51 protein-coding genes (2 of these 51 only partly in view) are annotated in these 56,354 nt (G+C 72.6%); 23 read left to right on the top strand and 28 right to left on the bottom strand.

All coding sequences use genetic code 11. The annotated features are described in order from the left end of the window. The 10 genes from ACIPLC_RS12660 to ACIPLC_RS12615 form a co-directional block, all read right to left on the bottom strand. Positions 1–533, bottom strand: the 5' portion of a protein-coding gene (locus ACIPLC_RS12660; RefSeq protein WP_400472955.1) for a class I SAM-dependent methyltransferase. 373 nt of this gene lie to the left of the window's left edge; 533 of the gene's 906 nt are visible here — the first part of the coding sequence; it begins with the start codon at positions 531–533; its stop codon lies beyond the left edge, outside the window. Between the two features lie 162 nt (positions 534–695). Further along, the gene (locus tag ACIPLC_RS12655) at positions 696–1,232 is read right to left on the bottom strand and encodes a hypothetical protein (protein ID WP_400472954.1); all 537 of its coding nucleotides are present in this window, start codon (positions 1,230–1,232) and stop codon (positions 696–698) included. A gap of 287 nt (positions 1,233–1,519) precedes the next feature. Continuing rightward, positions 1,520–2,494, bottom strand: a complete 975-nt coding sequence (locus ACIPLC_RS12650) for an urease accessory protein UreD (RefSeq protein ID WP_400472953.1) — start codon at positions 2,492–2,494, stop codon at positions 1,520–1,522. Continuing rightward, entirely contained in the window at positions 2,491–3,111 is a 621-nt protein-coding gene (gene ureG, locus ACIPLC_RS12645) for an urease accessory protein UreG (RefSeq protein WP_280680908.1), read from the bottom strand. The genes ACIPLC_RS12650 and ureG overlap by 4 nt, the downstream gene beginning before the upstream one ends. A 103-nt stretch (positions 3,112–3,214) precedes the next feature. Then, the gene (locus ACIPLC_RS12640; protein ID WP_400472952.1) at positions 3,215–3,925 is read right to left on the bottom strand and encodes an urease accessory protein UreF; all 711 of its coding nucleotides are present in this window, start codon (positions 3,923–3,925) and stop codon (positions 3,215–3,217) included. After that, positions 3,922–5,646 carry an urease subunit alpha gene (ureC, locus tag ACIPLC_RS12635; RefSeq protein ID WP_400472951.1) on the bottom strand — a complete coding sequence of 575 codons (1,725 nt, stop codon included), beginning with the start codon at positions 5,644–5,646 and terminating at the stop codon, positions 3,922–3,924. The genes ACIPLC_RS12640 and ureC overlap by 4 nt, the downstream gene beginning before the upstream one ends. Next, on the bottom strand, positions 5,646–6,044 hold the full coding sequence (locus ACIPLC_RS12630; protein ID WP_063349825.1) for an urease subunit beta: 399 nt from the start codon (positions 6,042–6,044) through the stop codon (positions 5,646–5,648). Before ACIPLC_RS12630 ends, ureC begins: the two co-directional genes overlap by 1 nt. Before the next feature lie 24 nt (positions 6,045–6,068). After that, positions 6,069–7,007: a cobalamin biosynthesis protein CbiX gene (locus tag ACIPLC_RS12625; protein WP_400472950.1), complete on the bottom strand. Its 939-nt coding sequence runs from the start codon at positions 7,005–7,007 to the stop codon at positions 6,069–6,071. 3 nt (positions 7,008–7,010) lie between these two features. Next, positions 7,011–7,316, bottom strand: coding sequence for an urease subunit gamma (locus ACIPLC_RS12620; RefSeq protein ID WP_063349823.1), 306 nt, complete (start codon positions 7,314–7,316; stop codon positions 7,011–7,013). Positions 7,317–7,406: 90 nt separating this feature from the next. Then, positions 7,407–8,378: an urea transporter gene (locus ACIPLC_RS12615; RefSeq protein WP_400472949.1), complete on the bottom strand. Its 972-nt coding sequence runs from the start codon at positions 8,376–8,378 to the stop codon at positions 7,407–7,409. A gap of 751 nt (positions 8,379–9,129) precedes the next feature. Here ACIPLC_RS12615 and ACIPLC_RS12610 point away from each other — a divergent pair. Next, positions 9,130–10,878, top strand: coding sequence for an MFS transporter (locus ACIPLC_RS12610; RefSeq protein ID WP_400472948.1), 1,749 nt, complete (start codon positions 9,130–9,132; stop codon positions 10,876–10,878). Next, positions 10,875–11,402: a MarR family winged helix-turn-helix transcriptional regulator gene (locus ACIPLC_RS12605; protein ID WP_400472947.1), complete on the top strand. Its 528-nt coding sequence runs from the start codon at positions 10,875–10,877 to the stop codon at positions 11,400–11,402. The genes ACIPLC_RS12610 and ACIPLC_RS12605 overlap by 4 nt, the downstream gene beginning before the upstream one ends. A 44-nt stretch (positions 11,403–11,446) precedes the next feature. On the opposite strand, the gene ACIPLC_RS12600 is transcribed toward ACIPLC_RS12605, so the two are convergent. Next, positions 11,447–12,229: an alpha/beta fold hydrolase gene (locus tag ACIPLC_RS12600; RefSeq protein ID WP_400472946.1), complete on the bottom strand. Its 783-nt coding sequence runs from the start codon at positions 12,227–12,229 to the stop codon at positions 11,447–11,449. 105 nt (positions 12,230–12,334) lie between these two features. Here ACIPLC_RS12600 and ACIPLC_RS12595 point away from each other — a divergent pair, with 105 nt between their 5' ends. The 3 genes from ACIPLC_RS12595 to ACIPLC_RS12585 all read left to right on the top strand — a co-directional run bounded on the left by ACIPLC_RS12595 (position 12,335) and on the right by ACIPLC_RS12585 (position 15,240). After that, on the top strand, positions 12,335–12,868 hold the full coding sequence (locus ACIPLC_RS12595) for a SigE family RNA polymerase sigma factor (protein ID WP_400472945.1): 534 nt from the start codon (positions 12,335–12,337) through the stop codon (positions 12,866–12,868). Beyond that, positions 12,865–13,815 (top strand): hypothetical protein, encoded by a 951-nt coding sequence (locus ACIPLC_RS12590; protein ID WP_400472944.1) that lies wholly within the window; start codon positions 12,865–12,867, stop codon positions 13,813–13,815. The genes ACIPLC_RS12595 and ACIPLC_RS12590 overlap by 4 nt, the downstream gene beginning before the upstream one ends. 351 nt (positions 13,816–14,166) lie before the next feature. Continuing rightward, positions 14,167–15,240, top strand: a complete 1,074-nt coding sequence (locus ACIPLC_RS12585) for a serine hydrolase domain-containing protein (protein ID WP_400473032.1) — start codon at positions 14,167–14,169, stop codon at positions 15,238–15,240. A gap of 93 nt (positions 15,241–15,333) precedes the next feature. Here ACIPLC_RS12585 and ACIPLC_RS12580 read toward each other — a convergent pair whose 3' ends face one another. The 3 genes from ACIPLC_RS12580 to ACIPLC_RS12570 form a co-directional block, all read right to left on the bottom strand. After that, positions 15,334–16,089 carry an SDR family NAD(P)-dependent oxidoreductase gene (locus ACIPLC_RS12580; protein WP_400472943.1) on the bottom strand — a complete coding sequence of 252 codons (756 nt, stop codon included), beginning with the start codon at positions 16,087–16,089 and terminating at the stop codon, positions 15,334–15,336. A gap of 84 nt (positions 16,090–16,173) precedes the next feature. Continuing rightward, entirely contained in the window at positions 16,174–16,605 is a 432-nt protein-coding gene (locus tag ACIPLC_RS12575) for an Rrf2 family transcriptional regulator (protein ID WP_400472942.1), read from the bottom strand. 104 nt (positions 16,606–16,709) lie between these two features. Next, positions 16,710–17,213 carry a DUF3592 domain-containing protein gene (locus tag ACIPLC_RS12570; RefSeq protein WP_400472941.1) on the bottom strand — a complete coding sequence of 168 codons (504 nt, stop codon included), beginning with the start codon at positions 17,211–17,213 and terminating at the stop codon, positions 16,710–16,712. A 210-nt stretch (positions 17,214–17,423) separates the two neighbouring features. On the opposite strand from ACIPLC_RS12570, the gene ACIPLC_RS12565 reads away from it, so the two are divergent. The 8 genes from ACIPLC_RS12565 (at position 17,424) to ACIPLC_RS12530 (ending at position 22,728) form a co-directional block, all read left to right on the top strand. Beyond that, positions 17,424–18,011: a TetR/AcrR family transcriptional regulator gene (locus ACIPLC_RS12565; protein ID WP_400472940.1), complete on the top strand. Its 588-nt coding sequence runs from the start codon at positions 17,424–17,426 to the stop codon at positions 18,009–18,011. Between the two features lie 29 nt (positions 18,012–18,040). Next, positions 18,041–19,207, top strand: a complete 1,167-nt coding sequence (locus tag ACIPLC_RS12560) for an epoxide hydrolase family protein (protein WP_400472939.1) — start codon at positions 18,041–18,043, stop codon at positions 19,205–19,207. A gap of 105 nt (positions 19,208–19,312) precedes the next feature. After that, complete coding sequence (locus tag ACIPLC_RS12555; protein ID WP_400472938.1) at positions 19,313–19,546, top strand: hypothetical protein; 234 nt, start codon at positions 19,313–19,315, stop codon at positions 19,544–19,546. Then, entirely contained in the window at positions 19,527–20,051 is a 525-nt protein-coding gene (locus ACIPLC_RS12550) for a DUF6879 family protein (protein ID WP_380423780.1), read from the top strand. Before ACIPLC_RS12555 ends, ACIPLC_RS12550 begins: the two co-directional genes overlap by 20 nt. A 31-nt stretch (positions 20,052–20,082) precedes the next feature. Further along, complete coding sequence (locus ACIPLC_RS12545; protein ID WP_400472937.1) at positions 20,083–20,931, top strand: helix-turn-helix domain-containing protein; 849 nt, start codon at positions 20,083–20,085, stop codon at positions 20,929–20,931. A 130-nt stretch (positions 20,932–21,061) separates the two neighbouring features. Further along, on the top strand, positions 21,062–21,301 hold the full coding sequence (locus tag ACIPLC_RS12540) for a DUF397 domain-containing protein (RefSeq protein WP_400472936.1): 240 nt from the start codon (positions 21,062–21,064) through the stop codon (positions 21,299–21,301). A gap of 79 nt (positions 21,302–21,380) precedes the next feature. Then, entirely contained in the window at positions 21,381–21,821 is a 441-nt protein-coding gene (locus ACIPLC_RS12535) for a hypothetical protein (protein WP_400472935.1), read from the top strand. 127 nt (positions 21,822–21,948) lie between these two features. After that, positions 21,949–22,728, top strand: coding sequence for a VOC family protein (locus ACIPLC_RS12530; protein ID WP_400472934.1), 780 nt, complete (start codon positions 21,949–21,951; stop codon positions 22,726–22,728). Between the two features lie 116 nt (positions 22,729–22,844). Here the strand turns inward: ACIPLC_RS12530 and ACIPLC_RS12525 are convergent, their stop codons facing one another. After that, positions 22,845–24,575, bottom strand: coding sequence for a 2-isopropylmalate synthase (locus ACIPLC_RS12525; RefSeq protein ID WP_400472933.1), 1,731 nt, complete (start codon positions 24,573–24,575; stop codon positions 22,845–22,847). A 180-nt stretch (positions 24,576–24,755) separates the two neighbouring features. Between ACIPLC_RS12525 and ACIPLC_RS12520 the strand changes: the two genes are divergently transcribed. The 6 genes from ACIPLC_RS12520 (at position 24,756) to ACIPLC_RS12495 (ending at position 31,523) form a co-directional block, all read left to right on the top strand. Then, positions 24,756–25,448 (top strand): FadR/GntR family transcriptional regulator, encoded by a 693-nt coding sequence (locus tag ACIPLC_RS12520; protein ID WP_400473031.1) that lies wholly within the window; start codon positions 24,756–24,758, stop codon positions 25,446–25,448. Between the two features lie 493 nt (positions 25,449–25,941). Further along, positions 25,942–28,833 (top strand): nitrate- and nitrite sensing domain-containing protein, encoded by a 2,892-nt coding sequence (locus ACIPLC_RS12515; RefSeq protein WP_400472932.1) that lies wholly within the window; start codon positions 25,942–25,944, stop codon positions 28,831–28,833. Further along, on the top strand, positions 28,830–29,294 hold the full coding sequence (locus ACIPLC_RS12510) for a roadblock/LC7 domain-containing protein (RefSeq protein WP_400472931.1): 465 nt from the start codon (positions 28,830–28,832) through the stop codon (positions 29,292–29,294). The genes ACIPLC_RS12515 and ACIPLC_RS12510 overlap by 4 nt, the downstream gene beginning before the upstream one ends. Before the next feature lie 5 nt (positions 29,295–29,299). Then, complete coding sequence (locus ACIPLC_RS12505; protein ID WP_400472930.1) at positions 29,300–29,758, top strand: DUF742 domain-containing protein; 459 nt, start codon at positions 29,300–29,302, stop codon at positions 29,756–29,758. A gap of 3 nt (positions 29,759–29,761) precedes the next feature. Then, the gene (locus ACIPLC_RS12500; RefSeq protein ID WP_400472929.1) at positions 29,762–30,364 is read left to right on the top strand and encodes a GTP-binding protein; all 603 of its coding nucleotides are present in this window, start codon (positions 29,762–29,764) and stop codon (positions 30,362–30,364) included. 25 nt (positions 30,365–30,389) lie between these two features. Further along, complete coding sequence (locus ACIPLC_RS12495; RefSeq protein WP_400472928.1) at positions 30,390–31,523, top strand: FAD-dependent monooxygenase; 1,134 nt, start codon at positions 30,390–30,392, stop codon at positions 31,521–31,523. Positions 31,524–31,589: 66 nt separating this feature from the next. On the opposite strand, the gene ACIPLC_RS12490 is transcribed toward ACIPLC_RS12495, so the two are convergent. The 3 genes from ACIPLC_RS12490 to ACIPLC_RS12480 form a co-directional block, all read right to left on the bottom strand. Beyond that, the gene (locus tag ACIPLC_RS12490) at positions 31,590–32,351 is read right to left on the bottom strand and encodes a serine hydrolase (RefSeq protein ID WP_400472927.1); all 762 of its coding nucleotides are present in this window, start codon (positions 32,349–32,351) and stop codon (positions 31,590–31,592) included. 24 nt (positions 32,352–32,375) lie between these two features. Beyond that, complete coding sequence (locus ACIPLC_RS12485; protein WP_400472926.1) at positions 32,376–33,935, bottom strand: alpha/beta hydrolase; 1,560 nt, start codon at positions 33,933–33,935, stop codon at positions 32,376–32,378. Positions 33,936–34,510: 575 nt separating this feature from the next. Further along, the gene (locus tag ACIPLC_RS12480; protein ID WP_400472925.1) at positions 34,511–35,311 is read right to left on the bottom strand and encodes a hypothetical protein; all 801 of its coding nucleotides are present in this window, start codon (positions 35,309–35,311) and stop codon (positions 34,511–34,513) included. A gap of 216 nt (positions 35,312–35,527) precedes the next feature. On the opposite strand from ACIPLC_RS12480, the gene ACIPLC_RS12475 reads away from it, so the two are divergent. After that, the gene (locus ACIPLC_RS12475; RefSeq protein ID WP_363631194.1) at positions 35,528–36,772 is read left to right on the top strand and encodes an MFS transporter; all 1,245 of its coding nucleotides are present in this window, start codon (positions 35,528–35,530) and stop codon (positions 36,770–36,772) included. Positions 36,773–36,828: 56 nt separating this feature from the next. Here the strand turns inward: ACIPLC_RS12475 and ACIPLC_RS12470 are convergent, their stop codons facing one another. Genes ACIPLC_RS12470 through ACIPLC_RS12460 form a run of 3 tightly spaced genes read right to left on the bottom strand, consistent with a single transcriptional unit; the run spans position 36,829 to position 38,631 of the window. Further along, positions 36,829–37,260: a hypothetical protein gene (locus ACIPLC_RS12470; protein ID WP_363631192.1), complete on the bottom strand. Its 432-nt coding sequence runs from the start codon at positions 37,258–37,260 to the stop codon at positions 36,829–36,831. A 44-nt stretch (positions 37,261–37,304) separates the two neighbouring features. Then, positions 37,305–37,997, bottom strand: a complete 693-nt coding sequence (locus tag ACIPLC_RS12465) for a phytanoyl-CoA dioxygenase family protein (RefSeq protein WP_363631190.1) — start codon at positions 37,995–37,997, stop codon at positions 37,305–37,307. Positions 37,998–38,049: 52 nt separating this feature from the next. Continuing rightward, positions 38,050–38,631: an ATP-binding protein gene (locus ACIPLC_RS12460; RefSeq protein WP_400472924.1), complete on the bottom strand. Its 582-nt coding sequence runs from the start codon at positions 38,629–38,631 to the stop codon at positions 38,050–38,052. A gap of 172 nt (positions 38,632–38,803) precedes the next feature. Between ACIPLC_RS12460 and ACIPLC_RS12455 the strand changes: the two genes are divergently transcribed. Continuing rightward, on the top strand, positions 38,804–40,150 hold the full coding sequence (locus ACIPLC_RS12455; protein ID WP_363631186.1) for a tetratricopeptide repeat protein: 1,347 nt from the start codon (positions 38,804–38,806) through the stop codon (positions 40,148–40,150). Between the two features lie 90 nt (positions 40,151–40,240). Here ACIPLC_RS12455 and ACIPLC_RS12450 read toward each other — a convergent pair whose 3' ends face one another. From ACIPLC_RS12450 to ACIPLC_RS12435, 4 genes are all read right to left on the bottom strand, one after another. Beyond that, a complete protein-coding gene (locus ACIPLC_RS12450; RefSeq protein ID WP_363631184.1) occupies positions 40,241–40,645 on the bottom strand; it encodes a hypothetical protein in 405 nt (134 codons plus the stop codon). Continuing rightward, positions 40,642–42,789, bottom strand: coding sequence for an integrase (locus tag ACIPLC_RS12445; protein WP_400472923.1), 2,148 nt, complete (start codon positions 42,787–42,789; stop codon positions 40,642–40,644). The genes ACIPLC_RS12450 and ACIPLC_RS12445 overlap by 4 nt, the downstream gene beginning before the upstream one ends. Next, positions 42,786–44,438: a hypothetical protein gene (locus tag ACIPLC_RS12440; protein WP_400472922.1), complete on the bottom strand. Its 1,653-nt coding sequence runs from the start codon at positions 44,436–44,438 to the stop codon at positions 42,786–42,788. The genes ACIPLC_RS12445 and ACIPLC_RS12440 overlap by 4 nt, the downstream gene beginning before the upstream one ends. A 77-nt stretch (positions 44,439–44,515) precedes the next feature. After that, positions 44,516–46,069: a site-specific integrase gene (locus ACIPLC_RS12435; protein ID WP_400472921.1), complete on the bottom strand. Its 1,554-nt coding sequence runs from the start codon at positions 46,067–46,069 to the stop codon at positions 44,516–44,518. A gap of 111 nt (positions 46,070–46,180) precedes the next feature. Between ACIPLC_RS12435 and ACIPLC_RS12430 the strand changes: the two genes are divergently transcribed. Then, on the top strand, positions 46,181–46,963 hold the full coding sequence (locus ACIPLC_RS12430; RefSeq protein ID WP_400472920.1) for a hypothetical protein: 783 nt from the start codon (positions 46,181–46,183) through the stop codon (positions 46,961–46,963). A 198-nt stretch (positions 46,964–47,161) separates the two neighbouring features. On the opposite strand, the gene ACIPLC_RS12425 is transcribed toward ACIPLC_RS12430, so the two are convergent. The 3 genes from ACIPLC_RS12425 to ACIPLC_RS12415 form a co-directional block, all read right to left on the bottom strand. Beyond that, a complete protein-coding gene (locus ACIPLC_RS12425) occupies positions 47,162–48,697 on the bottom strand; it encodes a hypothetical protein (protein WP_400472919.1) in 1,536 nt (511 codons plus the stop codon). A gap of 157 nt (positions 48,698–48,854) precedes the next feature. Then, entirely contained in the window at positions 48,855–49,610 is a 756-nt protein-coding gene (locus ACIPLC_RS12420) for a leucyl/phenylalanyl-tRNA--protein transferase (RefSeq protein ID WP_400472918.1), read from the bottom strand. Beyond that, positions 49,607–53,086, bottom strand: a complete 3,480-nt coding sequence (locus ACIPLC_RS12415) for an amino acid adenylation domain-containing protein (RefSeq protein WP_400472917.1) — start codon at positions 53,084–53,086, stop codon at positions 49,607–49,609. Before ACIPLC_RS12415 ends, ACIPLC_RS12420 begins: the two co-directional genes overlap by 4 nt. A 223-nt stretch (positions 53,087–53,309) precedes the next feature. On the opposite strand from ACIPLC_RS12415, the gene ACIPLC_RS12410 reads away from it, so the two are divergent. After that, positions 53,310–56,354: the 5' portion of a putative bifunctional diguanylate cyclase/phosphodiesterase gene (locus tag ACIPLC_RS12410; RefSeq protein WP_400472916.1), read on the top strand. The gene runs 129 nt beyond the window's last position; only the first 3,045 of its 3,174 coding nucleotides appear in the window; it begins with the start codon at positions 53,310–53,312; its stop codon lies beyond the right edge, outside the window.

The raw sequence follows: 56,354 nt of genomic DNA, 5'->3' as shown, positions 1-56,354 counted from the left end.
CTCGGTGCGGCCCTGTCGAAGCCGGCGTCGGTCAGCGCGCCGACCCAGTCGGCGCGCAGATCGGTGACGACCGGTACCCGCGCCGCCTTCGGGGAGGCCGACAGCCCACCGAGCACCTCGTGCTTGAAGGCCAGCACGCCCTCCCGGTCGACCTCGAAGACCACGCAGCCGGGAGGCCAGTCGAGCCGGAACGCCCGCGTGTCCAACCCGGCCCCGAGCAGGACCACTTGGCGGGCGCCCGCGTGCACCGACCGGAGCAGGAAGTCGTCGAGGACCCTCGTCCGCAGACCGAAGTACCGCGCGAACCGCCCCCACAGCGGGTTCGCGTCCCCGTCCGGCACCTGCTGCATCCGGACCGGCCAGCCCGCGGACGCCGGTGCGGCGAGCACGAAGTGCTCCGCGTAGGCGTCCTGCGCCAGGGTGTCGTGCCGGTGGGTCTCGATCGCGCGTGCCGCGGCGACCAGGAGGGCCGTCAGGCCGACACCGCCCTCCACCCCTTCCACACCGGTGCCCCGATGCGCCGTACCGACCATGTGGCCTCCCCTTGAAGCGAGTTGAGAACGCGAACAGCGAGGAACGCGAATGCCTCCCCACTATCCGGCCGACGATCGCCCGACCGGGAAAGGTCCCACCGGATCCACCCGACCGGGTGAATCCCACCACCGCGGCACCCGGACGCCCCCCGGGTGTGCTGCTCACCGGCCGCGCCGGGCCTGTTCGCGCACGTGCTCGGGGTACCAGCGGGTGATCCGGAACGCCACCACCAGCAGGATCACCGGGATGACCCAGGTCAGCCAGTCCTTCGCCGAGCCGACGTGCAGGGCCGCCAGCCCCAGCAGCGCGGTGATCAGGAAGACCGTGCCCCAGAGCGCGGTCAGCAACCGGTTGGTGCGCTTGAACCGCGGGGTGCCCCAGACCTCCGGCGGCGTGGACTCCCGGGCGTACTGCTCGGTGAACGGCACGAACGCCAGCGATCCCAGGGCCACCACGGCGAGCACACCGCTGGACAGCACCTGCGCGTAGGTCTCCAGCCAGATCAGGCTGTGCCGGTCGAGCACCAGGCCCAGCACGCAGAGCACCGCGAAGAAGGCCACGCCGGCGACGGTGAGCACCTTGAGCGCGTGGTGGCGCGCGTCCGGTACGGCGAGGACCAGCGCGGCGACCAGCGCCGTCAGGGCCGCCAGTTTCCAGGTGCTCGGCCCGGCGATGACGTCGAAGACGAGCCACGGCACGAACGAGAGGAAGACCGAGCCGGACCGCAGACCGCCCCGGGCCTGGCGTCCCGGGCCCGGACCCGGGCCGGGATCGGCTGCCGGGACGGGATCGGCTGCCGGGCCGGATGCGGGGTCGGGCGGGGAAGGTCCGAACGTGGGTCGGTGCATGAGAACCTCCGGCTCCATGCTGCGACGAGGCCGCTCCGGCTGCATCCGGGGCCGCCCTCGCCCCCTCGCGCCCCCTCCCCGAGGCGCCGGGGCGCTTCGGGGAGGTACGGGGAGGTACGGGGAGGTACTGAGCGGGGTCAGGTCTTGCGCAGGGCCGGAGCCGGGGCGCCGATCAGGAGCCGGCGGACGGCGTCCCAGGCGGTGCGCTGGGCGGCGGCGCAGGCGCGGGTGTCGGAGCCGAGCAGGCGGAGCCAGGCGCCGCTGTCGTGCGGGAGGACGCTGACGCCGTGGAGCAGGCCGCTGCCGGCCAGGGCCTCGTGCAGGGTGTCGGCGACCTGGGCGGCGGGGGCGAGCGGGGTGACGACGTAGAGGCTGGCCATGACGTCGTGGCCGGCCAGGACCGCCGGGCCGGTCACGCCGACCTCCGGGGGCTCCAGGCGGACGGTGTCGAGGGCGATCAACTGGCCGTCGGGGCGCCGCACTTCGAGGTCGGAGGCGAACACCTGGTAGGCGTTGCGCTCGCCCCGGGCGAGGCGGCCGGCGAGGACGGTCTCGCCGGCCAGCACGGTGGCGGTGGGGTCGACGGTGAGGACGGTGCGCTGGTAGAGCCGGGAATCGACGAAGGGGATGACGGGCTCGGGCAGGTACTCGACGTAGGCGCGGGGGCCGGCGTCCAGGTTGACCAGCTGCGTCGCGTAGTCGAACTCCATCCGGTAGACCTTGGTGGCCGCCTGGGTGGTGAGGTGGGTCGCGGTGTCGGCGCCGCAGCGCAGGTCGGTGCGGAGCCGGTCGGCCTGGAGGATGCCGCCGCCGGTGGACATCAGGAAGGTGACGGCGAGGTCCGGGCGGGCCGGGTCGAAGTAGAGCGGGCGCATGATCTGCAGCGGCGACTTCTGGTAGTGGCCGGTGAGTTCGGTGCGTTCGCCGATCCGTTCGAAGGCCAGCTCCAGCAGGCCGACCTTGCCGGGGCGCCCGACACCCAGGGTGTCGGGCGTCCCGGCGTACCGGCGGACGGCGTACGGGACGCGGGCCGGCTCGTAGTGCCGCGGATCGAGCCGGGGCACGGCGGCCTCCCCCGCAGCCGCTTCCCCCGCGGCCACGGTGACGGTCATGCCGGGACCTTGCGGAAGGTCTCCAGGAAGGTGGCGATCTCGTCCAGCCCGTGCCCGGTGAGGCAGTTGGTGAGCACGACCGGCCCGCCCTCCCGGACGCGGTGGGCGTCGGACTCCATGATGCCGAGGTCCGCGCGGACGTACTGGGCGATGTCGATCTTGTTGATGACCAGCAGGTCGGACTCGGTGATGCCCGGGCCGCGCTTGCGGGGCATCTTCTCGCCCTCGGCGGTGTCCAGGACGAAGAGGAAGAGGTCGACCAGGACGGGGCTGAACGTCAGCGTGAGGTTGTCGCCGCCGGACTCGAACAGCAGGGTGTCGACGTCGGGGAAGCGCTCCAGCATCTCGGCACCGGCCGCGAGGTTCATCGTCGGGTCGTCCCGGACGGCGGTGTGCGGGCAGGCGCCGGTCTCGACGCCGACGACCCGCTCGGGGTCGAGGACGCCGGCCAGGGTGCGGCGCACGTGCTGCGCGTCCTCCTGGGTGTAGATGTCGTTGGTGATGACCGCCGGGCGGTGGCCGCGCGCGATCAGCACCGGGACGAGGGCCTCGATGAGCGCCGTCTTGCCGGAGCCTACCGGTCCGCCGATGCCCACGCGGAGCACGTTCTCGGTCATTGCTGTCTCCTTCTGATGCGGTGTGACGTTGGTTCTGCGTCCGGGAGGAGCGGGAGGCACGGGCTCTGCGGAAGGCCCGGGCCCGCCGCTCCTCCCGGACGGTTCAGCTGGCGAACAGCCGGGCCTCGGCCCGTTCGTGGCGTCCGGACATCGCGTCCGCGACCGGCACGCACCCGCCCAGGTCGTCCAACTCCCGGGCGAGGGCGGCCCGTACGGTCTCCTCGATCACCGGCGCCGCGGCCCGCAGCACCACCTGGGCCTTGCGGTGGTCGGTCAGCCGCAGCCGCAGGGCGGCGCCGACGAAGCTGGTGCAGAAGGCGAACAGGTCGCTGGCGACGGCCTGGTCGACGGGCACGGCGGCGGAGGCGTAGGCGACTCCGGCGGCCACCGGCTGGGAGCCGGGGGCCCGCTTGGCGGCGACCAGTTCGGCGTACCGGTCCAGCGGTTCGCCGCCGATCGACTCCCGGGCGATGTCGAGGAGTTGGCGCCCGGTCCGGGTGGAGGCCAGGCGCAGTTCGCGGTTGAGCTTGGTGGCGTGCAGCCGCTGGTCCACCTCGACCAGCAGGTCCCAGTCACCGGCCCGGGCCGCGCGGTGGGCGAAGGCGAGCGCGGTGGCGTCGCCGGGGCCGACCGAGTGGCGCAGCAGGTCGGTGAGCAGGTCGGGCATGGTGTCCGGGGTGACGGCCTTGGCCTGCGCGTAGCCCTCCAGGCCGTGCGAGAGGGTGTAGAAGCCGCTGGGGAAGGCGGAGTCGGTCAGTTGGAGGCTGACCAGCAGGGCGTCGAGCGACGCCGTGGGAGCCGGGGTGCTGCTCACGCGAGGTAGAACAGGTGGTTGAGCGGGAGCTCGCGGGCGGGCTCGATGGTCGCCGGCTCGCCGTCCAGGGTGACCTTGTAGGTCTCCGGGTCGACGGCGATCTTCGGCAGCGCGTCGTTGCGGACCATGTGCTGCTTGCCGACCGAGCGGCAGTGCCGCACGGGCAGGACGCGGCTGTCCAGGCCGAGTTGGGCCGGGACGCCGAGGTCGATGGCGGCTTGGGACATGAAGGAGACCCGGGTGGCCTGCTTGGCCCGGCCGAGCGCGCCGTACATCGGGCGGTAGTAGACCGGCTGCGGGGTGGGCAGCGAGGCGTTCGGGTCGCCCATCAGCGCCCAGTTGATGACGCCGCCCTTGATGACCATCTTGGGCTTGGCGCCGAAGGAGTTGATCGGCCAGAGCACGATGTCGGCGAGCTTGCCGCTCTCCAGCGAGCCGATGTGGTCGGCGGTGCCGGAGGCGATGGCCGGGTTGATGGTGAGCTTGGCGAGGTAGCGCAGGACGCGGAAGTTGTCGTTGCGCTCGGTGTCGCCGTCGAGCTTGCCGCGCTGGTCCTTGCAGTGGTGGGCGGTCTGGAAGGCGCGGGTGAAGGACTCCCCGATCCGGCCCATCGCCTGCGAGTCCGAGGAGAAGATCGAGATGACGCCCTCGTCGTGCAGGACGGTCTCGGCGGCGATCGTCTCGGCGCGGACCCGGGAGTCGGCGAAGGAGACGTCCTCGGGGATGTCGTGGCTGAGGTGGTGGCAGACCATCACCATGTCCAGCAGTTCGTCGACCGAGTTGACGGTGTAGGGCAGCGTGGGGTTGGTGGAGGACGGCAGGACGTTGGGCTCGCCGGCGATCCGCATGATGTCGGGGGCGTGGCCGCCGCCCGCGCCCTCGGTGTGGAAGGTGTGGATGGTGCGGCCGTCGATGGCGGAGAGGGTGTCCTCGAAGAAGCCGCCCTCGTTGAGGGTGTCCGTGTGGATGGCCACCTGGACGTCGTACTCGTCGGCGACGCTGAGCGCGCTGTCGATGGCGGCGGGGGTGCTGCCCCAGTCCTCGTGCACCTTGAGGCCGCAGACGCCCGCCTCGACCTGCTCGCGCAGGGCGCCGGGCAGCGAGCCGTTGCCCTTGCCGAGGAGGCCGACGTTGACCGGCAGGTCCTCGACCGCCTGGTACATCCGGTGGATGTTCCACGGGCCGGGGGTGCAGGTGGTGCCGTTGGTGCCGTCGGAGGGGCCGGTGCCGCCGCCGATGAGGGTGGTGATGCCGTTGCTCAGCGCCTCCTGCACCTGCTGCGGGGCGATGAAGTGGATGTGGGTGTCGATGCCGCCGGCGGTGGCGATCAGGTGCTCGCCGGAGATCACCTCGGTGCCGGGGCCGATGACCAGCTTGGGGTGCACGCCGCTCTGGGTGTGCGGGTTGCCGGCCTTGCCCACGGCGGTGATGAAGCCGTCCTTGACGCCGATGTCGCCCTTGACCACGCCGAGGACCGCGTCCATCACGACGACGTTGGTGATCACCAGGTCCAGCGCGCCCTGGGCGGCGGTGGCGGCCGGGTCCTGGGCCATGCCGTCGCGGATGCCCTTGCCGCCGCCGTAGACGGCCTCGTCGCCGTAGTGGCCCTGGTTGTGGTCCTTCTCGATCTCGACGACCAGGTTGGTGTCGGCGAGGTGGAAGCGGTCGCCGACGGTGGGTCCGAAGAGATCGGTGTACTGCTTGCGGGACAGCGTGGCCATCAGCGGTCGCCTTCCTTGTGGTCGAGGTTGGTGCCCTTGAACCCGAGCGCGATCGCCCGGTCGATCGCCCGGGCGCGGGTGTCGGCCGACCTGATGCCGCCGTCGACGAGGTTGCTGAAGCCGATCAGGCGGCCGTGGCCGCCGAACTCGGCGAGCGTGACGTCCTTGGTGTCGCCCGGCTCGAAGCGGACGGCGGTGCCGGCCGGGATGTCCAGGTGCTTGCCGTAGGCGGCGTTGCGGTCGAAGTCGAGGGCGCGGTTGGCCTCGAAGAAGTGGTAGTGCGAGCCGACCTGGATCGCCCGGTCGCCGGTGTTGCTGACCGTGATGGTGACCTGGGCGCGACCGGCGTTGATCTCCACCGGGTCGTCGCCGTACAGGTACGTGGCGCCACCAGACATGGCGGGCCCTTCCTCTCTGTCGGTTCAGTGATGTGTGTGGCCGTGCGAGTGCCCTTGCCCGTCGCCGTGCGAGTGGCCGGTGCCGTGCGAGTGCCCTTGCCCGTCGCCGTGCGAGTGGCCGGTGCCGTGCGAGTGCCCGGTGTGCGAGTGGTCCCCGCCGGGGCCGTGGCTGTGGGCGTAGCCGTGCCCGTGCTCGGCGTCGAGGCCGGCCAGGATGCCGTCCTCGCCGTGGCCGAGCAGGTGCAGGGCGGCCGCGGTGCGGGCCGCGACGACCCCGGCGATCGCGGACGGCCGCAGCAGCGGACCGCCGTCCCGCACCCCGGGCAGTTCGGTGCGCAGCGCCGGTCCGAACGAGGCCGGGACGGCCGTCACCTCGCGGGCACCGAGCAGCCGGCAGCGTTCGGCGCCCTCGGCGAGGTCGGGGTCGCCGCCCGCGAAGGCCACCTCGACCCAGCGGTGGTGCCCGTACTGGCGGACCAGCCGGGCGATCCGGAACAGGTCCGCGTCCTCGAACGGGCCGGCCGCCGGGGCGGTGACCAGCACGGCGCCGTCGGACGGCGGGCCGCCGTCGGGCCCGGAGGCGGCGGCGGCCGCGGCCCGCAGCCAGCCGACGAGGTGGTCCTTGCCGCCGAACGCCCCGGACAGGGCGAGTCGGCCGCGGCCCTCCCCGGCGGCCAGCCAGCGCAGCGCCCGGGCGGTGTCGGCCACCAGCTTCGGGTCGCGGCCCAGCGTCATCGGGACGACGCACACCGGCCCGTCGGTGGCGGCCAGTGCCGAGCGGACGGCCTCGCCGAGCGCCCGGCCGGCGGCGGCCGCGGCGTGGACGGCGGGCTCGCGCTCCACCAGGGCGGCCAGGTCGCGGCCGCCGTCGCTCTCGTGCCCGCCGGCCAGCACCACCGTGGCGGCGGGCGCCTCGGCGACCGGGGCCCGCCTGACCGTCACTTCCGCCTGAGGTGCGGTCATGGCTCAGGCACCCACCGGGTCGTGGCAGGACACCAGCTTGGTGCCGTCCAGGAACGCGGCCTCGACCTGGAGCAGCGGCAGCATCTCGCGGACGCCGGGCATGACGTCCTCGCCGCTGACGACCTGCTTGCCGATCTCCATGCACTCGGCGACGGTGCGCCCGTCCCGGGCGCCCTCCATGATCGCCTCGCTGATCAGCGCGCAGGCCTCGCTGTAGTTCAGTTTCACACCGCGGTCGCGGCGCTTGCGGGCCAGATCGGCCACGACGTAGATGTACAGCTTGTCCATCTCACGCGGGGCGAGATTCACGGGAATCACTCTTCCTTTCCGAGGGAACTCCGCAGGAACTCCGAATGAACACGCCTGTCACGAGCGGGAATTCGGGCTACCGAAACCCGGTCAGACTCTGCGCAGCCGGGGAATGGCCGGCACCGCCGCCAGGAACAGCATGGTGGTCAGGACGAACGGCCAGGTGAAGGCGTGGCCGCCGAACGGCGCGGTGGCGGCGGCGAGCGCCGGGGTCAGGACGGTGGCGGCGGCCGCGCCGAGGACGGCGTAGGCCGCGCTCCACCCACCGGGGTCGACGAACACGCCGCACAGCGCCATCGCGACGAGCACCCCGCTGTATCCGAGCAGGCCTTGGCCCACGGCATCGGCGGGCGCGCCGAGCGCCCAGGCGGTGAGCAGCCCGGTCGCACTGCCCGCGCAGGCCAGCAGTCCGGCCAGGCGGCTGGCCGCGAAGATGCCGGCCAGGAACAGCAGGCCGACGTACCACTGGGGCATGAAGAAGATCTGGCCGATGTTGGCGAAGAACCCGTGCCACAACTGGTCCCAGGTCAGCCCGGTCGGGCCGGTGGCCGGCCCGGCCAGGGCGGTCGGGGCGCCGGTGCCGTGCCACAGGTGCCGGAAGCCGGGCGCCGCGGCCGTCGTCGCGGTGGCGACCAGGCAGAACGGCGCGGTGAGCGCCGGCAGTTTCCAGGTGTCGAGCACCGCGCCGAGGCCCGCGGTGACCACCACGGCGACGACGGCGCCGAGGACGGCCGCCGCGACGGCGGCGGGGTGGTCGGGGCCGAGGAACACCGCGCACCCCAGCGCCACCAGGCAGCCGTTGTAGCCGTGCAGCCCGGCCTCGACGGCGTCGCGCGCCAGCCCCAGGCCGTACGCGACGGCGGTGCCGACGGCGCTGCCGAGCAGCCCGTAGACGCCGTACCGCCAGCCGGCCGCGAAGAGTGCGGCCACGAAGAACAGGCCGCAGACGGCGGACGGCATGAAGTCCACCTGCGCGACGCCGCGCAGGACTTCGACGACTAACTTGAGGGATATCGGGCGGGCGGCCTCGGAGGCCCCCTGCTCACCCTTTTTCTGACCCATACTTCGCACCAATTCCCGGTACGGCTTTTCACGGCATGGCGAATAGTCCCGCAAGGCTGCTCGACTTACTCGCGAGCACGCCCGGCGATTCCTCCGGAACCGTACTCCTGCGGATTGCCGGTCGGCGCGGACACGACCGGTTACACCCGCACGGCGAAGGGTGATCATCATGCCCCTGAGCTGCAACAATATGTTGATTGCGCAGGTCAGCGACCCCCCTGGAGAGAGCCATTCTTTGCGAATTTTTACTTGTGGCGGACGAAAACGAGAAGGTGGTCATGTCAAGGAATTCGACACGAAGTCACCCCGGCCAGGCAATTCGGACATCCGGCGCCGCGAAAGGGCGGTGCAGCGTCGCAGAAATGTGGCGGGAATGTGTACGCGCTGCGTCGGGAAGTGGCCGGGCCGCCGTACGCGGGCCTGCGGGTGCGAGCCGGCCGCCGGCGGCCGGGCCCCGGCAGCACGGACGCGGGAAGTCGGCCGGGCCGGCCTCCCACTCCACGGGCCGCTACCGGCCGCGGCGGCCACCGCCTTCGGGACGCCGTCGAGATGTCTTCGGGACGTCTTCGGGCGCTGTCGGGACACCGGCGCCCTAGCGACAGCAGGATGGTCGGACTATCGTTAGTTAGCGAAAGCTATCGAAGTACTCTCCGACTGGCGGCCACGGCCGGCCACTCACCTGGGGGCAGCGGTGGCGACGAGAATCCCGAACAGCGGTAGGAGCGGGCGCGTCCGCGCCGTCCGTGGAGCCGTGGCGGCGGACCATCCGCGGTACAAGTGGGTCGCGCTCTCCAACACCACGCTCGGCACCCTGATCGCCACCATCAACGCCTCGATCGTCCTGATCTCCCTCCCCGCGATCTTCAACGGCATCGGCCTGGACCCGCTGCAACCCGGCAACGTCAGCTACCTGTTGTGGATGCTGATGGGCTACATGCTGGTCACCGCCGTCCTGGTGGTCACCCTCGGCAGGCTGGGCGACATCCACGGCCGGGTGCGGATCTACAACGCCGGCTTCCTGATCTTCACCCTCACCTCGGTGGCCCTCTCCCTCGACCCGCTGCACGGCGGGCCGGGCGCGCTGTGGCTGATCGGCTGGCGGGTGGTGCAGGCGATCGGCGGCTCGATGCTGATGGCCAACTCGGCCGCGATCATCACCGACGCGTTCCCGGCCCACCGCCGCGGCATGGCGCTGGGCGTGAACATCGTCGCGGGCATCGCCGGCTCCTTCATCGGCCTGGTGCTGGGCGGGCTGCTGGCCGAGTGGAACTGGCGGTCGATCTTCTGGGTGAACGTGCCGATCGGCATCCTCGGCACGGTCTGGGCCTACCGGTCGCTGCGCGAGACCGGCATCCGGCGGCCCGCCCGGATCGACTGGTGGGGCAACGTCACCTTCGCCGTCGGCCTGACCGCCCTGCTCGCCGCGATCACCTACGGCATCCAGCCCTACGGCGGCCACACCATGGGCTGGACGAACCCCTGGGTGCTGAGCGGGCTGTTCGGCGGGGTGGCGCTGCTGGTCGCCTTCTGCCTGATCGAGTCCAGGGTCGCCGAGCCGATGTTCCCGCTGGCCCTGTTCCGCAACCGGGTCTTCGCCGGCGGGAACGCGGCCACGCTGCTGGGCTCGATCGCCCGCGGCGGCCTCCAGTTCATGCTGATCATCTGGCTGCAGGGCATCTGGCTGCCGCTGCACGGCTACGACTACGCCGACACCCCGCTGTGGGCCGGCATCTACCTCGTCCCGCTGACCGTCGGCTTCCTCGCCGCCGGGCCGGTCTCGGGCTACCTCTCCGACCGGGCCGGGGCCCGGCTGTTCGCCTCCGGCGGGCTCGTGGTGATGGCCCTCTCCTTCGCCGGACTGCTGCTCCTGCCCACCGACTTCGGCTACCCGTGGTTCGCCGTCCTGGTGTTCCTCAACGGCCTGGGCGGCGGCCTGTTCGCGGCCCCCAACACCTCGCTGATCATGTCGAGCGTGCCGGCCGAGGCCCGCGGCGCCGCCTCCGGCATGCGGGCCACCTTCCAGAACGCCGGCATGGTGCTCTCGATCGGCGTCTTCTTCTCCCTGATGGTGGCCGGCCTGGCCGGCTCGCTGCCGCACACCCTCACCGCCGGGCTGACCGCGCAGGGCGTGCCCGCCGCCGACGCGCACGCCATCGCCGCGCTGCCGCCGGTCGGCACGCTCTTCGCCGCGTTCCTCGGGTACAACCCGATCCAGCAGCTGCTGGGCCCGCACGTGCTCGGCATGCTCCCGGCGGCCAACGCCCGGACGCTGACCGGCCGCGAGTTCTTCCCGCAACTGATCTCGGGCCCCTTCCACGACGGCCTGGTGGTGGTGTTCTGGCTGGCGATCGCCATGTCGCTGGTCGCCGCGGCGGCCTCGCTGGTCCGCGAGCGCACCGGGCCGCGCCGCCCCCGACGCCCCCGGCCGGGCGCGGGAGGGCCCGCCGGACGCCCCGGTGCGAGCCGACCCGCACCGCACGGAAAGGTCCGCGAGCCGTGACCGGGGCCGAGGCCGGGAGCCGCAGCGAGGCCGGGACCGGGACGAACGCCGTGACCGGGACGGACGCCACGAGCGGGGCCGGTCTCTCCGCCGAGGCCCTCGTCCGGCTCCGTCTGGCGATCGGCCGGCTCAACCGGCAGATGGCCCGCGCCTCCGGCGGCCAGGACCTCACCGTCGCCCAACTCTCCGCCCTGGCCCGGGTGGAGCTGCACGGCCCGCTGCGGCTCGGCGAACTCGCCGCGCGGGAGGGGGTGGCCGTGCCGTCCGTGCTCCGCACGATCGCGCCGCTGACCGCCGACGGGCTGATCGCCAAGACCCCCGACCCGCTGGACGGCCGCTCGCAGCTGCTCGAACTCACCCCGGCCGGTCTGACGGCGATCACCCGGATCCGCCGGGAGCGCTCCGCTCTGCTGGCCCGCCGCAGCGCGCGACTCACCCCGCAGCAGTGCCGCCAACTGGAGGCGGCCGTGCCGCTGTTGGAATTGCTGCTGGACGAGCCCGACCCGGCCTGCCCCTCCGGCTAGGGCCTCAAGCTCAGAACCTCAGCTCAGAACCTCAGCTCAGAGCCTCAGCTCACCGCCGCCGTCTCGCGGAGGAATCCGGTGAGCAACTCGAAGGTCTCCTCGGGCCGTTCCAGGCCGGGGAGGTGGCCGGCCCAGGGCAGTTCGAGCCGGCGGGCGCCGGGGATCCGCGCCGCCACGGAGTCGGCGATCCGCCGGAAGTCCTCCACGTCGTGGCCGCCGGACACGACCAGGCAGGGCGCCGTGATCCGGGAGAGGTCCGCTTCGTCGTCGGTGGGGCCGACCTCGGCGTCCGCCTGCACCTCGAAGGCGCGCCGCTGCATCCGGCGGACGAGTTCGCGGGCCTCGTCGCCCGCCTCCGGGCCCAGCCAGCTCTCGACGTTGAGCTCGACGGCGCCCTCGACGTCCCCGGTCGCGAGGAGTTCCCGCTCCCGCGCGGCGAAGGCCATCAAGGCGTCACCGGCGACGTGCCCGGACGCCCCGGAGCAGAGCAGGGCCAGGGCGGTGACGGCGTCGGGGCGCAGCGCCGCCACGTCCATGGCGATCTTCCCCCCGTACGAGGCGCCGATCAGCGCGGCGGTCTCGACGCCCAGGTGGTCGAGGAGCGCCAGCACGTCCTGCGCGTCGCTGTACGGGGCGTCGGCGATCGGCGTGTCACCGAAGCCCCGGAAGTCGCACCGGATCACCCGGTACCCGGCGTCGGCCAGTCCCTGCCACTGCGGGTCCCACATCCGCCGGTCGCACACGGACGAGTGCAGCAGCACCAGGGCGTGGCGGTTCCCCGGCAGGTCGGAGGACACGTCAGGAGATACGTCATGGGAGAGGATCATCTGCGGATCGTATCGACGCCTCTGAGGGACACCAACCGGTTTGGTGATCGGCGGGAGTAAGCGCTTTGGGCCACCGCCGGGCTCTAGGTGGGTGAGGAGGTGCTCATGGGAGAAACGAAGACCGACCGGGACGAGGAGTTCCAGGCGTTCATCGTCGGGGCCTGGCCACGGCTGCTGCGGACGGCATACCTGCTGGCCGGGGAGCAGTACGCGGCCGAGGACCTGGTGCAGTCCGCGGCGGAGAAGGCCTGCGCGGCCTGGACGAAGGTGCGCCGGGCCGGCGATCCGCACAGCTACGTGCGGCGGATCCTGGTGAACGAGCACGCCCGCCGCTGGCGGCGCCGCGCGCCGGAGCTGCTGGTGGACGCCGTGCCGGACGCGGCCGGGCCGGAGGACGGCTACGCCCGCTCCGACCAGCGCGGCGCGCTGATGGCGGCGCTGGCCACCCTGCCGGCCCGCCAGCGCGAGGCCGTGGTGCTTCGGCACTGGGAGGACCTGAGCGACAGCCAGGCCGCGGTGGCGATGGGCTGCTCGGTGGGAGCCGTGCGCAGCCACGCGGCCAAGGGGATAGCGAAGCTGCGGGAGGCCGCGGCGCTGAAGGAACTCAAGGACATGACACCCATCGGAGGTGCGGTATGAGCGCGGGCGGCAACGGCGGAACGGTCGGCATGGGCGCGGCGGGCGAGGACGGCGACGTGTGGGTCGGGCTCGGCCTGGCGGAGGCGGCGGCCGGGGCGAAGATCGGCCCGGCGCCGATGACGGACATCCTGGCGGGCGGCCGCCGGATCCGGCGGCGTCGCCGGTCGGTGGTCGGCGCGCTCGCGCTGGCCTCGGTGGTGGTGCTGGGCGGCGGGGCGATGGCGGGTCTGCACGGCTCCCCCGCGGGCGGCGACACCGTGCAGGCGCTCGTCCCGGCCAACGGCGCTCCCGGCGGCGGCACCGGGGGCGGTCCGGCCGCCCAGCCGACCGGCGCGCCCTCGGCGGCGGCCGAGCGGGACCCGTTCACCCCGGTCCGGGTGGTGATCGGGCAGGGCGTCGTGGACGGCAAGGAGTGGAAGCTCTGGGAGGCGCTGTGGCCGGCCGCCCCGACGGAGCGGGCGTACGAGCAGGCGGTGGCCGTCTGGCAGGAGCGCAGCGCCGTCGACCCCTCGATCGACAAGCCGACGGAGGATTACGTCCGGCAGTACCAAAAGCCCACCGAGGACGTCGTGAACGACTACGTCACCCTGGACGGGGTGCGCCAGAAGCACGACGAGGCGGGCAGCTACCCGGCGCCGGGCACCCTCGACCCGCGGATGGCCGACACGTTCGGCGGCGGCATCATGGGCCCCCGGGACAAGGCCGGCACCCCCGGCCCGCTACCGATCAAGCTCGCGGTGATGAGCCTCGGCCCCGAGGTCGGCAAGGTCGTGGTGACCTGGACGGACGGCACGGTCCTCGAACCGCAGCTGGTGACCGTCGGGGACTCCCCGTACCGGCGGCTGGTGGTCGCCCAGCAGCCCGACAAGAAGGTGAAGTCCTGGCAGTTCTTCAACAAGGAGGGCGCCAAGCTGCCCGACGCCGGTACGAAGTTGCTGACCGAGTAGCGGTCGGCACGACCGCCTGAGCACGACCGCCCCGCACCGCCCGTCCGCACCGCCCGTCCGCACCGCCCGTCCCGCACCGCCCGTCCCGCACCGCCCGTCCCGCACGCCGAAGCGGGGCGGGGCGGGGCGCCTCACGGGAACGCGGGAGAACGTGCTCCCCCGGTCGGGGGAGGTCATAGATCGGCCGCCCGAGCAGACTGGCGATCACAGCCGGGGAGGACTCCCTGGCCCCGATGACGGCAACGGAGTTGACTCGTGCGCGAGCAGATGTGGCAGACGGTTCCTTCCCGGCGGCGGCAGGGCGGTCGGCGCGGGATCGTGGCGGCGGCGGCCGCGGTGGCCGTCGGCGTCATGACCGCGGGCACCGCCCTGGCACCGTCCACGGCAGCCGCCGCCCCCCGCCCGGACGCCGTCCAGCAGGGGCTGAACGCGCTGGTCCGTGACGACGGCCTGCCCGCCGCGCTGGCCGGCGTCCAGGGCCGTGACGGCCGCACCCGCAGCTACGCCGCGGGGGTCGGCGACGTGGCCACCCGCGCGAAGGTGCCGGTCGACGGCCAGGTGCGGATCGGCAGCAACACCAAGACGTTCACCGCGGTGGTCGTACTGCAGCTGGTCGGCGAGGGGAAGATCGGGCTCGACGAGCCCGTCGAGTCCTACCTCCCCGGCCTGGTCCGCGGCGACGGCATCGACGGGCGCCACATCACGGTCCGTCAACTCCTCCAGCACACCAGCGGGCTCCCGGACTACGAGGGCTACATCGACGAACCCTCCATCCAGCACCGGTACTTCGAGCCGCGCGACCTGCTGGACCTCGCCTTCCAGCACAAGGCCGACTTCGCCCCGGGGGCGAGCTTCAAGTACAGCAGCACCAACTACGTGCTCGCCGGCCTGGTCGTCCAGAAGGTCACCGGCCGCCCCCTCGCCGAGCAGATCGACCAGCGCATCATCAAGCCCCTCGGCCTGCGCCACACCTACTTCCCCGCCCAGGGCGACCGGACCATCCGGGAGGCCCACCCCCAGGGCTACCGCAAGGACGCGGCCGACGGGCCCCTGATCGACTTCACGGAGATGGACCCCTCCGCGGGCTGGGCGGCGGGCCAGATGATCTCCACCAACTCCGACGTCAACCGGTTCTTCACCGCCCTCCTCGGCGGCCGCCTCCTCCCCCCGGCCCAGCTCGCCCAGATGCGCACCACCGTCCCCATCGGCGACAGCGGCGCCGGCTACGGGCTGGGGATCATCAGCCGGCCGCTGTCCTGCGGCGGCGTCTACTGGGGCCACGGCGGCGACATCCCCGGCTACGAGACCCGGGGCGGTGCGACGGACGACGGCCGCGCCGTCAACATCGCGGTGACCACCGTCCCGCCGGACGCCGCCGGCTCGGAGCACGTCGAGAACGTCGTGGACACGGCCCTGTGCCGCTGACCGAAGTCCGGTGAGGGAGTGGGAAGTCGGCTGGGCCGATTTCCCACTCCGCCTTTCCACCCCGCTCAGGTTCCGTGCCGAGACGGAACAGCCCTAGAGCTGCGTGAGGCCGCCGTCGACGAGCAGTTCCGCGCCGGTGGTGAAGGAGCTCTGGTCCCCGGCCAGGTAGAGGGCGGTGGCGGCGACCTCCTCGGGCCGGCCGACGCGGCCGAGCGGGGTCGGCCCGGCGCCGCCGGTCTGGGCGAAGGCCTGGTCGACCTGGGGGTACGCGGCCCGCAGCTCGTCGGCGCCGGGGGTCGTGACCGGGCCCGGGGTGAGGGCGTTGACCCGGATGCCGCGACCGGCGAGTTCGGTGGCCCAGGTGCGGGCGAGGCTGCGGATCGCGGCCTTGGTCGCGGCGTAGACGCCCAGACCCGGGACGCCGCGCAGGGCCGCGCTGGACGAGAGCAGGATCACCGAGGCGCCGGCCGACAGCAGCGGGAGCGCCTTCTGCACGGTGAACACCGTGCCCTTGAGGTTCACGGAGGTGGTGTGGTCGTACTCCTCCTCGGTGATCTCGCCGAGCGGGCCGAAGTCCCCGAGGCCCGCGTTGGCCACGACGATGTCGAGCCGGCCGCTGCGTTCGGTGATCTCGGCGAAGAGCCGGTCGAGGTCGTCGAGCTTCGACACGTCGCCCCGGACGCCGATGCCCCGGCTGCCGACCTGCTCGACGGCGGCCGCCAGCTCGGCCTCGCGGCGGCCGGTGAGGTAGACGGTCGCCCCCTCGGCGGCGAAGCGGCGGGCGATGGCCAGGCCGATGCCGGTGGAGGCGCCGGTGACGAGGGCGGTCTTGTTGTCCAGCTGTCCCATGAGATTCTCCGAATCTTGACGTAACTATTCTTGTTACATTTTTGGGCGCAAAAACCGGCGCAGGAAGCACTGCCACGGCCGAGGCTAGGCAGCCTTCAGTACATCGCGCAGCACATCCTCCAGCGTGGTTCCCGACAGCTCCCGGCGAAGGGTGGCCTCGATCCCGTCGTAGACGGCGGCCATCACCGGGGCGATGCCGTGGCCCACGACGCACTCGGGGTCGGGTGCGGCGGGGTGCAGGGCGAAGATCGGCCCTGGCTCCACCGCCTCGTAGACGTCGAGCAGGGTGATCGCCGACAGGTCCCGCGACAGCGTCCAGCCGGCCCCGGCACCCCTTCGCGAGTCGACCAGGCCCGCCTTGCGCAGCTGGGCCAGCAGGCGGCGGATCACCACGGGGTTGGTGTTGACGCTCGTCGCGATCTGCTCGGAGGTGGCGACCTCGTGGCCACGGCGCTGGTACAGCCCGATCCAGGTCAGGGCGTGTGCGGCGACGGTCAACCTACTGTTCGCGCTCATGCCGCCCATCACCCCTCTCCATGTCGTAACTGTAATAGTTACATCGACTGGCGGCAAGCGCGGCACGGCCACATCGGCGGGGCCGACTTCCCACTCCTCACCGCCTAAAGAGCGGTGGGCCGTCTGCGAGCCCGGGTGAGCCGGCGGTACGCGAGATGGACCGCGAGGCCCAGCAGGGTCATGACGACGGACGCCACCAGTGCGACCACATCGAGCGCGTTCCGGCCCAGTGAGTTCCAGAATCCGATGCTCGAAGCAAGGGCGGCGATGTCCGTGTGCCGGGGGTCGTACACCACCGCCACGGTGTCGCGGGCCTCGACGGTGTCGGTGACGTAGGCGAGTCGGGTCTCGACGGACGCCCCCTCGGAGGTCGTGAACCGCACCCGGCAGTTGGCGTTGCCCGCCGGGTTGTCCTGCGGCGCGCTCACCTCAGTGCACTCGGTGACGACCGCCGGCACGTGGACGCCGCGACTGCGGAGAGCCGACGTCACCCCCATGTCGTGCGGTATCAGGTAGACCAGGCTGAGGACGAACAGCAGGACCCCCAGGCCGATCATGGCGAGCGAACCGTTCCGCACGGTCCGGCCGTGGTCCGGCGCGTTCTCCATCGGTCCCCCCGGGTGTCGGCCCAACTGCCCACGTGCGATCACGCTACCCGCACCCGCCGACACCGGCCGAAGCGCGATCTCCCGCACGTCCACCACACACCGCCCGACCGGCGGCAAGCGACTCCCCCGGAGCCCCGCCGGGCGTGACTCGGACCGCCATCACGTGTTTATATTGAACAATGGTTCAACCGAAAATCGGACACCACCCCCATGCCCCGCACGCCTGAGGCCTCGGCGGCCGTCCGCGAAGCGACCCGCGCCAAGATCCGGCGCGCCGCCGTCCTGCTCATGGCCGAACAGGGCTACCGCGCCACCACCCTGCGCCAGGTCGCCACCCGGGCCGGCGTCGCCGACGGACTGCCCTCCCGCCACTTCGGCAGCAAGGACGGCCTGCTGATCGACATCGCCGACGGCTGGCGCGAACGGACCCGCGCGGCGCTCGCCGCCCAGCCGGCCGACAGCCCCGCCGCCACCCTGCGACTCCTGGTCCGCTCCGCCCTGCTGGGCCTGGACGCCGCCCCCGAGGAGGTCGAGGAGAGCCGGGCCGTCTCCGCCCTGCTCGCCGACCCCGAAGCCCGCGCCGTCCTGGTCGCCGCAGGCGCCGACCTCGCCTCCGCCGATCTCTTCCAGGCCCTGGACGAAGCCCTGGCGGCCTGCCGCGTCCCCGACCCCGCCGCTGCCCGCCTGCTCCTCCTCGCCGGCATCCGCGGCGGCCTCACCCTCGCCGCCGAGGACCCGGCCTTCCCGCTGCGCGACCTGGAAGCGGCCCTGCTCGCCCACATCCTGCCGACGACCTGACCCCTCCCCGAGCTCTGAAAGGCCCCGCCATGACCGCCGAAACCGACATCCGCCCCTACCGCATCGCGATCGAACAGCACCAGCTCGACGACCTGCGCGACCGCCTCGCCCGCACCCGCTGGCCCGACTCGCTGCCCGGCACCGACTGGGACTACGGCGTCCCGCTCCACTACCTCCAGGACCTGGCCGAGTACTGGCGGACCGGCTACGACTGGCGCGCACACGAGGCCAGACTCAACGCCTTCCCGCAGTACACCACCACCATCGACGGCGCCAACGTGCACTTCCTGCACGTCCGTTCACCCGAACCCGACGCCACCCCGCTGATCATCACGCACGGCTGGCCCGGCTCGGTGGCCGAATTCCTGGACATCCTGGGCCCGCTCACCGACCCCCGCGCCCACGGCGGCGACCCGCGCGACGCCTTCCACGTGGTCGCGCCCTCCATCCCGGGCTACGGCTTCTCCGGTCCGACCCGCCAACTCGACTGGGACTACCGCCGCGTGGCGCGCGCCTGGGCCGAACTGATGGACCGCCTCGGCTACCCGCGCTACGGCGCCCAGGGCGGCGACTGGGGCTCCGGCATCTCCCGCGAACTCGGCCTCGCCGCCCCCACCCGGGTCATCGGCGTGCACGTCAACACCTCCCCCACCTTCCCCACCGGCGACCCGGCCGTCCTCGACGCCCTCGACCGCGAACGGCTCGACACCTGGGCCCGCCACCAGGCCGAAACCTCCGGCTACACCGCCGTCCAGGCCACCCGCCCGCACACCGTCAGCTACGCGCTCACCGACTCACCGGTCGGCCAACTCGCCTGGATCGTCGAGAAGTTCCGCGAATGGACGGACTGCGACGGCGGCCTTCCCGAAGGCGCCGTACCCCGGGACCACCTCCTCACCAACGTGATGCTGTACTGGCTGACCGCCACCGCCGGCTCCTCCGCGCGGCTGTACAAGGAGTCGGCCCGCAACGGCTGGACCGAGGCCGCCCCCTCCACCGTCCCCACCGGCATGGCCGTCTTCCCCCACGACATCACCCTCCCGGTCCGCGCCTTCGCCGAACGCATCGACAACATCGTGCACTGGACCGAGTTCGACCACGGCGGCCACTTCGCCGCCCTGGAACAGCCCGAGTCGCTGGTGGCCGACATCCGGACCTTCTTCCGCTCCTTGGCGGGTGGTTGGAGCGAGGTCTGAGTTGCGTCCGCCTCCACTGCGCCCCGATGCGCCCTTGACTCCACACCCGGGCGGGGCCCAAGGTCGTTGCAACTGAGCGCAACTGACTCGACAGCGGAGGCGGTTATGAAGCTACGGTTCGTCGGCAAGGACCCCGAGTCCGGGGACCACGGGTGTCCCTCCGTGTGGGTGGACGAGGAACGGGCAGAGCTGGTGATTCAGGGCTGGAAAGCGGACGAGGCGACGAAAGTCGAGTGCCTGAAGGCCGGGCCGATTCCCGAGCACGAGACCGTCATCCGGCTGCCCCGGCGCATGATTCCACTTCTCAGGGAGGCCCTTGGTGACACAGACGCTCTCTAGCTTCGCCGATCTGATCAAATCCGCGCGTCATTCGGCGCTGCACCTTGAGATGCGAGACTGGTACTCGGTGGAGAGCGAAACCGAGGGGTTCGCCGCGTGGCGCCACGGGAAGAGGCTCGATCCCGACAACCGCGAGTCCTGGTGGCGACCTTGGCTCGATCTGGTACAGGAAGTCACCGGCCGAGGCGTCGCGATTCGCCGCGCCCGTGTGGTCTCGGAACCGGTGAGCGATTACATCCGCTTCGAGCACTCCGGCACTTTCACCAACATTGCCGCCGGCGAAGATATCCGCTGGCTCCCCAGACGCAGCGCGTCCGGAATCGCTCTTCCCGGCAATGACTGCTGGATCTTCGACGGTCGACTCGTTCAGTTCAACATTTTCGATGGTGCCGGCCGATGGGTCCACACGGATCAGACGGAAGACGCCGCGATGGTAGCGCTGTGTGCTTCGGCTTTCGAAGCGGTCTGGGAGTCCGGGATCCCTCACGAGAAGTTCACCGTCTAGCTCCCCGCACAGAAACCCGATCGGCTAGTTCATGTCCTCCAATCCGCTCTCCAGCGCGAAGTCCCTGCGTGCGACGATAGCCGCGCGCCTGGACGCGATGAAGAAGGATGCCGGGCTCACAGGGGATGAACTAGCCGCTCGTTGTGGATGGCACAAGTCAAAGTCATCTCGGATCTCGCGAGGCGTGACTCCACCATCGGACGCCGACATCCGCGCATGGTGTGCCGCCTGTGGCGTCGATGACCAGGCGGCAGACCTCATAGCCGCCTCGCGTTCCGCTGATTCCATGTACATACAGTGGCAGCAGATTCACCGTGACGGCATGCGGAAGATCCACGAAAAAACGGTTCCGCTATACCAGCGAACCCGACACTTCCGCGTCTACGCGTCCAATGTCGTACCGGGGATGCTGCAAACCGCCGAATACGCATCCGGCCTTTTGCGCTCCATCACGGACTTCCAGGGGACACCTGACGACGTCGACCAAGCCGTCCAGGCCAGGATCGAGCGATCAAGTGTCATCCGCAACGCAGGGCAGCGGTTCGCGATTCTGGTCGAGGAATCGGTCTTGTATTACCGAGTGGCCGACGATGCCGCGATGGCGGGCCAGCTCGGTCACCTCCTGTCGGTGATGGCACAGCCGAACGTATCCTTCGGAATCATCCCCTTCGGCGTGCGTCGTTCGGTTTGGCCACTTGAAGCGTTCTACGCCTTCGATGAAGACCTGGTCGCCGTGGAAACCTTGACGGCGGAAATCAACATCTCGACGCCGAGCGAAATCGGCACCTACCACAGGGCGTTCGCCGAGCTGGCGAAACTCGCCGATCGGGGTGCGGCAGCACGCGCGTGCATCACCAAGGCTGTCAACTCCCTCGGGTGAACCGGTGCAACCGAGTGCAACTTCGTGGACCGCGGCACTCATGGCTTCCTACTGTCGATCTGACGGCACCTCATCGGTCAATGCCGGTTGGGCGCCGCCTCCCTTCAGCATCGAACAGGAAGGCAGTGCAGTGAGCGACCTGTACGAGATCGAGATCCCGGCCGGACTCGCCGCCTACAAGGCGTGCGGCGGGAACCAGGGTGGGGGTGACGACGGGGAGTCGTGCGTGACCCTGCGGGAGGTGCCGGGGGTGGCGGGCGGGTTGTGGGTGATGGGTGACACCAAGGCGCCGGGGCGGGAACTGCGTTTCACCACCGTGGAGTTGAGCTCCGCCGGTATCGACCCGAACCGCTTTACGACCTCCGCCTGACGTACCACCTCGCACCAGCGGGCCCCGTTCCCAACGCAACTGGGAGCGGGGCCCGCCGCACACCCAGGGTAGGGCGCTCATGGATCACTGGAACAGGCCCGGCCTCCACTGGCACTGCTACGCGTGGGCGGGCGGCAGGCAGCCCGATGACGCCGAGCGGCGGCCGCCGGGACCGCAGAACAGCTTACGACCCGAATGGGCCAGCCCGGTACCGCCGTTGGAGGTCATGCACTGGCTCGCCAAGTCGGCGGCGCAGATCAGGCTCACCACCAACGACCCCGCCGAGGCGCTCGACTGGCTGGGCAAGCAGCTCGCCGACTCCCCCGCCTCGGAGGCCGACCTCCCCGCGTCCACCCGGCTGGATCACGCCCTGGCGTTCCTCGACACGTTCCCGCACGACGTGGTGTGGACGTACTGGACACCCGGCCAGCAGCTCCGGTCGGTCGCCGCCGTGGCGTGCCCCCGGACGTTCGGCCCCACGTCCGAAACGCCCCCGCCCTGCCCGCTTCGACGGCGCTGACCGGCGCTGACCGGCGCTGACCAGCTAACCGCCAGCCTCCCACCGGGTCGTGACAGCGTGTCGAGTGGCGGCGCACGATCCGCGACGAGAGGGTGACCGACGCAGGACCTCACCTGAAGGAGCGAGAATGCCCGAAGTCACCACCCCGTACACGACCGGCACCCCGTGCTGGGTCGATCTGATGGCGCAGGACCAGCAGGCGGCGCTGGACTTCTACCGCGACCTGTTGGGCTGGCAGGGGCAGGTCGGCCCGGCCGAGTTCGGCGGGTACGCGGTCTGCGAGCTGAACGGCAAGCCGTCCGCCGGGATCGGCCCGGCGATGGCCCCGGAGGGGATGCCCACCCCGCCGACCGTGTGGACCAGCTACCTGTCCACCACCGATGCCCAGGCCACCCAGGACGCGATCGTCGGCGCGGGCGGCACCCTGCTGGTCCCGGCGATGGACGTCGGCGAGCTCGGCCGGATGCTGATCGCCGCCGACCCGCAGGGCGCGGTGTTCGGCGTCTGGCAGCCGGGCGAGTTCTTCGGCGCCCGGGTCGTCAACGAGAGCGGCGCACTGACCTGGAACGAGCTGCACACCAGCGACGTACCCGGCGCCACCGCCTTCTACGGCGCGGCGTTCGGCATCGAGATCGAGCCGGCGCAGGGCGCCGAGCAGTACTGGGAGCTACGGGTCGGCGGCCGGGCCGTCGGCGGGGTCTCGCTGCTCGCCAACGACCCGCCCGGCACGCCCGCGCACTGGCTGACGTACTTCGCGGTGGACGACGTCGACTCCACCGTGGACGCCCTCGTCAAGCACGGCGGCACCGTCCTCGCCCCGCCGTTCGACATGGTGGCGGGCCGGATGTCGGTGGTGGCCGACCCGCAGGGCGCGCCGTTCGCGGTGATCACACCGAAACCGATGTAGGTGGACGGCACGGCCCACCGCGCACGGTGTCGCGGTGGGCCGTCTCCGTCCGACTCCCGTCCGTACAACTCCCGCCCGTACGGGTCACTCCGGCGCGACGGCCGTCACCCCCGCCATCACTCCCGCTGCGCGCGGCCGACGGCGCTGAGCACCGCCCGCACGCCTGCCGTGAGCACCGAGCCGTCCCGCCCGGCGCCCCAGACCACCTGTCCGCCGACCCCGCCGACCCGGGCCTCGACGTAGGCGACAGCGTCGCTACCAACACCCGCACCAGCACCGACGGCGTGCTCGCTGAAGTGCAGGATGTCGACCCCGACCCCGCCGACCCGCAGCGCGTCGGCCACCGCGTCGAGCGGCCCGGCGCCCTCGCCCCGCCGGCCGTCGACCTCCGCCCAGTCGTCGCCGACCCGCCACGGCCAGTCCGGCGCCGCGTCCAGGTACTCCGCGCGGAACAGTCCGTACAGGTCCTCCGCCGCCACCTCCCGCCCGCTGTCGTCGGTGGCCTCCTGCACGACCCGGGAGAACTCGATCTGGAGCCGCCTCGGCAGTTCCAGCCCGTGCCCGGTCTGGAGCAGGTAGGCGATGCCGCCCTTGCCGGACTGGCTGTTGACCCGGATGACCGCCTCGTAGTCGCGGCCCAGGTCGGCCGGGTCGATCGGCAGGTACGGCACCGACCAGGGCGCCTCGCGCGCCGGGACGCCCGACTCGGCGGCCGCCTTGGCGTGGTGGGCGAAGCCCTTCCTGATGGCGTCCTGGTGGGTGCCGGAGAAGGCGGTGTGCACCAGGTCCCCCACGTAGGGGTGGCGCTCGTGCACGGGCAGCCGGTTGCAGTGCTCGACGGTGCGGCGGATCTCGTCGATGTCGGAGAAGTCGAGCATCGGGTCGACGCCCTGGGTGTGCAGGTTGAGCGCCAGCGTCACCAGGTCGACGTTGCCCGTCCGCTCGCCGTTGCCGAACAGGCACCCCTCCACCCGCTGCGCGCCGGCCAGCACGGCCAGTTCGGCGCAGGCGACGCCCGTCCCCCGGTCGTTGTGCGGGTGGACGGAGAGGATCACCGACTCGCGGCGCTCCAGGTGCCGGTGCAGGTACTCGATCTGGTCGGCGTAGACGTTGGGGGTGGCGATCTCGACGGTGGCCGGCAGGTTGTGGACGACGGGCCGGTCGGGGCTGGCGTCCCACAGTTCGGTGAGGCCGTTGCAGACCTCCAGGACGTAGTCCGGTTCGGTCAGGTTGAACACCTCGGGCGAGAACTGGAAGCGCACCCCGGGCCGGCCGTCGGCCCGCCGCGCCAGGTGGGTGGCGGCCTCGGTGATCAGGGCCCGCAGTTCGTGCCGGTCGCGCCCGAGGACGACCTCGCGCCAGAGCGGGGCGGTGGCGGTGTAGAGGTGGACGACGACGCGGGGCAGGCCTTCGACGGCCTCGAAGGTGCGGTCGATCAGGTCGGCGCGCGCCGCCGTGAAGACGACGACGGTGACGTCCTCGGGCACCGCGCCGGGCACGGTGGCCAGTTGCCGGACGAAGTCGAAGTCGGTGCGGCTGGCGGAGGGGTAGCCGACCTCGATCTCCTTGAAGCCCATGGCCAGGAGCAGGTCGAACATCCGCTGTTTGCGCGCCGGATCCATGGGTTCGGCCAGCGCCTGGTTGCCGTCGCGCAGGTCGACGGGGACCCACAGCGGGGCGTGGGTGGTCCGTCGGCCGGGCCAGCGCCGCATCAGCGCGGGGACGTGCACGCGTTCGTGGGCGGGCCGGTAGCGGTGGGAGGGCATGGCACCCGGGCGCTGCGGGTTCCAGGCGGGGGCGGTGACCGGGACGGGACCGGCAGGGGTACGCAGGGTCGGGAATCGCATGATGAGTCCTTACGGAGGTACCGGTGGACCGGCAGGACGGCGCCCCGCAGCGGGGTGCCGGTCCGGTCACGCCCCGCTGCGGCCACCAAGAAGAAGGCCACCCAGGGGGAGACTCCACGGCTGCATGCCGGGTAGACTAACCACGAATCAAGTCCTCAGACAACCTGATAGGTGAACGCGATGTCCCCGCTCGGCCCCCTCCACCGCTCCCCCCTGGTCGACCAGGCCGCCCGGCGCCTGGAGGAGCAGATCACCGCCGGACACTGGCCGGTGGGCGGGAAGCTGCCGGGCGAGGTGGCCCTGGCGAAGGAGCTGGGCGTCGGCCGCTCGACCGTCCGGGAGGCGCTGCGCGCGCTGTCCGGCGCCGGGATGGTGCAGAGCCGGCAGGGATCGGGCGTGTTCGTGACGGCGGCCCGGCCCGCCCTGGACTGGCCGACCCGGCTGCGCCGGGCGGAGCTGGCGCACGTCTACGAGGTGCGCACCGTGGTCGAGGTGCAGGCGGCCCGGCTGGCGGCCGCGCGCCGCACGGAGGCGGACCTCGCCGCCGTGGACGCGGCGCTGGCCACCCGGCTGGCGGCGGGCGGCGCGGACGACGCGGCCTTCGTGGACGCCGACATCGCCCTGCACACCGCCGTGGTGGCGGCCGCGCACAACCCGGTGCTGGACGACCTGTTCGCCCAGTTCGCGCCGGTGCTGAGGGAGCAGCTGGTGGCCCTGGTGGGGGTGCTGGGGCTGCGCACCGGGGACCCGAACCACGGCTACGCGTCGCACGCGGACCTCGTCGGGGCGCTGCACCGGGGCGATCCCGAGGAGGCCGGGCGGGTGCTGGCGGCCGAACTGGAGGCCACCCGGTCACGCCTGTTGGCCGACTGAGCGGGGCGGACGAGGCGAAGGAAGAGGTGGCCGAATCGGTCGGCCGGGCAACCGACCGACCGTCCGGCCGGACATCCGGAGCGCGGACACACAGTTTTCACACGGCGGCCACCCGGCCGCCCACACCGAGGGTCGACGCCCCGTCAACCCGCTCCGAACTGGGATGCTTCGGCTACGGACGATCAACCGTCAGGCGACATTGTGTCCGGAGCGTGTGCGACCACGGCCCAGGCGGCGAACGCACTTTCACTCCAATCACACGGTATGACTAGTATCGCCTCGTCAAAGCCCGTGCCCCGGACGGCCCGCCCCGATCAGGCCGGCCGCCATCCCCAAGGAGACTGCTCTGCGCGCGCGTGCGAATCGGCGGCCCCCGACGCCGAAGGCCCCCCGCAGGCGTCCGCGCCTGTCACTGCGGACGGCGCTGCTCGTCCTCGCCGTCGTCCCCAGCATCGCCCTCGCCGCCCTGTGGGCGGTCACCAGCGGCGAAACCGTGTTCGACTTCCAGCGCCAGGCCGCCCAGGGCATGCTCGCCCAGAAGGCCGGCCAGCCCTCCAACATCGTCTACTACAGCCTCCAGGAAGAGCGCCGGCTCAGCGCCGAGGCGCTCGCCCGGCCCGGCGGCAACACCGACCAGCTACGCCGCCAGCGCCAGCAGACCGACGACGCGGTCCGCCAGTTCCAGGTCCTCTCCGGCGAGACCGCCGACAACGCCCCCGACGAGGTCCGCACCGCCGTCACCGAGGCCCGCCAGGCGATGGGCAGGCTCGCCGAACAGCGCGCCGCCGTCGACCACGGCTCGATCGACCAGCAGACCCTCTACGCGTACTACACCGACCTGATCGCCGTCGACCTGCGGCTGTTCACCGCGCTCAGCCGCGTCGACGCCGGCGAGGTCACCTGGGTCTCCAAGACCCTGGTGAACACCTTCTGGGCCAAGGAGATGCTCGCCCGCGAGGACGCCATCCTGGCCCGCGGCTGGCCCACCGGGCGGCTCTCCGCCGCCGACTACCAGCAGGTGCAGCAGGCCGTCGGGGCGCAGGAGCACCTCTTCACCGTCCAGGTCCTCCCGTACATCCCGGACGGCGAGTCCGCCGCCTGGCACGACCTGATGAACAGCCCCGCCTGGCAGGCCAAGGCCGCCGTCGAGCAGTCGCTCACCAAGCCCACCGCCGGCGAGGCCAACGGCACTGTCAAGCTCCCCGCCGCCCAGGACCAGTGGCGCCAGGCCCTCGACCAGCTCAACCCGCAGCTGATCAAGGCCATCGAGACCCGCACCAGCGCCATCGTCGACGTGGGCAAGGGCGCCATCCTCTCCCTCCTCACCAGGGTCGTCCTGACCACCGTCGTCGGCCTGATCACCGTCGTCGCGGTGATCATCGCCTCCTGGCGGCTCAGCCGCTCGCTGCGCCGGCGCATCAAGGAACTGCAGACCCAGGCCGAGGAGATGGAGCGCACCCTCCCCGAGGTCGTCGAGCGCCTCGGCCGCGGCGAGCAGGTCGACGTCGAGGCCGAGTCCCGCACCATCACCGCCGGCCCGCACGGCAACGGCACCGACGAACTCGCCCGCCTCGGCCAGGCCCTCAACCTGGCCCGCGCCTCCGCCGTCGAGGCCGCCGTCAAGCAGGCCGAACAGCACCGCGGCTTCGAGCGGCTGCTCCAGCGCATCGCCCGCCGCACCCAGCTGCTGATCGGCCGCCAGCTGCGCAAGCTCGACGAGCTGGAGCGCAAGCACGAGGACCCGGAGGTCCTGGAGGGCCTGTTCGACCTCGACCACCTCACCGCCCGCCTGCGCCGCTACGAGGAGAACCTCGTCATCATGGCCGGCGGCCAGCCGCAGCGGCGCTGGCGCAAGCCCGTCCCGCTGCTGGACGTGCTGCGCGCCGCGCAGGGCGAGGTGCAGGACTACCGCCGGATCATGCTCGACGTCGAGGGCCACCCGTGGCTGTCCGAGCGGGCCGTCGGCCCGGTCGCGCACGTGCTCGCCGAGCTGATGGAGAACGCCACCACCTTCTCCAAGCCGCCCACCCCGGTCGAGGTCCGGGCCGCCATGGTCGGCCGCGGACTCGCCGTCGAGATCGAGGACCGCGGCCTCGGCATGGACCCCGAGCAGTACGACGCCGCCAACGAACTGATGAGCCGCCCGCCCCGCACCGACGTGCTCGCCCGGGCGGACGACGTCCGCCTCGGCTTCCACGTCGTCGCCCGGCTGGCCGCGCACAACGGGCTGAAGATCGAGTTCCGGCCGTCCGCCTTCGGCGGCACCCGGGTCGTCGTGCTCGTCCCCGACGAACTCGTCATCGACGGCGACGCCGGACTGCCCGACGCCGCGCCCGTCGAACCGATCCCGCTCGTGCGGCGCTCCCGCAAGGCGCTGCTCACCGCCTCCAACGAGGCGCCGGAGCCGCAGCCGGCGGCGCCGCCGGTCGCGCCCGTGGACTCCTTCCCGCCGGGAGAGTCCTTCGCCCCGGCGGAGGCTTTCGCGCCGGCGCAGTCCTTCGCACCGGCGGAGACGTTCGGGCAGGTCGAGGCCTTCGGGCAGGTCCAGCACGTGGAGCAGCCCGGGTACGTCGAACCGCTCGGGCAGACCCAGCAGCTCCCGCAGGTCCAGCAGGTCCCGCACGACCCACTGACCGACCCACTGACCGACCCGCTGACCAGCCCGTTGGCCGACCCACTGACCGACCCGCTCACCGCCCCCGTCCAGGCCTTCGGGCACGTCGAGTACGTCCAGCCCGAGGCCGCACCCGCCGCCGAGCCGGTGCCGTTCCCCGCCCCGTACGCCGAGCAGCCGATCGAGCACAGCTCCCCGGCGGCCCCCGACACCCCGGTCGACCAGGTGCCCTCGCACGACGTGCCCGCCTACCCGGACATCGCCTACGCCCGGGTCACCGACGCCGAGGCCCCGTACGCCGACGAGCAGTACCGCCCGGCCGACCACTACCGGCTGGCCGAACGGCGCCGGCGCCGCGAGTACGCCTCCGCGGTGCCGCTCAGCCCCGCCGAGACCGAGCAGCCGCCGCTGCCCCAGCGCGTCCGGCAGGCCAGCCTGGCCGCCGAACTGCGCGTCCCGCCGGCGCCCCGCCCGCAGTGGGCCGAGCCCGCCGCCGGGCCCCGCGCCGAACCCGCGGCCCCGGTCACCGAAGCCGCCGGCGGCCCCTTCCAGCGCCCGGCGAAGCGCTCCGGTGCGACGATCGGCGCCTTCCAGCGCCAGTCCCGCGCCGCCCGCGCCCAGGACAGCGGCGAGCACCCGCTGCCCGGGGCCGCGACCCCGCCGGCTCCCCCCACCGCCCCCGCCGGCTCCCCGACGCCCGCGCCCGGCCCCTCCCCCTGGGCCCTGCCGGCCGCGGACCCCCGAACCACACGAACGGATGACCAGTCATGAACCGAACGATCGCCACCCACCAGGACCTGGACTGGCTGCTGGACGGACTCGTCGACTCGGTGCCCGGGACCAGGAACGCCGTCCTGCTCTCCGACGACGGCCTGGTCGTCAGCCACTCCCGCACCATCGAACGGGCCGACGCCGAGCGCCTCGCCGCCGTCGCCACCGGCCAGCAGAGCCTCGCCCGCGGCGTCGGCCAGCTCTTCGACGGCGGGCCCGTCCTCCAGGTGATCGTCGAGCTCGCCGAGTGCTGGCTGTTCATCATCGCCGCCGCCCAGGGCACCCACCTGGCCGTCGTCGCCTCCCAGGAGGTCGACGCCGAGGTCATGTCGGTCGCCATGCACACCCTGGTGCAGCAGGTCGGCCAGAAGATGACCACCCCGGTACGCAGCGAGCCCGGCCCCGCCTCCCCCGCCTCCCCCGCCGGCTTCGACGCCTTCGCCGCCCGGAACCGGGGCTGACACCGGTGGGCCCGTACGGGAACGGGGGTTGGCAGCGCGGCGGCGTTCCGCACTGGAGCGAACTGCCGGACGAGGACGCCGAGGTCGAGTCGGGCGCCATGGTGCGCCCGTACACCATCACCCGCGGCCGTACCGCCCCCGAACGCGACGACCTCACCCTGATCACCGTGCTCACCACCGTCGAGGACGAGGCCGCCCGGGCCCTGGCGCGGGGCAGCCGCGCCGGTGCCCGCGGCCTCCAGCCCGAGCACCGGATGATCCTCGACCGCTGCCGGCGGCCGGCCGCCGTCGCCGAGGTGTCGGCCGGCCTGGACCTCCCGGTCTCGGTCACCAAGATCCTGTTGGGCGACCTGGTCGCCCAGGGCCTGCTGCGGGCCCGGGCGCCGCTCTCGGTGGCCCGGGCCGCCGGAGGCGTGGACCTCGGCCTGCTCACGGCCGTTCGCGAAGGACTCCGGAGACTCTGAACCATGGCAACACCCCACCCCAGCAGTGCCGTTGACGCCACCGTCCCCACCGCGCCGGCCGCCGTCAAGATCCTCATCGCGGGCGGCTTCGGCGTCGGCAAGACCACCCTCGTCGGCTCCGTCAGCGAGGTCACCCCGCTGCGCACCGAGGAGTACCTGACCCGGGCCAGCGTCGGCGTGGACGACCTGTCCGGCGTCGACCAGAAGGACACCACCACCGTCGCCCTCGACTTCGGCCGGATCACCGTCAACCCGGACCTCGTCGTCTACCTGTTCGGCACCCCCGGGCAGGAGCGCTTCTGGTTCATGTGGAACGACCTCGTCAACGGCGCCCTCGGCGGCATCGTCATCGCCGACACCCGCCGGCTCGACACCAGCTTCGCCTCCATCGACTTCTTCGAGAGCCGGGGCATCCCCTTCGTCGTCGCCATCAACTGCTTCCACAGCCACAACACCCGCACCCCCGACGAGATCCGGGCCGCCCTCGACCTCGACCCACAGGTGCCGATGCTCCTCGGCGACGTCCGCGAACGCGCCTTCGGACGCGACCTGCTGCTCGCCCTGGTCGACCACCTGATGGACCTCGCCGCCGCCCCCGTCGGCTGAACCGCCCTTCCCCAGGAGCCACTCCATGACCTCACCCCTGCGCGTCCTCGTCCACGGCGGCGGCATCGGCGGGCTCACCCTCGCCACCGCCCTCGCCTCGCGCGGCCACCACGTCGACGTCGCCGAACTGCGCGACCAGCTGGAGGCCCTCGGCGTCGGCATCATCCAGCCCTCCAACGCCCTCCACGTGATGCGCGAGATCGGCGTCCTCGACGACTGCCTCGCCGCCGGCTTCGAGTGGGAGGTGCTGACCATCTGCGACCCGGCCGGCGCCACCCTCGCCAAGATCCCGCAGCCGCGGATGGGCGACGTCCCCTCCAACAACGGCATCCCCCGCCCCGCCCTCGCCCAGGTGCTGGCCACCGCCGCCACCCGGGCCGGCGCCACCCTGCGCTTCGGCACCACCATCGCCGACCTCGCCGAGGACGCCGACGGCGTCGACGTCACCCTCACCGACGGGCACCGCGGCCGCTACGACCTCGTCGTCGGCTTCGACGGCATCGGCTCGCCGCTGCGCAAGCGCCTCTACGGGGAGAAGTACGCGCCGGAGTACACCGGCTTCGCCAACTGGCGCGTCACCCTGCCGCGTTCGCCCGAGGTCCAGGGCGTGGTGATGTCCACCGGCAACCTCCGGGCCAAGGCGCTGCTCACCCCGATCAGCGACGACCTCATGTACCTGGGCTCGGTGTTCGCCGAGGCCGAGGACTTCCGGCCCGACCCGGGGCACGCCCACGAGCAGCTCGCCGAGCGCCTGGCCGGCTTCGGCGGCCCGATCGCCGAGGCCCTCGCCCAGGTCACCGACCCGGCCTCCGTGGTCTACACGCGGATCTCCCAGGTCAGCGTCGAGGAGCCCTGGCACGTCGGCCGGATCGCGCTCGCCGGCGACGCCGCCCACGCCTCCACCCCGCACCTCGCCCAGGGCGCCGCGATGGCCGTCGAGGACGCCCTCGTCCTCGCCCGGAGCCTGGACGCCGCCGAGGCCGTCCCCGCCGCGCTCGCCGCCTGGGAGGAGCGCCGCCGCCCCCGCGCCATGTGGGTCCAGGCGCTCTCCCGGGCCATCCTCAAGCAGGAGACCGGCACGCCCACCACCCCGGAGGAGGACGAACTCCTCAAGGTCGGCATCCCGGGCGCCGCCCACGTCCTCGTCCAGCCGTACTAGCCGTACCGGCCGGTCTGCTGCGCGCTCCCGCGCGGCAGACCGGCGGCAGACCGGCGGCCGACCGGGTCAGGCGCCGGGGATCTCGTGCCGCCGCTGCCACACCGCCGCCGAGACCCGGGCCAGCAGCCGGGCCGCCGGGTCCGTGCGGTCCTCGCCCGAGGCCAGCGGGCCGGTGTAGCAGACCGCGATCAGGTAGGGCGGGCAGTCCTGCGGGTGGACCAGGCCCACGCTGTGCCGGGCGCCCGGTACCCAGCCGTTCTTGAAGGCGATCCGGGTGCCCGGCGGCAGCCCCGCCGCCAGGTCCACCCGGAACGCGTTGCGCTCCAGCAGCGCCAGCAACTCCGGCTCCCCGCCCAGGGAGTGCAGCAGCCGCACCAGGTCCCGCGCGCTCACCCGGTTGTGCACCCCCGCGTCGCGCGCCGCGTAGTCCTCGATCCCGCGCGGGCTCGCGCTGCGCGTCGCCCCGGCCCGCCGCCAGGCCTCGGCCACCGCCGCCCGGTCGACCCGGGCCAGGCACAGGTTGGTGGCCAGGTTGGAGGAGTGCGTGATCATCCGTTCGGCGAGCAGCCGTAGCGGGGCGGTGCTGCCGACCAGCTCCCAGGGCAGCGAATCGCTGTCCCACGCCGGGTCGTTGCCGAACTCCCCGCCCACCACGGACGCGAAACGGTTCACCACCGGCACCTCGGCGTCCAGCTCCACCCCGCTGCGGTGCAGCGCGGCCAGCACCGCCACCTTCATCGTGCTCGCCGCGTCGTGCACCTCGTCCGGCTCGCGCACGAACACCGGCTCCGCCTCGCCCGCCCAGGGGGCCACCACCACAGACAGCATGGCCGAAGCCTAGAGCCTGGCGGGCTACTTGACGCAGGTCCGGTCCGTGCCGGGCAGCCGGCCCGTGGCCAGGTAGGCGTTGACGGAGTCGTCGACGCAGGCGTTGCCGTAGACGCCGAAGGTGGCGTGCTGGAAGGCGCCGTCGAGGGTGACCAGCCGGGAGCCGGGCAGCATGCCGTGCAGGGCGACGCTGCCCGGGTACGGGGTGCGCGGGTCGCCGCTGGCGGCCACGATCAGGGCCGCGGTGTCGCGCCGCACCCGGGTGGGCTCCTCGCGCGGGGCGTCCCAGAAGGCGCACGGGGTGATGTCGTCGGTCATCGGGCCGAACAGCGGGTGGGCGGCCCGGTCGCGTTCGATGTCGCGCCAGTACTGCTCGGGGTCGTGCGGGGTGGCCACGTCCCCGCACAGGATCGCGGTCTGCACGCTGCCGGCGGCCGAACCCGCGCTGGTGAACGCCTCCCGCAGGAGGGCGGCGAACGCGGGCGACAGCCGGGTGGGCCGCCCGTCGGCGGCCCCGGCCAGGACGGACAGCTGCTCGGCGAGGCTCGCCCGCGCCGGGTCGAGGTCGCTCGCGATCCCGGCGAACAGCAGCGCGGGCACCTGGCTGCCGTCGAGCCGGAAGACCTCGGGGGCGGCGCCGACGGTGAGCGGCTCCCGCGCGGAGGCCGCCACGACCCGGTCGACGGTGGCGCGCACCTGCTCGCGGGTGCGGCCGAGGCCGTAGGCGGCGTCCCGCGCGGCCGTCCAGTCGGCCCAGCCGTCGAGCGCCCGCTCGTGCTCGTTCTCCGTGCCCCGCATCAGCCGGGGGTCGTAGCGGCGCGGGTCCAGCGCCCCGTCGAGGACCACCCGGTCGTAGCGGCCGGGGAACATCTGGGTGTAGGCCGTGCCCAGATAGGTGCCGTACGAGTACCCCAGGTAGGAGATCTTCCGCTCGCCGAGCGCGCCCCGGACGACGTCCAGGTCGCGGGCCGTGTTCCGGGTCGTCACGAAGGGCAGCACCGAGCCGTTGGTGGCCCGGCACTTGTCGGCCACGCTCTTCGCCCGCGCCGTCTGGAGGTCGAAGCCCGCCCGGTCCGGGCCGGCCGAGGGCAGGCCGGGGCCGGCGGACAGGCCGCAGTCCAGCGGGGTGCTGCGGCCGACGAAGCGCGGGTCCACGCCGATCACGTCGTAGCGGGCGCCGGTCTCCTTCATCGCCCCGCGCACGAGCACGGAGTTGGCGAGGCCCGGCCCGCCCGGGCCGCCGAAGTTGAGCAGGAGGGAGCCGATCCGGTGCCGGGTGTCGGTGGCCTTGAGCCGGGATATCGCGACGGTGATGGTCCGCCCCCGGGGGTCGGCGTAGTCGAGCGGCACGGTCACGTCCGCGCAGCGCGCGCCCGCGCTCTCCAGGCCGCGGCCCACCTCGTCGTCCGGGCCCAGGACGCAGCTGCGCCAGTCGAGGCGCTGGTGGTGGTAGCGGTCGAGTCCGGCTCCGGAGGCTGCGGGGCTCGCGCCAGCGGCCGTCGCGGCGGGCGCCGTGGCGAGGCAGGCGGTCAGGGCGAGGCCCACGGCCGAGGCGCGGCTCGTCAAGGCCTTGGGGGTACTCATGCGGTCTCCTGGCGGTGACGGGTGCGGTCGGGTGACCGGGAAGTCGGTCACACCGACTTCCCGCGCGTCAGCCTTCCAGCGCACCCGGCACCGGATCATCACCCTGGGACACGAACTGTCGGTACGTCAGGAGCATTAGCCTCGGCGGTCGGCGTACCGCCGGGGCAGTAAGGCGCGGTTCTCCCGGAGCTACGGTGAAGTGATCACGGCACCTGAACGCCGAGACGACCATGCAACGGCAGCCGAGGAGAATCAGCGCGGCAATCGCTGCCCGGACGGTGCGGCGGCTCCGAGCAGTTATGCCTGCGGGTGCTGAGCGGGTCGGCCGAGCTGCCAGACCTGCCACCCTGCCTTGAGCCATGGATCCGCCGTGACCGCGTTGCGCACGTCAACCAGCTCGCCCGGCGGGCGGGGCTGGAGACGGAGTACACCCATACGAGTGTCGCGTTCCCTGTCAAGTTCTTGTGTTCAGATTTCAGCCCTCTTTGAGCCGCCGCTGCGCTCCCTGAGGTCGTGGTGACGCCCTCGACGATCGGCAGTGCTGCGGTCTGAGCAGTGTTCAGCGCAGTGGACGGTCACGGCTTCGCGGAGCGGAGGTTCTTGGCCAGCGCCTCGGCTGCTGGCCTCTGCCCGGGATCGTGAGCGAGGCCAGCGAGAAGGGCGTCTTCGAACTGAGGGAACGGCCAGGGGCCGGAGGCTGTCAGATCGCGGGGGTGGCCAGCGGCGATGTCGGCGAGGAGTTCGGCTCGGCTGCTGTCTGGGTCGCGGTAGTCGGTCGGTGGGGTGCGGGTCCAAGACCAGAAAAGGGAGGCGACCAGCGACCACACGTCCGCCTCGGGTGTGGTTGCGATGTGCTCGGTGGAGCCGATCACGAGGGCTGCCACCTCGGGGGCGGTGGTGTGGGTCATGCCGCCGCGGTGGACGTAGAACGGTACGGGGACGGGGCCCTGGGCACAGGCCAGGTCGATGATCCGTACGGCGTCGTCCTCGAAGACGACGTGGTCGGGCTGAAGGTCGCCGTGGGTCCAGCCGGCGGTGTGGAGGTCGGCGAGGGCTTCGGCGGCCTCGGCGGCGGCCGTCAGGATCGAGCGGCGGGCGGCTGGGGTGTCGTCGCCGCGGTGGGCGGGTTCCATGGCGTCCCAGAGGCTGGTGCCGTCGATCCACCGCATGGCCAGCCAGGTACCGTCCCCGCACCGGCCGTGGGCCCGGTAGTGGTCGGCTCCGAGCGCGGCCAGCACCTCGCCTTCGCGGCCTGCCATCAGGCCGTCGGTGATCTTCAGGGCGGTGTCGCCGACTTTGAAGAAGGTGGTGCCGCGCCGTTCGTGCAGGAGCTTCGGGTCTCCGTCGAGGCCGAGCTCGGTGATCAGGGGGTGCACGGAAGTCCTTCCGGGAGGTCTATTCTCCGGCGGGTGTCCTGGTGGCCAGCCTGCCGGACTTCGGGGCCGGGGGCGAGTGGCGGGTGTGGCCGCCGGGGGCGGGCTGCCGTGTTCGGGGCGCCTGCGTCGGCCGGGCTTCAAGTTGCCCTAGGGTGTGGGGAGTTCCCGGTGGCGGCTCGCTGCCGGGACTTCGTGCTTCCTGGGGCGGAGTGGATCATGCGATACGTGCGGTTGCTGCGGCGCGGGCCCGTGCTCCTGCTGTGGGGAGCGCAGACGGCGTCGGTGTTCGGCGACCGGCTGTACGCGATGGCCGTGATGTGGATGGCGTGGGAGCACGCGGGCGCCGGGGCGATGGGTCTCGTGGCCGTCGCCGAGTCACTGCCGTACATCGTGCTCGGCACGGTGGGGCGCCGGGTGATGGACCGGTTCGCGTCGCTGCGGGCCCTGGCGGTGGTGGACGCGGTGCGGCTGGTCCTGGTGGCCACGCTGCCGTGGGCGTGGTCCGAGTTCGGCACGGCGGGGCTGATCGCCTCGGCCGCGCTGCTGGGGGTCGGCGGGGCGCTGTTCGACCCGAACCTTGGCGCGATGGTGCCGGACCTGGTCAGGCCGGGCGAGGTCCAGGCGGTGAGCGGGCTGATGGACCTGACCGGCCGCATCGCCCGGATCGCCGGCCCCGGGGCGGCCGGGCTGCTGCTGGCGGTGATGCCGCTGGCCGGGCTGTTCTGGGTGGACGCGGCGACGTTCGCCGTCTCGGCCCTTGCCCTGGTGCTGCTGGCCGCCCGCGTCCGCCTGGCTGCTGCCGCCCCGCAGGCCGGGCCGCAGGCGGCGGGGGTGTGGCCGGGCGCCTGGTCGCTGGTGCGGACCCATCCGGACACCGGGGTGGTGCTGGCGGTGCACGGGATCGGGATCTTCGCCGGGGCGGTGTCGCTGGCGATGCCCGCGCTGCTGGCTGCCCGGCTCGGCGCCGGGGCCTCCGCCTACGCGGCGGTGCTGGCGTGCACCGGCGCCGGGGCACTGGCGGGCAACCTGGTGGCCGGGAACGTGCGGCTGCCGGCGCCGCTGACGGCGGTGTACTGCGGTGCGTGGGCGGTGTCCGGGCTGGTGCTGGCGGCCACCGGGTTGGCCGGGTCGCTGCCTGTGCTGTTGGCGCTGTCCGTGTTGTCGGGGGCGGTGTCGCCGTTCCTGCAGATCGCGCTGTCCACGCACTTCGCGCTGTTCCCTCCGGCCGCCCGCAGGCGGCTACTGACGGTGGACCTGACCGTGATCCGCACGTGCGGGACGGTCTCGATGCTGTTCGTCCCGGCGCTGGCCGCCGGCGGCCCGAGGGCCGCGTTCCTGGGCGGCGGCCTGGTGGTGGCGGTGGTCGGCGGGGCGGGCGCCGTGCTGGTGCTGGTCCTGGCGCGGGGGCGCCGGCCGCTGCCGGAGGCCGCGCCGGTTCCGGAGCTGGCGGCCCGCGACTGAGCACGGGCACGGGCCCCTCGGTGCGGGGCCCGGCCGGTGTGCTGGTGGTGCTCAGGTCAGCCGGCGAGCAGCTGCCAGTGGGTGACGGTGATGTCCTCCAGCGGGATGCCGAGGTCCTTGTAGATCCGCTGGTGCATGGCGCCGAACCAGGCGTCGCGGCGGTCGTCGAAGAACGCCTGGTCGTACCAGGCGACGCCGAGCAGGACGGTGCCGCCGCCGTTGGGGTTGCCGGGTTCGGCCTCCCAGTAGGTGCACTGCCAGTCCCAGAGCATGAGCTCCTCGGGGCGGTTGCGCAGGCGCTCGTCGGACTCGCGCAGGGACTGGATGCACCGCTCGGCGGTGGCCGCGTCGGGGCAGTAGTAGGTGCAGTCGGACTTGGCGATCGGGGTCTTGTCGGCGCGGCGGGCCGCGTCGGCGTCCTCCCCGGTCAGGACGCGGACCCGGGTCACCAGGTCCTCGCGGGTGGCGATCTCTTCGAGGATGGTCACGGTGTTGTGCTCCTCTCGCTGGGGTGTTGATCCCTTGGGTGGTGCTACCAGCCCGTCCCGGTGACCGGGTCGAGGCTGGGGCTCTGGGGGTCGCGTCGACGGACACCGTCCGGGGCGACGTAGCGGACGTTCAGGCCGACCCGGGCGCCGTCGCCGGTGTTGGTGCCGGAGCGATGCAGCAGGCGGCTGTCCATGAGCACGGCGGACCCCGCCGACAGGGGCAGGGCGGTCGTGGCGTCGGCGGTGAAGCCGGTCGCCTGGTCGGCCCGGCCCCGCTCGGCACCGTGCTCGGCCTCCGAGGAGAACGGCAGGTAGCCGAAGTGCTGTGAGCCGAGGACGGCGTGCAGGCAGCCGTTGTCGAGGGTGGCGTCGCTGATGGCCAGCCAGGCGGAGACGGACCGGCCGGGGTCGAGTTCGACGCGGGCGTCGATGCCGTCCTGGTGCCAGGGGATCTCGAACGTGCGGCCGGGCCACTTCACCACGAGGAAGGTGTTCTCCACCGCGATGGCTGGCCCGATGACGTCCTGGACGGCGGCCAGCAGCTGCGGGGCACGGACGGCCGCGCGGGCCCACTCGGCGCTCAGGTGCGGGTTGCGGACGATCTCCTGGCGGCCGGCGCGGTGCTCGGCGACGAGCTGGGCGGCGCGGGCGCGTGCCGCTGCGGGCGTGGACCACTCGACGCCGGTCCGCAGTCCGCGGCGGCCGAGGACTCCCTCTGCGCTGGTCACACTGGTCATCAGGTCCGATCCCTTCGAAGCGGGGTTTCCCTGGGCGATGCGGGGTGTCGGCTCAGGCTGCCGTGCGGGGGCGGGTGGTGCCGGGCGCGAACGGCGGCCGTATCGGGGCACGTCCGGGCCGCGGGAGCACGCGCAGGGCGGCTCGCACCGCCCGGCACGGGACGGCCAAGAGCTGACGTCGGGTCACCGGCTGTTCGGGCAGGGCCAGCTCGGCCCAGACCCGTTTGCCCCGCTCGGTCCGCTCGGCCCCGTGGGCCAGGGCCAGGTACTCGACCAGTTCCAGCCCTCGGCCCCTCTCTGCGTCGGCCCCGGCCCGGCGGCGCCGGGGCAGCGCGGTCGAGCCGTCGTAGACCTCGACCAGGGCCCGCCGCAGCCGCACGTTCACGTAGACGGCGACGGTGAGCATCGGGGCCTGGGTGTGCCGGACGGCGTTGGCCACCAGTTCGGAGGTGACCGTGTCCAGCGCGAGGCGGGTGTCCTCGTCGAGCAGGACGCCCCAGCTGACGATGCGGGTCCTCACTCTGCGGCGGGCAATGGGGACGGAGACCGGATCTCTGGTCAGGAAGAAGACATGGGAGTGCACGACCACGGTGAGGAACCCTTCGGCGCTGGCCTGGAGAGCGGCACCGGCCACCCGGGAATGGACGAGCGGGTGGGCGGTGCCGCCGATCGTGGAGCCGCAGCGGCCCCTCGCTTCCGGGGCTCTCGCTCGGCCTGACATCGAGTCAACAGGTGTGCGCGGGGCGTGAACACGGTAGAGACACCCCGGATGCTTGAAACCCTTGAAACCTGGCCCGGGGGCGGCGATGGCAGCACGCGAACGGACACCCAACGGCAAGCTCGCCGCCTTGGTCGCCGAGTGCCGGTGGGCGAGCAACGGCGAGTTCGCCCGCGCGGTCAACCGGGCCGGCACCGAGGCCGGGTACAAGCTGAAGTACGACGAGTCCGCCATCTCGCACTGGCTCTCGGGCACCCGCCCCATGGCCAAGTACCAGAAGGTGGTACTGGAGGCCCTGACCCGCCGCCTGAGGCGACCGGTCACCGCGTTCGAGGCGGGATTCGCCGATGAGCCTGACGTTCAGCCCCAGTCCACGGATACGGTGGCAGGACTGATCGATCTGGGGGTTGTGGACATGGACCCATCGCGCAGGGGCGTACTCGGGGCCGGCCTGTACTCGGTCGCCCTCACCATCCCGGGCTGGCCGGACCACCTCGGGCGGTTCGAGCGGTTGAAGACCGACCCGCACAGCCGGATCGGCATGGCCGAGGTCGAGTCCGTGATCGCCATGACCGAGAAGATCAGCGAGCTGGACGACCAGTTCGGCGGCCGGACAGCCCGGCCGATGGCCGCAGCGTTCATGGTCAACAACATCGCCCCGTACCTGAAGGCCACCGCCTCCGACGAGGTTCGCAAGGCGATGCTGTCCGCCGCAGCGGACCACCTCTACCTGACCGGCTACATGGCCGTGGACGAACGCCTGGACCTGCTCGGCCAGAGCTACTACACGAAGGCCCTGGAGCTGGCCCTGGCCGCAGGTGACCACTTGACCTACTGCACGACCTTGCGGGGCATGAGCGTTCAGGCCGTCGAACTCGGCCACGGAGCACCCGCCCTCCGGTACGCGAACGCCGCCGCTGCCGCCTCACCCGAGGCAGGGCCCAGGATGCGAGCCTTCCTTGCCGGCCAGCAGGCCCACGCCCTCGCCCAGACCGGCGACCGTGCCGGCGCCCTGGCCATGCTCCACGGGGCCGAAGTCGCCATGGAACAGGCCGAGTCCAAGGCCAAGGCCCACGGCTCCTACGACCCGTCCTCGCTCTCGTACCACGTCGCCCAGGTCAACTACGAACTCGGTGACCGCGAAGGCGCGATCCGCGCCCTCCAGCACTCCGAGAAGGTCCGTCCCGCGGTCTACCGCCGAGCCCGCGTCCGCCACCGCGCGATGCTCGCCGAATGGCAGCTCGAAGCCGGTCGGCTGGAGGAAGCCGTACAGAGCTGGAACCTCGCCCTGGACGACTTCCCCCACGTCCAGTCCGGCCGGGCTGATGACCGCTTCCGCACCATGCTCTCCGCAACCCAGTCGCACCGCCGCAACCACCACGTCCGCGAACTCCTAGAACGTGCCCGACCCATGGCAGTAGGCCGTCCGATCTAAACCCTTCGTCGAGAGGGCGCGGCGCCGTACGCGTAAGGCGAGGGTCGTCCTCGCGCGCCGTCTCCCACACGATCTTGCTCGTCGGTGCGGTTACGGCTTGGGGAAACGGACAACGTTGTCGGGCAACCGGGCCTGTTCCTCGGCCTTGCGCAACCGGTCCGCGAGGACCGCGCCGGCGAGCGCGAGGTGGGTGATCTGGTCCTTCAACCTCGTGTTCTCCTCAGTCACGTCGGAGACCCGCTCCTTCAGCTTCGTGACGGTCTTCCGCAGCCGCCTCTCGGCTTCCGGGACCTGCTTCGTCTCAGTGCGGACGCGTTCGTAGAACTCGTTCTTTAGATCCGCGTGACGCTTGAGCAGGGCCATACGGTGGACGCTGGCCTCGGCGGCCAGCGCGACGACAGTCAGGCTGCCGTTGGACACGGTGGCCTGGCCGGTCAGGAGGCGATCGATGGCCTCGCGGATACGGGCGCGTTCGTCCTGGTGTTGTTCGTTCATGTCAGGGCCTCGGCAGGTTGGGCGGTGGCGTCGTGGGTGCCGGCGACCTCGCGCAGGCGGTCCGCGTTGTGCTTCAGCCGCCGGCCGACGGGTTCTGGGGCCGCAGCGGCCAGGGTGTCGAGTTCGCGGGCGCGTTCGCGAAGGTTGCGGGCGTCGCTGTCAGTACGGATGGCGTTGCCACAGCCGAGCTGGCAGGCGAACTGGTTCGGCGCAGTCGCGTTCGGGTCCGGCTCGCAGAGTGCGGTGTCTCGTTTGAAGACGCAGATCAGGTGGGCATCGGGGTTGTCGAACAGGACCAGGCCGTCCCGGGCCAGGAAGCTGGCGGCCTTCTTGGCGAACTTGGCGGTGACGATTTTTCCCTCGAACCTGGGCGTTGTTGCTGCGGCCGTCAGCGCCCGGCGGGCGGCCGGGCCCGAGATCCTTTCACCGGCGGCCATCCGATCGTTCAGCTTCGCTGCGGTGTCGGCCGCCGCCCGCACGGTCTCGACGTCGAGCTCACCGTGGATGCCGCGCCGGCTGCGGGTGCCATAGCCGGTGGAGGTGCGGGCGTCCAGGATCGTTCGCATGTGCCCGTACTGGATGGCCAGGGCGATCAGTCCGCCAGGGCGGCGGGCGACGTGCCAGGCCAGTGTGCGCCGGAACCGGGCGATGCCGATCTTGCCGTGCGAATCCTCCGGAATGGCCTGCTCGGGCAGTCCCAGCTCGGGGGCCTCCCGGTTCGCCCACGCCACGAAATCCTCGATCCGCTTGTTCAGTGCCCACCTCTTCAGGACACCCTGGTTGCCCCGATCGTGAGTGAAACTGTGACGGGTCGAATCGAGCAGGAGTTCGCTATCGGGAACGATGCGTTCGAGGACGCGTATGGCGCGGACGACGGGGGTGATCGCGGCCCAGGGCACCTCGCGTACCTCACCGGCTGATACGTGGTTGCCATCCGCGTCGGTCACGTTCTTGTAGTGCCGGCTGTAGATCAGGTGGCGTCCAGGCGTCCCGTCGGAGCGAGGTTCGGGATCGGGACAGCAGCCGGAGCGCAGGCCCTGGACTTCCTGGGGACGCATGCCGGTCAGGTAGAGACAGACGACCGTCGCGGCGGTACCCAAGTGCCGCATCAACTCGGCGGCCTCGGAGAAGTCGATGTGCTCGCGCCACAGCCGTCCGTTGATTCGCCCTCGTGTCTCCGTTGGCAGCGGGGCCCGTCCGGGTTGCTCGGCAGCCAACGAGCCGAGCTCGTACCGTTGCGCGAATCTGCTGACCTGCTGGGGGCTGGCTCCTGTTGTTGCGGCGATGAAGGTCCGCGCGAGGACAGTCTTGCCCTTGTGGTGCACGGTGGGCAGAGGAGCGCCGGAGCGGACGAGAGGCAGCAGGTGTGCCTCCAGCGCGGCTTCCCCTGCGGGAGTCGTGTGCGTTGTGGCGGCGAGGTCCTTCATACGGCACCACTCGGCCCAGGCCGCCAGAATGTCGTCGGCGAAGTCCTCGACCATCCGGATCGCCCACACCAGCAGCGGACCAATGACCTGTGGATCCAGCGGCTCGGTCGAGTTCTCCCCACCGCCCTCGCCCTTCGCGGCGGGGAGGTAGTCGTCGACGCCCTCGGTCACCCACGGTGGCTCGGGTACGCCAAGAGGACGGGTAGAGAGTTGGTCGAACGCCCACAGATCCGTCAACCGTCCGAGAACGGCCGCCGCGAGCCCGCGGCTGATGCCCGTGGCGAAGCGATGGTCGACGTAAGCAGCGAAGTCGTCCGGACCGCACGCTACGAGCTCGGACATCCCGTGCTCGGACAGCCAGCGGGCCAGCATCATCCACTCACGACACGTTTCCACCAGGTCAGTGGCTGCCGTCCGCCCACGAGCCTGAACCCCGCGTGTCCGCAGGTGGGTTGGGCGGAGCTGCCCGTTGATCAAGGTCCACGCGATCGGCTTCAGCTGGTCGCGCGCTGCCGCAGGGCAGTTCTGCCACCGGATGGACAGCAGGTTGGCACTGGGGTTGTCGATCAGTGGGGCGAGTGACCAGACCATCTCCCGGTAGTGGCCATTGGGTTGGCGGTTCTCGGGGCTGATCCACCGGGGGAGCACGACGGGACTGTTCGGAGTGGGCACCGGCAGGATGTACGGGTCATCCTCGGCAGCGGGGACTGCGGTCACGGGGCGAGGTCGCCTTTCAAGAGAAGGCTGATGAGGGCGCGGTCGGTGTCGCTGATCCCGGTCACGGCGGCACTCCAGGCGGCGGGGCCCACCTTGTCGCGGAGGTCTTCCAGCCGCAGCAAGTGGTCCCGCCAACGGCCGTTCCAGATGTGCTCGGGCACAGCGGAGCGCATGCTGGCCAACTGCTCGTGAAGGTGGGCGAGACGGGAGTGGTGGCCGGGATGGACATGCGCGTTGCGGCAGGCGAGACAGAGGAGGAAGTCTGCTCCGCAGCCGCCTTCCGTGGTGGGCCAGGGGCTGTTTTCCTCATCCGAGCAGTCCGCCGTCGCGGTCTCCTGGTGTTCGGGGTTCGAGGCGTCGGCCAGGCGGCCGGCAAAGACGGCAGCCCGGGCCTTCTCCAGCGCATCCAGTGCACCCTCCTCGAACACGTCCCGGGAGGCAGCTTGGACCCGCTGGTCGGGCAGGACGTAGGTGCTCTGGTGGGTTCGTTGGGTGTGCTGCAGCGGCTTGCCCTCGGCAACCACCGTGGTCCGCCGAGTCCGTTGGAACGGCGAACCGCCCAGGTTGTGGCTTCGTGCCCACCACTTTGCGTCGTTGCGAGAGATGCCGAACGCGAGGGGGCCGACCGGCCGGGGGCGGTCCAGGGCTGTCGTTTCAAGCCCGACCGTTCTCACACGGAAGGTGATCAGCAGATCTGTACCCGGTACCAGGCGAGCGGCCAGAATCCGGCCGTGCACGGTGGCCTCCAGCGCCTGGGTGATCAGTCTGCCCGGCGAGTCGGCCCCTGAGTCGGTTATGTTCTCGGTCGAGAACCACCGCCCGCCGCCGGCCCGGTGCTTCTCCACCTGCACCTGGTAGGTCACCGCCCTGGTTTCCCCGGCTGATGGCGACAGCGTCGGCGCCGGCATGCGGTCGTAGACGGAGAGATTCCAGCCGAACCGGTCGGTCAGGAGCACACCCAGCGCCGTCGCCTCACCGCGTGTCAGGAACAACCGTCCCCATGCCCGCTCCCCGCCATTGGCGCCGAGGAGAGTACGGTTCGTCACCGTTGGCGAGCCGTGTCGCGAGGGCGTGCGAGGGACGTCACCCTCGCGCGCGAGGTGATCCAAGACCTGGCCGATCCGCCAGTCCCGGCCGCCTTCGGTCAGTTCCCCGGCCCGCCAGCGCTCCAGGAGCTCGGTATTCTCACGAACGCGCATCAACGCTGCCCGGAACTGCCGTTGAGCGGCCAGCAGCACGCTCTCCCGTTCCGTTTCCTCGTACGACTGCTTGCTCGGCCTCGGCGAGGGAATGCGTCGCGCAAGCTCCTCCGCCACCGGGCCGGTGGCCAGGCGCGAGTCCCTTCGTAGCAGCACACGCACGCACGACAGAGTGTTTCTTCCGTTGCTCGTGCCGACGTGGCGTTCGCGCCAGCGCTGCATCGTGGCCGCGTCCAGGCCGTCCAAATCTTCCGGGACGTGCTTACGGCTGTTCAGGAAGCGAGCGAAGACCAATAGCCTGTCCCAGTAGTTCTGTGCGCTGAGGTGCTGGCTCCAGTGGCGTGACTGGCCCGCGAACGCCGCCGCGAGGGAGCGTTGCATCGGCTCGGGTACCGGCAGAGCGGCGAAGTCGAAGATCTTTGAGAAACCGGCCTTGTTGACCACCGTCACGACCAGCCCGTCCGGCGTCAGCGGCTGCGGGCCGCGATGGCCAGCCGGCGGCGGCGCTGCCCTGCGCCCGCGCCCGCTCACCGACCCACCACCGGCAGCGCGTCGACCAGCTCATCCACCAGCAACTCCACGTCTTGGATCCCCGAGGTCTCCCGCGCGAGACGGGCGAACACCCCATCCAGGTCCTGGATCTCCCGCCTCCCCGGCTCGTGGTCCGTGGCCGCCAGGATCGACTCCAGCCGCAGGTGAGACACAGGCGCGAGGTAATGGCGTTTGGTGGTCTCCACGTCCGAGTGTCCCAGCAAAGTCATGACCAGGAACCACGGGTCGCCGAACAGCAGCGCGAAGTCCCGTCTGTCCGCGGCGGTCAGCCCGAACCTGGTCTCCATCAGCTGGTTCAGCACGATCAACTGGTAGAGCGCCATAGAGTGCCTGGCCGAATGCGGCGTCGCCCACGGCGACTTGCCCCGCACCTCCGCCAGCCGGAAGCCTCGCCCCAGCTCCCGCTCTTCCGAGGTCAGCAGCACCTGCTCGCAGCGCAGGTTCGCGTTTCGGAAGACCGTGTTCCAGCGGTCTGGCAGCATCGGCAGGCCCTGCTCGGTCAACCACAGCCACGCCGGCTCCGGGCCTTCACGTCCCTCCAGGTAGAGCCACTGCCGCTCCCGCCAGTCCAGCAGGGCCAGCTTCTGCTCGCCCTCCACCCCGTCCCGGTCTACCCAGCGCACTTTGGGCTCCCGTCCCCTGGTCACCTCCCTGACCAGCCGCATATAGGGCAGTCGCTCGTAACGCCCCTCCTCCTGGGCCCGCGCGATCGCCCAAGCCCGCTCCGACTGCACATACGCCTCCACTTGGCCGAGCGAGTCGACACTCGCGTAGAAGGTCCGGGACCTCTTCGACCGCGTCAGAGCCGCAGCGATCTGCCCGTGGCAGTACCGCCCGTACCTGAGCTGCTGCGTGGGCAGTTCGAACGTCAGCAGGGCTCCGCCCTCCTGGCGCCGCAGGCCCGAACTCAGCTGCAGCTGCACGAACGAGGTGTTGCGTTCCTCGGTCCGTGAGTCCCACCCCGCCGCTGGCACTCCCGTACGGGCGTGGCCTCGCAGCCCAACGTTCGACCACAACCCCCACGTGCGCGGCGTCAACCACGAGACGCGTGAGCTCACCGAGTCCGCCGCTCGGTCCACGCGCCGCCCCACGTCCACCGGCATCGGGACCACCTTCGACCACTTGTACAGGCGCGTGAACGCCGCTGCCTCCCGGTTCCATTTCGTCCCGCCGATCCTCTGCGGGTTGAGCGGAGACTCGCACCGCCAGTCCCGGTAGTCGGCCAGGTCCTGCTCGGTTGCCTCCCGCCACCGCACCCCGCGCGCCGACAGGAAGTTCAACAGCAGCCGAATATCCGTCCCGTAGTTCCGCTTCGTCTCCCGCTCCAGCCAACGGAAGTCCTTCGATCGCACGAAGTCCAGCAGGTCAATGTCCACCTCGGACTCCGGCGACACGAACACCGGATCGCCCGGCTTCAACCCGATCGCCGCCACTGCCCCCGGCAAGTCCCGCAGGCCCAGCACTCCCTCCTCCGGCAGCCGCCCCCACCCCTCCGGATCCAGCATCCACACCACGAGCCACTCGTCCACGTACACCCTCCCCTTGACGCTTGAACACATCCAATCATCAGGGAAGTCGCGAACTGGGGGCGGCGCGGCATGACCCCACAGCCTCCGGTGCCCTCGCTTCTCGCGGTTGCGTTGGGTGAACGTCTCGGCCGACCCGTCGGCCTCACCGAGATCGGCATGGGCGGCCTGCACGATCCGTCGGCCGAGATGGGGTTGGATTTCGCACGAGACCCCGCCGACGCCGTACGCGTCGCCACCACCTTCTGGAGCAACGTGGACCGCCGCGACTTCCTCGGTACGAGCTTCGCCGTCTCCGCCTTCACCACCCCCGTCACCCGATGGCTCGTCAGGCCTGCGGACCTCGGCGTGGCCGCTCGCGGCAGCCGCCGCGTCGGGCGACGCGATGTCGAAGAGCTGTGGGACGCGGCCGCCGAGGCCAGGCGCTGGGACTACAGGGCCCACGGGCGCGCGGGCGACGCTCGCGCCGTGGCCGCCGCCCTGTCGGCCTCGGAGACGCTGCTCGGCCGGGCCAGCGCCGACAGGGAACCCGCGTGGATCGGCGACTTCGACCACGCGCGGATGTCCGCCGACGCCACCGAGATCTACCGCGACCTGCACAACCCCAAGGCCGCTCTCGACTGGAACGCCCAGGCTGTCGCCATGTCGCCCGGCACGTTCACCCGGTCGGTCGGCCTTCGGATGACCGTGGTCGGGATGACCCACCTTCAGGCCCGGGACCTCGACCAGGGACTTGAACTCGGCAACCAGGCCGTGGACATCCTCACCTGCGTCCGGTCCGCCCGCGCGCTCGGTTACGTGCACGACTTCACCACCGCGCTCGCCCCTTGGAAGGGCGAGGTCCGCGTCGCGGAGTTCATCCACCGCACCCGCACCGAACTCGCCATGGCCAGCTGACGCCGGCGGCTGAGTCGCCGCCGCGTACCCTCAGGATTCACCCACTGAGGTAGGTCTCCCCACTTCGGGCGACTGCGCGGAGGCGGGACAGCGGGTCGCACGTGCCCAGGTGGGAGCCGGGACCAGAAACACCTGAGCCCGGGAGCAGTAAGCGGCCCGGGCGCCCGCACTGGCGCCCGGGCCTGGAGCCGGATCCGGTCAGCTGCTCGGGCGCGGGGACGGCAGGGCCGCGGAGCCCGCCGCCAGGGGCCATTCGCGGTGGAACGGGGGCAGCGGGTACGTGCCCTCGACGACCGGGGTGCCGAAGACCTTCAGGTGGGCGAGCAGCGAGCCGGTCAGGTCGACACCGCCGACCAGGGACCAACTGCCTTGGGCCTGCGGCGGGTTGCCGGAGGAGTCGGCGCTCAGGGAGCCCTCGGCCCGGGCCCGCAGGTAGGGGGCGACGGTGGTCTGGACGCCGACGGTGTCGTAGAGGCCGACGGAGACCTCGGCGCCGAGCGCGGCCCGCACTCCGGCCTTGCCGGTGAGGCGCACCCGGACCGGGGAGACCTTGGTGTCGGCGTCGGTGGTCGGGGTCCAGCCCTTGCCGCCGGTGTAGTCGGCGCGGACGGCCCAGGTGCCGGTGGCCTCCTGTTCGGCCTCCAGGTGGACCTGGCCGTCGGCGCTGATCTCCAGGTAGCAGGTGAGCGCCAGGTTGACCACGACGGGCAGCCCGGCGACGGTGAGCACCGGGCTGGCCTGAAGCTTGGCGAAGGGCAGCCGGACGGGCGCGGCGCCGGTGTCGCGCGCGAGGTCGCCGGTGACCTTCCACTGGGCGTGGGCGCCGAGGTCGAAGCCGATGGAGGCCGTACGCGGGCTGCCGGCGGCGGCGCCGTGGTAGGCGAAGTGGACGGCGGGGTGCAGTTGGAGGGAGCCGGAGGCGTCCACGCTCGCGCCGTCGGGCAGCGGGACGGGGGCCTTGACGTCGACCTCCAGGGTGCCGGAGGCGTCGGCCCGCACGCCGCCGCCGTCCGCGCCGACGACGGCCTTGAGGTCCTTGACCAGCGGGGTGACGGTGATGCCGTGCGGGTCGACGGGCACCCGGCCGTCGGCCTCGGTGCCGCCGAGGAGTTCGACGAGGGTGGCGGGGCGGGTGGTCAGGTTGAGGCTGGTGCCCGCGCCGGGGTGGACGCCGGTGACGGCGACCAGCGCGCCCTGGGGCGCGGCGGCGGTGGGCGGGCTGGCGATCAGCTGCCCGGGCTGGACGGCGGCGGCCGGGGTCGCCGTCGTGGTGGCACTGGCGGTCGCGGCGGGCCCGGTGGACGGCGGCGCCGACAGGACGGCCGTGCCGCCCGCCGGGTCGTACGCGGTGAGCTGGAGGTTCTGCCCGGCGGGGGTGGCCGCGCCGCCGTCCTTGGCGGGGGCGGCGACGGCTGCTTGCCGATCGCCGGCCGGGGCGGCGGTGACCGGCGCGCCGGCGGTACTGCCGGCGCCGGCGGCACCGGTCGGCCGCCCGGTGGCGGGTGCGGTGGTCGGGGCGGCGGCCCGGGCACGGGGGGTGCCGGCGGCCCGGGCGGCCTGGGCCGGGCCCCCTCCGGCGGCGGGCGTGGTCGGGGCGGTGGTGGCGGCCGCTTCGGTGGTGCCGGCGGCGGCCTGCGGGGTGCCGGGGGTGGTCGGCCCGCAGGCGGCGACCCCGGCGAGGGCGAGGGTGAGGAGGGCGGGGCCGAGGGCCCTGCCTATGGAGCTTTTGAACACGCGGCGTCATGTTACTGACGGGGAATAAGTTTGTCGAAGACAGGCCAAGCGGAGTGGATTCCGCAGGTCAGGGCAGGGCAGGGCAGGGCAGGGCAGGGCAGGGCGGGGCGGGGCGGGGCGGGGCGGGGCGGGGCGGGGCAGGGCAGGGCAGGGCGGGTCAGGCCAGCCGGGCCGCCGGCAGCGGATCTCCGGGCAGCGGGCCCACCGTGGCGTCCGCCGCCAGCTCGGCCAGGTACCGGGAGCGGGGTACCGGCTCGGCGCCGAGGCTGCGGATGTGCGAGCCGTCCCACTGGGCGTCGAGCAGCCGTCCGCCGGCCGCACCGAAGCGCGCCCCGAGGTCGGCGACGGCGACGCGGGCGGCGTCGGGGCGGCGGTGGAACATCGAGTCGAGGCTGAGGACGGGCCCGGCGGCGACTCCGAACACCCCGCCGATCAGCTCCTCGCCCTCCCACACCTCGCCGCTGTGGGCGGCCCCGAGGGCGTGCAGCCGCTCCAGTGCGGCCCGCAACTCCCCGGTCAGCCACGCCGGTTGGCGCCCCTCCGCGCAGCGGGCCAGGACCTCCCCGAAGGCCCGGTCGGCGCTGGTCCACCACTGCGGCCGGTGGCGCAGCCGCCGGGCGAGGCGGCTGCCGAGCCGGACCCCGTCGGGCGGCAGGACGGGCCGGGGGTCGGGCGACCACCAGGCCAGCGCGTACGGGTCGCCCTCGCCGGGCAGCAGCGCCAACTCGCCCGCCTCGACGGCCTGTTCGTACCGCGCTTCGTTGTAGGCGCTGGCGTACTCGTCCGCCGCGGGCATCGGGAACAGCCCGCGGCGGTACGCCGCCAGCAGGTCCGGCGCGCCGAGGCCGGCGCCGAAGGCCACCGGCCCGTCCCCGGGGCCGCGCCGGACGTCCAGCCCGTCGAAGGGGCTCATGCCGGCGGCCCGAGGAAGCCCTCCGCCGCCAGCCGCTCCAGGTAGTGGTCGAGCAGGCCGGCGTCGACGGCGGGCAGGTCGATCCCGCTGCCGGCGAGTGCGGCGTCGGCGTTGGCGCGGTCGAACAGCGGGAAGGTGGGCCGGAAGTACAGCTCGCTGATCGACAGTTGCGACCCGGGGGCGCGGTCGACGAACAGCGGGACGAACGGCGTGATGGGGTGGGCGGGGTGCCCGGCGGCGAACCGGACCAGGCCCTGCACCCACTCCCCGTACGGGAGTTCGTCGATCGGGTGGCCGCGGGCCCGGAGCCGTTCGGCGAGGTCGGCGAGGTCGGCCGGGCCCGGCGAGGTGAGGTGGTAGACCTCGCCGTCGGCGGGGGCGTGGGCGGCGATGTGGGCGACGGCGCGCGCGAACCGGTCGGCCGGGACGAAGTCGAGCGGCAGCCGCACGTCCGGGCAGGTGCCGCTGTCCGCCAGGTACGCGATGAGCGCGCAGATCTCGGTGCCGGTGTTCATCACGCCGGTGGCGAGGTCCCCGGTGACGTCGTTGGTGCGCAGCACGGTGACCGGGAGCCCGGCGGCGGCCGCGTCGTGCAGCAGTTTTTCGGCGACCCACTTGCTCTCGACGTAGCCGACGCCGAGCCGGTCGGGGTGGGCGAGCGGGGTCCGTTCGGTGACCTCGCGGACGCCGGCCGCGCCGAAGCCGGCCAGCACGGCGAGGGTGGACAGGTAGTGCACGGGTATGCCCCGGCTGTGCCCGGCGAGACGGATGATCTCGCGGGTGCCGCCGACGTTGGGCGCGCGCAGCTGGTGGTACGGGTAGAGGAAGTTGACCTGTCCGCCGAGGTGGTGGACGGCGTCCAGGCTCCCGGCCAGTTCGTCGAACTGACACCGCGTCAGTCCAAGTCGGGGTGCGGCGAGGTCGCCGACCAGCGGCACCACCCGGGGGTCGGCGAGGTCGTGCCGCAGGAAGCGCTGCTGGGCGGCGCGCAGGCGTTCCAGCGCGTGCTCCTCGTCGGGGGCGCGGACCAGGCAGTGGATCCGGGCCCGGGTGGTGGTGAGCAGGGCGTGCAGCAGGTGGGCGCCGCAGAAGCCGGTGGCGCCGGTGAGCAGGATCTCGGCGGGTTCGGCGCGGCTGGGCGCCGGGCTCCAGGACTGCTGGACGGGCTGGGCGAGCCGGGCTTCGGCGGCCCAGTCGACGGCGGTCTCGCCGGGGCCGGGGCCGTCGGCGCGGGCGGCCTGGACGGCGGTCGCGAAGGCGCGCAGGGTGGCGTCGCGCAGCAGGGCGCGGGTGAGGGCGCGGACGCGGGTGATGTCGAGGCCGAGCATGATCCGGGCGCGGGCGAGCATCTCCATGGCGAGCAGCGAGTTGCCGCCGAGGACGAAGAAGTCGTCGGCGGGCCCGACGTCCTCGACGCCGAGCAGTTCGGCCCACAACTGCCCGATCGCGTCCTCGACGACTCCCCCGCCGACGGCCACCCCGGTGCCGCCCGGCGTGCGCGGCCCGTCCTCACCCGCCCCGCCCTCACCCGGCCCGTCCGCACCCGGCCCGTCCGCACGTGGCCCGTCCGTACGTGGCCCGTCCGCAGGCGGCCCGCCGGCGTGCCGGTGCGCCGTCGGCTCGGCGTGCGGCAGCCGGCGGCGGTCGACCTTCCCGGCCGGGGTGAGCGGCATGCGGTCCAGCGCCACGAAGGCGGCCGGGAGCATGTACTCCGGCAGCCGGTCGGCCAGGTAGGCGCGGAGCCGGTCGCGGCGGACCCCGGTACCGGCGTCGGCGGCGGCGTGGTCGGTGAGCGTGTAGTAGGCGGTGAGCGCGCGGCCGCCGTCCGGGTCGCCGCCGTCGGCGGCGACCCGGGCCTGCCGGACGTCGGGGTGGGCGGCGAGGGCGGCCTCGATCTCGGCGGGGTCGACGCGGTGGCCGAGCACCTTCACCTGGTCGTCGAAGCGGCCGAGGATCTCCAACTGCCCGTCGGCCCGCCAGCGCCCGGCGTCGCCGGTGCGGTACATCCGCTCGCCGGGCACCGGGGAGTACGGGTCGGGGACGAAGGCTTCGGCGGTCGCCACGGGGGCGCGCCAGTAGCCGCGGGCGAGGCCGGGCCCGCCGAGGTGGATCTCGCCCTTCTCGCCGGGCCGTACGGGGGCCAGCCGGGCGTCCAGGACGTGCACCCGCACGCCGGGCAGCGGGCGGCCGATCGGCACCGGCGCGGCCGGGCCGCCCGGGCCGACGGCGTCCAGCAGGGCGGGGGTGACCTCGCAGAGCGTGGAGGTGACGGCGGCCTCGGTGACCCCGTAGGCGTTGACCAGCCGGACGCCGGGCAGCCGGTCCAGGCAGGTGCGGCAGTCGTCGGCGTGCACGACGTCCCCGCCGACGACGACCAGCCGCAGCCCCTCCGGGCCGGGCCCGCCGGGCGGGAGCAGCGTGAGCACGTGGTGCCAGTAGGCGGGGGTGAGGTCGGCGACGGCCAGGCCCAGCCCGCGCATCCGGTGGACGAGTTCGGTGGGCGCCCAGGTGCGGCCGCCGCCGAGGACGACGGTGGCCCCGGCGAGCAAGGTGGCGAGGACCTGCTCCAGCGCGGTGTCGAAGCCGAGTGCGGCGAGTTGCAGGACGCGTTCGCCGGGGGCGAGGCCGTAGGCGTGGACGACCCGGTCCAGGGTGAACACCAGGGCGCGGTGGGTGACGGGGACGCCCTTGGGGGTGCCGGTGGTGCCGGAGGTGTAGATCAGGTAGGCGAGGTCGTCGGGCCCAGCCCCGTCGGGCCCGGCGCCATCGGACTCGGCGCCATCGGACTCGGCGCCATCGGACTCGGCGCCATCGGACTCGGCAAGGATCGGACCGCCGGCACCCTCCGGCCCGTCCTCCGCGTCCACCGTCAGCGGCTCGACGCCCGGCAGCGCCTCACCGCCGGTGACCGCCACCCGCGCCCCGCAGTCCTCGACCAGCCGGGCCAGGCGCCGCGCCGGGTACGCCGGGTCCAGCGGCAGGAACGCCGCGCCCGCCTTCAACACGCCGAGCCAGGCGACGACCAGGCCCGCGCCGCGTTCGAGGCAGACCGGCACCACCTGTTCGGGGCCGACCCCGCGGGCCCGCAGCGCCCGGGCCAGGCGGTCGCTGCGCCGGTCCAGTTCGCGGTAGCTCAGCGTGGTGTCGTCGGCGATGACGGCGACCGTGTCCGGGTGCTGCGCGGCGCGGGAGCGCAGCAGTCCGTGCACGGTGTCGCCGCCCGCCGCCCGCCCGCGGCCGCGCTCCCCGGGGGAGCCGAGCCCGGGGAAGCCGAGGCCGGGCGGGCGCCATTCGCGGGCCACGTGGGCCCGGCAGTCATCGTGGCCGGCCGGCCCGTAGACCAGGTGCCAGCCGCCCGGCACGGTCAAATCGCTGGGCCAGATCGCGTACTGACCGTCGTCGTTGCGCAGCACGGCGTGACGCCCGGAGTTCACATCCGTTCGTACGCCCTGTGCGCTGTCTGCTGCGTCGTCCACCGGCTTGACCTCGTGCTGTGGCGGCGGTTTGCTGGGAGGTGCGACATTTCCGACTATACGCACTCAGGGCACAGGACGAACGTCCGATCGCAACCCGACCGGACGCCGTCCTCCCGTGTGCCCGTCAGCCCGGGACGAGATGACCCCGCGACCGCCAAGCCCCGCCCTCGCCCGAACTCCCCCGCCCCACAAGCCGGGTGGCGTCGCGGAGGAGGTAGCCCCGTTGACACGTCGGCGACAGCGCCTGATGGTCTGTTACCTGCTGTGGATGGTGCTGTTCACCGGCGTCTACTACACCGACCCCCCGCAGCGGATCATCTGGTGGACGGGCATCGGACTCGGCGGCACCGCCGCCATCGTGGCCGGCGTCCACCTCAACCGCCCCGCGCACGCGCTGTTCTGGTACGTGCTGGCGCTCGCCAACCTGAGCTTCACCGCGGGCGAGGTCGTCCAGGTCATCCAGACCCAGTTCCTGCACCTCACCAACCCGTTCCCGTCCGTCGCCGACGGCTTCTACCTGGCCGAGTTCGTGCTGTACGCGGCCGGCGTGCTGGGCTTCATCCGCTGGCGCACGGCCCGTCAGGACCGCGCCGGCCTCCTCGACGCGCTGATCCTCACCATGGGCCTGGCGCTGCTCGCCTGGATCTACCTGATCCTCCCGTACGCCCGCGATCCCGACCTCTCCTGGTTCCAGAAGGCCGTCTCGATCGGCTACCCGCTCGGCGACGTGATCGTCCTCGCCCTGCTGCTGCGACTGCTGACCCCGCGCGGCGGCAACAGCCGCGCCCTGCAACTGCTCGCCGTCGGCACCGCCGGCATGCTGGTCTCGGACACCCTGTACGGGCTGATCCAACTGCACGGCGACTGGCGCATCGGCACCCCCGTCGACTTCGGCTGGGCCGCCTTCTACACCGCCTGGGGCGCGGCCGCACTGCACCCGTCCATGGTCGAGCTGACCAGACCCGTGCCCACCCAGCAGCCCGACCTGAGCGCCGGGCGCCTCGCCCTGCTCACCCTGGCCTCGCTGATCGCCCCGGCGATCCTGATCATCGAGTCGCTGAACGGCAACACCAGCAACGCGGGCGTGATCGGCGCCTTCTCCGCCCTCCTCTACCTGCTGGTGCTGGCCCGGCTGGCGGTCGTCGTGGTCGCCCGCCGGCAGGCGATCGCCCGCGAGCGGGCCCTGCGCGAGGCCGGCGCCAGACTCACCGCGGCCGTCACCGTCGAGGAGGTCGCGGACGCCGTCCAGGCCGCCGCCTCCACCCTGATGCCCACCGAACCCGGGCACGTCGCCCTGCTCGCCGTCACCGAGGCCGGCGTCCTGCACGTGCGGCACGCCGAACGCGGCGCCGCCCAGCACCACCTCGGCCCCGTCACCGACTCCGACGAGGCGCTGGCCCTCGCCGCCTACCGGGAGACCCGGCTGCTGCCCGTCGAGGACATCGGCAGCGACCTCGCCGCCCGCCTCGACGGCATGCCCTCCGCCCTGCTGTGCCCGCTCACCCTCGACGAGCGCCCCTCCGGCGACCCGCTGATCGGCGCGCTCATCGTCACCGGCACCGCGCAGGAGCTCACCAGCCTGTGGGGCTCGCTGGAGATCCTGGCCGGACAGGCCGCGCTGGCCGTCGAACGGGTCGTGCTGAGCCAGGAGGTCAACCGCCGCAACAGTGAGCTGTACTTCCGCACCCTGGTGCAGAACGCCAGCGACGTCATCCTGATCCTGGACGCCGACGACGGCGTCCGCTACGCCTCCTCCTCCGCCGAACGGGTCCTCGGCTACCCCAGCCTGGACGGCACCCTGCTCACCGACCTCGTCCCGCCCGAGGACAGCCGGGCCGTCGGCAAGGCGCTGGCCCGGATGCGCGGGCCGGTGGACCCCGCCCCGGCGCACGCGCCACCGCGCGAACCGCTGCGCGAGCAGCCCCGCGAGCACTGGCGGCTGCTGCGGCAGGACCGGACCCCGATCGAGGCCGAGGTCCGCTTCAACGACCTGCGCGCCGACCCGACGGTCGGCGGCCTGGTGCTCACCCTGCGCGACGTGACCGAGCAGCGCCAGATGGAGCGCGAACTCACCCACCGGGCCTTCCACGACTCCCTCACCGGCCTCGCCAACCGGGTGCTGTTCCAGGACCGGGTCGGCCACGCGCTGTCCCGCGGCGAGCGCAGCGGCGCCGTCACCGGGGTGCTCTTCCTCGACCTCGACGACTTCAAGGTGGTCAACGACACCCAGGGGCACGCGGTCGGCGACGAACTGCTGATCGCCGTCTCGCTGCGGGTCTCCACCGCGCTGCGCAGCTCCGACACCGCCGCCCGGCTCGGCGGCGACGAGTTCGCCGTCCTGGTCGAGGACGCGCTGCGCCCGGCCGACGTGGACGCGATCGCGGACACCGTGCTGGCGGTGTTCGCGGAACCGTTCAAGCTGAGCGCGGGAGCCGTCCGGGTGACGGCCAGCATCGGCGTCGCCACCACCGAGGACAGCGTGGACGCGGCCGAGCTGCTCACCCACGCCGACCTCGCGCTCTACTCCGCCAAGGCGGCCGGCCGCCGCCAGTGGCACCACTACCAGCCGGCCCTGCAGGCCGGGCTGGTGGAGCGGCACGAGCTGAACGAGAACCTGGACACGGCGATCGCCGAATCCTCCTTCCAGCTGTACTACCAGCCGATCGTCGATCTGCGCACGGGCGACCTGGTCGCCTTCGAGGCGCTCGTCCGCTGGCCGCACCACCGGCGCGGCATGGTGCTGCCCGACGAGTTCATCGCCCTCGCCGAGGAGAGCGGCCAGATCGTCCCCCTCGGCGCCTGGGTCCTGGAGCGCGCCGCCCAGGAGGCCGCCGCCTGGCACGCCGCCAGCTCCGCCACCCGCGCCGCCGCCGGCCTCCCCCCGCTGCGGGTCAACGTCAACGTCTCCGCCCGCCAGTTCCGCGACGCCGGCTTCGTCGACGTCGTCCGCGCCGCCCTGCGCAGCTCCGGCATCGACCCGCACGCCCTCGTCCTCGAACTCACCGAATCCGTCCTGATGCGCCGCGACGACCGCGTCCACGCCGACATGGCCACCCTCGGCGAACTCGGCGTCGGCATCGCCATCGACGACTTCGGCACCGGCTACTCCTCGCTCTCCTACCTGCGCGAGTTCCCGATCTCCATCCTCAAGATCGACAAGTCCTTCATCGACGGCCTCGGCCTCTCCCCGCAGCAGTACGCCCTCGTCGAGGGCATCACCCGGATCGCCGACACCCTCGGCGTCCGGGTCATCGCCGAAGGCATCGAG

This window comes from Kitasatospora sp. NPDC086801 (assembly GCF_044745805.1).
GTDB lineage: Bacteria > Actinomycetota > Actinomycetes > Streptomycetales > Streptomycetaceae > Kitasatospora.
The sequence above is the reverse complement of the archived record's forward strand: the minus strand, read 5'-3'. Positions and strand labels throughout refer to the sequence as shown.

What these genes read in the sequence shown, in the direction of transcription:
- ACIPLC_RS12600 (WP_400472946.1), bottom strand. Translation starts at nt 12,229, where the DNA reads ATGATCCTCTCCCATGACGTATCTCCTGACGTGTCCTCCGACCTGCCG.
- ACIPLC_RS12595 (WP_400472945.1), top strand. Translation starts at nt 12,335, where the DNA reads ATGGGAGAAACGAAGACCGACCGGGACGAGGAGTTCCAGGCGTTCATC.
- ACIPLC_RS12530 (WP_400472934.1), top strand. Translation starts at nt 21,949, where the DNA reads ATGCCCGAAGTCACCACCCCGTACACGACCGGCACCCCGTGCTGGGTC.
- ACIPLC_RS12560 (WP_400472939.1), top strand. Translation starts at nt 18,041, where the DNA reads ATGACCGCCGAAACCGACATCCGCCCCTACCGCATCGCGATCGAACAG.
- ACIPLC_RS12575 (WP_400472942.1), bottom strand. Translation starts at nt 16,605, where the DNA reads ATGAGCGCGAACAGTAGGTTGACCGTCGCCGCACACGCCCTGACCTGG.
- ACIPLC_RS12580 (WP_400472943.1), bottom strand. Translation starts at nt 16,089, where the DNA reads ATGGGACAGCTGGACAACAAGACCGCCCTCGTCACCGGCGCCTCCACC.
- ACIPLC_RS12490 (WP_400472927.1), bottom strand. Translation starts at nt 32,351, where the DNA reads ATGCTGTCTGTGGTGGTGGCCCCCTGGGCGGGCGAGGCGGAGCCGGTG.
- ACIPLC_RS12420 (WP_400472918.1), bottom strand. Translation starts at nt 49,610, where the DNA reads ATGAGCCCCTTCGACGGGCTGGACGTCCGGCGCGGCCCCGGGGACGGG.
- ACIPLC_RS12535 (WP_400472935.1), top strand. Translation starts at nt 21,381, where the DNA reads ATGGATCACTGGAACAGGCCCGGCCTCCACTGGCACTGCTACGCGTGG.
- ACIPLC_RS12625 (WP_400472950.1), bottom strand. Translation starts at nt 7,007, where the DNA reads ATGACCGCACCTCAGGCGGAAGTGACGGTCAGGCGGGCCCCGGTCGCC.
- ACIPLC_RS12630 (WP_063349825.1), bottom strand. Translation starts at nt 6,044, where the DNA reads ATGTCTGGTGGCGCCACGTACCTGTACGGCGACGACCCGGTGGAGATC.
- ACIPLC_RS12545 (WP_400472937.1), top strand. Translation starts at nt 20,083, where the DNA reads ATGTCCTCCAATCCGCTCTCCAGCGCGAAGTCCCTGCGTGCGACGATA.
- ACIPLC_RS12465 (WP_363631190.1), bottom strand. Translation starts at nt 37,997, where the DNA reads ATGACCAGTGTGACCAGCGCAGAGGGAGTCCTCGGCCGCCGCGGACTG.
- ACIPLC_RS12565 (WP_400472940.1), top strand. Translation starts at nt 17,424, where the DNA reads ATGCCCCGCACGCCTGAGGCCTCGGCGGCCGTCCGCGAAGCGACCCGC.
- ACIPLC_RS12510 (WP_400472931.1), top strand. Translation starts at nt 28,830, where the DNA reads ATGAACCGAACGATCGCCACCCACCAGGACCTGGACTGGCTGCTGGAC.
- ACIPLC_RS12615 (WP_400472949.1), bottom strand. Translation starts at nt 8,378, where the DNA reads ATGGGTCAGAAAAAGGGTGAGCAGGGGGCCTCCGAGGCCGCCCGCCCG.
- ACIPLC_RS12500 (WP_400472929.1), top strand. Translation starts at nt 29,762, where the DNA reads ATGGCAACACCCCACCCCAGCAGTGCCGTTGACGCCACCGTCCCCACC.
- ACIPLC_RS12585 (WP_400473032.1), top strand. Translation starts at nt 14,167, where the DNA reads ATGACCGCGGGCACCGCCCTGGCACCGTCCACGGCAGCCGCCGCCCCC.
- ureG (WP_280680908.1), bottom strand. Translation starts at nt 3,111, where the DNA reads ATGACCGAGAACGTGCTCCGCGTGGGCATCGGCGGACCGGTAGGCTCC.
- ACIPLC_RS12495 (WP_400472928.1), top strand. Translation starts at nt 30,390, where the DNA reads ATGACCTCACCCCTGCGCGTCCTCGTCCACGGCGGCGGCATCGGCGGG.
- ureC (WP_400472951.1), bottom strand. Translation starts at nt 5,646, where the DNA reads ATGGCCACGCTGTCCCGCAAGCAGTACACCGATCTCTTCGGACCCACC.
- ACIPLC_RS12650 (WP_400472953.1), bottom strand. Translation starts at nt 2,494, where the DNA reads ATGACCGTCACCGTGGCCGCGGGGGAAGCGGCTGCGGGGGAGGCCGCC.
- ACIPLC_RS12590 (WP_400472944.1), top strand. Translation starts at nt 12,865, where the DNA reads ATGAGCGCGGGCGGCAACGGCGGAACGGTCGGCATGGGCGCGGCGGGC.
- ACIPLC_RS12485 (WP_400472926.1), bottom strand. Translation starts at nt 33,935, where the DNA reads ATGAGTACCCCCAAGGCCTTGACGAGCCGCGCCTCGGCCGTGGGCCTC.
- ACIPLC_RS12475 (WP_363631194.1), top strand. Translation starts at nt 35,528, where the DNA reads ATGCGATACGTGCGGTTGCTGCGGCGCGGGCCCGTGCTCCTGCTGTGG.
- ACIPLC_RS12455 (WP_363631186.1), top strand. Translation starts at nt 38,804, where the DNA reads ATGGCAGCACGCGAACGGACACCCAACGGCAAGCTCGCCGCCTTGGTC.
- ACIPLC_RS12525 (WP_400472933.1), bottom strand. Translation starts at nt 24,575, where the DNA reads ATGCGATTCCCGACCCTGCGTACCCCTGCCGGTCCCGTCCCGGTCACC.
- ACIPLC_RS12450 (WP_363631184.1), bottom strand. Translation starts at nt 40,645, where the DNA reads ATGAACGAACAACACCAGGACGAACGCGCCCGTATCCGCGAGGCCATC.
- ACIPLC_RS12520 (WP_400473031.1), top strand. Translation starts at nt 24,756, where the DNA reads ATGTCCCCGCTCGGCCCCCTCCACCGCTCCCCCCTGGTCGACCAGGCC.
- ACIPLC_RS12555 (WP_400472938.1), top strand. Translation starts at nt 19,313, where the DNA reads ATGAAGCTACGGTTCGTCGGCAAGGACCCCGAGTCCGGGGACCACGGG.
- ACIPLC_RS12570 (WP_400472941.1), bottom strand. Translation starts at nt 17,213, where the DNA reads ATGGAGAACGCGCCGGACCACGGCCGGACCGTGCGGAACGGTTCGCTC.